Source organism: Massilia sp. TS11 (assembly GCF_022012445.1).
Taxonomy (GTDB): domain Bacteria; phylum Pseudomonadota; class Gammaproteobacteria; order Burkholderiales; family Burkholderiaceae_D; genus Telluria.
In genome coordinates, this window is record NZ_JAKLTS010000005.1 from 57,166 (window position 1) to 114,836 (window position 57,671).

At 68.4% G+C, this 57,671-nt stretch carries 48 protein-coding genes and 1 tRNA gene (2 of these 49 only partly in view); 31 read left to right on the plus strand and 18 right to left on the minus strand.

Annotation, left to right across the window (positions count from 1 at the left end; translation table 11 throughout):
- From LZ005_RS09180 to LZ005_RS09240, 13 genes are all read left to right on the plus strand, one after another.
- Positions 1–668: the 3' portion of a penicillin-binding transpeptidase domain-containing protein gene (locus tag LZ005_RS09180; protein WP_237806920.1), read on the plus strand. The gene continues 2,326 nt to the left of window position 1, outside the view; the window shows 668 of its 2,994 coding nt (coding positions 2,327–2,994); its start codon lies off the left edge, out of view; it ends in the stop codon at positions 666–668.
- Between the two features lie 65 nt (positions 669–733).
- On the plus strand, positions 734–2,008 hold the full coding sequence (locus tag LZ005_RS09185; protein ID WP_237806922.1) for a hypothetical protein: 1,275 nt from the start codon (positions 734–736) through the stop codon (positions 2,006–2,008).
- The gene (locus LZ005_RS09190) at positions 1,992–2,555 is read left to right on the plus strand and encodes a hypothetical protein (protein WP_237806925.1); all 564 of its coding nucleotides are present in this window, start codon (positions 1,992–1,994) and stop codon (positions 2,553–2,555) included. The genes LZ005_RS09185 and LZ005_RS09190 overlap by 17 nt, the downstream gene beginning before the upstream one ends.
- A gap of 10 nt (positions 2,556–2,565) precedes the next feature.
- Complete coding sequence (locus tag LZ005_RS09195; RefSeq protein ID WP_237806927.1) at positions 2,566–3,573, plus strand: hypothetical protein; 1,008 nt, start codon at positions 2,566–2,568, stop codon at positions 3,571–3,573.
- Positions 3,570–4,553: a hypothetical protein gene (locus LZ005_RS09200; protein ID WP_237806929.1), complete on the plus strand. Its 984-nt coding sequence runs from the start codon at positions 3,570–3,572 to the stop codon at positions 4,551–4,553. The genes LZ005_RS09195 and LZ005_RS09200 overlap by 4 nt, the downstream gene beginning before the upstream one ends.
- A gap of 34 nt (positions 4,554–4,587) precedes the next feature.
- Positions 4,588–6,267, plus strand: a complete 1,680-nt coding sequence (locus LZ005_RS09205; protein ID WP_237806931.1) for a hypothetical protein — start codon at positions 4,588–4,590, stop codon at positions 6,265–6,267.
- A gap of 6 nt (positions 6,268–6,273) precedes the next feature.
- On the plus strand, positions 6,274–8,382 hold the full coding sequence (locus tag LZ005_RS09210; protein ID WP_237806933.1) for a bifunctional serine/threonine-protein kinase/formylglycine-generating enzyme family protein: 2,109 nt from the start codon (positions 6,274–6,276) through the stop codon (positions 8,380–8,382).
- A gap of 36 nt (positions 8,383–8,418) precedes the next feature.
- A complete protein-coding gene (locus tag LZ005_RS09215; protein ID WP_237806935.1) occupies positions 8,419–8,820 on the plus strand; it encodes an OsmC family protein in 402 nt (133 codons plus the stop codon).
- Entirely contained in the window at positions 8,817–9,692 is an 876-nt protein-coding gene (locus LZ005_RS09220) for a pirin family protein (protein WP_237806937.1), read from the plus strand. Before LZ005_RS09215 ends, LZ005_RS09220 begins: the two co-directional genes overlap by 4 nt.
- Before the next feature lie 119 nt (positions 9,693–9,811).
- The gene (locus LZ005_RS09225) at positions 9,812–11,002 is read left to right on the plus strand and encodes a porin (RefSeq protein WP_237806939.1); all 1,191 of its coding nucleotides are present in this window, start codon (positions 9,812–9,814) and stop codon (positions 11,000–11,002) included.
- A 10-nt stretch (positions 11,003–11,012) separates the two neighbouring features.
- Complete coding sequence (locus tag LZ005_RS09230; protein ID WP_237806941.1) at positions 11,013–11,426, plus strand: hypothetical protein; 414 nt, start codon at positions 11,013–11,015, stop codon at positions 11,424–11,426.
- 271 nt (positions 11,427–11,697) lie between these two features.
- Complete coding sequence (locus LZ005_RS09235) at positions 11,698–12,894, plus strand: hypothetical protein (RefSeq protein WP_237806943.1); 1,197 nt, start codon at positions 11,698–11,700, stop codon at positions 12,892–12,894.
- A 33-nt stretch (positions 12,895–12,927) separates the two neighbouring features.
- Positions 12,928–13,320, plus strand: coding sequence for a hypothetical protein (locus LZ005_RS09240; RefSeq protein WP_373889317.1), 393 nt, complete (start codon positions 12,928–12,930; stop codon positions 13,318–13,320).
- A 5-nt stretch (positions 13,321–13,325) separates the two neighbouring features.
- On the opposite strand, the gene LZ005_RS09245 is transcribed toward LZ005_RS09240, so the two are convergent.
- From LZ005_RS09245 to LZ005_RS09285, 9 genes are all read right to left on the minus strand, one after another.
- On the minus strand, positions 13,326–14,084 hold the full coding sequence (locus LZ005_RS09245) for a hypothetical protein (RefSeq protein WP_237806947.1): 759 nt from the start codon (positions 14,082–14,084) through the stop codon (positions 13,326–13,328).
- A 384-nt stretch (positions 14,085–14,468) separates the two neighbouring features.
- On the minus strand, positions 14,469–15,962 hold the full coding sequence (locus LZ005_RS09250) for a flagellin (protein WP_237806949.1): 1,494 nt from the start codon (positions 15,960–15,962) through the stop codon (positions 14,469–14,471).
- A 52-nt stretch (positions 15,963–16,014) separates the two neighbouring features.
- Positions 16,015–17,505 carry an FHA domain-containing protein gene (locus tag LZ005_RS09255; protein WP_237806951.1) on the minus strand — a complete coding sequence of 497 codons (1,491 nt, stop codon included), beginning with the start codon at positions 17,503–17,505 and terminating at the stop codon, positions 16,015–16,017.
- A gap of 58 nt (positions 17,506–17,563) precedes the next feature.
- The gene (locus LZ005_RS09260; RefSeq protein ID WP_237806953.1) at positions 17,564–18,475 is read right to left on the minus strand and encodes a PP2C family serine/threonine-protein phosphatase; all 912 of its coding nucleotides are present in this window, start codon (positions 18,473–18,475) and stop codon (positions 17,564–17,566) included.
- Positions 18,476–18,692: 217 nt separating this feature from the next.
- Positions 18,693–19,130 carry an SH3 domain-containing protein gene (locus LZ005_RS09265; protein WP_237806955.1) on the minus strand — a complete coding sequence of 146 codons (438 nt, stop codon included), beginning with the start codon at positions 19,128–19,130 and terminating at the stop codon, positions 18,693–18,695.
- Positions 19,131–19,133: 3 nt separating this feature from the next.
- The gene (locus LZ005_RS09270; RefSeq protein WP_237806957.1) at positions 19,134–20,588 is read right to left on the minus strand and encodes a hypothetical protein; all 1,455 of its coding nucleotides are present in this window, start codon (positions 20,586–20,588) and stop codon (positions 19,134–19,136) included.
- A gap of 1 nt (position 20,589) precedes the next feature.
- A complete protein-coding gene (locus tag LZ005_RS21645) occupies positions 20,590–22,737 on the minus strand; it encodes an FtsW/RodA/SpoVE family cell cycle protein (RefSeq protein ID WP_269106632.1) in 2,148 nt (715 codons plus the stop codon).
- Complete coding sequence (locus LZ005_RS09280; protein ID WP_237806959.1) at positions 22,737–23,792, minus strand: protein kinase; 1,056 nt, start codon at positions 23,790–23,792, stop codon at positions 22,737–22,739. Before LZ005_RS09280 ends, LZ005_RS21645 begins: the two co-directional genes overlap by 1 nt.
- Positions 23,793–23,932: 140 nt before the next feature.
- Entirely contained in the window at positions 23,933–24,358 is a 426-nt protein-coding gene (locus LZ005_RS09285; protein WP_237806962.1) for a glycine zipper 2TM domain-containing protein, read from the minus strand.
- A 164-nt stretch (positions 24,359–24,522) separates the two neighbouring features.
- Between LZ005_RS09285 and LZ005_RS09290 the strand changes: the two genes are divergently transcribed.
- The gene (locus LZ005_RS09290; RefSeq protein WP_237806964.1) at positions 24,523–25,938 is read left to right on the plus strand and encodes a M20/M25/M40 family metallo-hydrolase; all 1,416 of its coding nucleotides are present in this window, start codon (positions 24,523–24,525) and stop codon (positions 25,936–25,938) included.
- Here the strand turns inward: LZ005_RS09290 and LZ005_RS09295 are convergent.
- The gene (locus tag LZ005_RS09295; RefSeq protein ID WP_237806966.1) at positions 25,935–26,804 is read right to left on the minus strand and encodes an MBL fold metallo-hydrolase; all 870 of its coding nucleotides are present in this window, start codon (positions 26,802–26,804) and stop codon (positions 25,935–25,937) included. The two genes, LZ005_RS09290 and LZ005_RS09295, sit on opposite strands and share 4 nt — an antisense overlap.
- 18 nt (positions 26,805–26,822) lie before the next feature.
- Positions 26,823–26,909: transfer RNA gene (locus LZ005_RS09300), tRNA-Leu, on the minus strand.
- A 72-nt stretch (positions 26,910–26,981) separates the two neighbouring features.
- Here LZ005_RS09300 and LZ005_RS09305 point away from each other — a divergent pair.
- From LZ005_RS09305 to LZ005_RS09325, 5 genes are all read left to right on the plus strand, one after another.
- The gene (locus LZ005_RS09305; protein WP_237806968.1) at positions 26,982–27,767 is read left to right on the plus strand and encodes a hypothetical protein; all 786 of its coding nucleotides are present in this window, start codon (positions 26,982–26,984) and stop codon (positions 27,765–27,767) included.
- 26 nt (positions 27,768–27,793) lie between these two features.
- Positions 27,794–29,941 (plus strand): penicillin acylase family protein, encoded by a 2,148-nt coding sequence (locus LZ005_RS09310; protein ID WP_237806970.1) that lies wholly within the window; start codon positions 27,794–27,796, stop codon positions 29,939–29,941.
- A gap of 38 nt (positions 29,942–29,979) precedes the next feature.
- Positions 29,980–30,531 carry a thymidine kinase gene (locus LZ005_RS09315; protein ID WP_237806972.1) on the plus strand — a complete coding sequence of 184 codons (552 nt, stop codon included), beginning with the start codon at positions 29,980–29,982 and terminating at the stop codon, positions 30,529–30,531.
- A gap of 34 nt (positions 30,532–30,565) precedes the next feature.
- Positions 30,566–32,791: a carboxy terminal-processing peptidase gene (locus LZ005_RS09320; RefSeq protein ID WP_237806974.1), complete on the plus strand. Its 2,226-nt coding sequence runs from the start codon at positions 30,566–30,568 to the stop codon at positions 32,789–32,791.
- Positions 32,792–32,907: 116 nt separating this feature from the next.
- A complete protein-coding gene (locus tag LZ005_RS09325) occupies positions 32,908–33,360 on the plus strand; it encodes a MaoC family dehydratase (RefSeq protein ID WP_237806976.1) in 453 nt (150 codons plus the stop codon).
- Between the two features lie 3 nt (positions 33,361–33,363).
- Here the strand turns inward: LZ005_RS09325 and LZ005_RS09330 are convergent, their stop codons facing one another.
- From LZ005_RS09330 to LZ005_RS09360, 7 genes are all read right to left on the minus strand, one after another.
- Complete coding sequence (locus LZ005_RS09330) at positions 33,364–34,260, minus strand: ribose-phosphate pyrophosphokinase (protein ID WP_237806978.1); 897 nt, start codon at positions 34,258–34,260, stop codon at positions 33,364–33,366.
- Complete coding sequence (locus tag LZ005_RS09335; RefSeq protein WP_237806980.1) at positions 34,260–35,783, minus strand: thymidine phosphorylase family protein; 1,524 nt, start codon at positions 35,781–35,783, stop codon at positions 34,260–34,262. Before LZ005_RS09335 ends, LZ005_RS09330 begins: the two co-directional genes overlap by 1 nt.
- A 68-nt stretch (positions 35,784–35,851) precedes the next feature.
- Positions 35,852–36,769, minus strand: a complete 918-nt coding sequence (locus LZ005_RS21885; RefSeq protein ID WP_237806982.1) for a diguanylate cyclase — start codon at positions 36,767–36,769, stop codon at positions 35,852–35,854.
- Positions 36,766–39,987 (minus strand): response regulator, encoded by a 3,222-nt coding sequence (locus tag LZ005_RS09345; RefSeq protein WP_237806984.1) that lies wholly within the window; start codon positions 39,985–39,987, stop codon positions 36,766–36,768. Before LZ005_RS09345 ends, LZ005_RS21885 begins: the two co-directional genes overlap by 4 nt.
- A 54-nt stretch (positions 39,988–40,041) precedes the next feature.
- On the minus strand, positions 40,042–41,301 hold the full coding sequence (locus LZ005_RS09350; protein WP_237806986.1) for an acyl-CoA dehydrogenase family protein: 1,260 nt from the start codon (positions 41,299–41,301) through the stop codon (positions 40,042–40,044).
- Between the two features lie 9 nt (positions 41,302–41,310).
- Entirely contained in the window at positions 41,311–42,375 is a 1,065-nt protein-coding gene (locus tag LZ005_RS09355) for a phosphotransferase (RefSeq protein ID WP_237806988.1), read from the minus strand.
- 128 nt (positions 42,376–42,503) lie between these two features.
- Positions 42,504–43,244 (minus strand): histidine phosphatase family protein, encoded by a 741-nt coding sequence (locus LZ005_RS09360; RefSeq protein WP_237806990.1) that lies wholly within the window; start codon positions 43,242–43,244, stop codon positions 42,504–42,506.
- A gap of 84 nt (positions 43,245–43,328) precedes the next feature.
- Between LZ005_RS09360 and LZ005_RS09365 the strand changes: the two genes are divergently transcribed.
- From LZ005_RS09365 to LZ005_RS09420, 12 genes are all read left to right on the plus strand, one after another.
- A complete protein-coding gene (locus LZ005_RS09365) occupies positions 43,329–45,032 on the plus strand; it encodes a GspE/PulE family protein (protein WP_237806992.1) in 1,704 nt (567 codons plus the stop codon).
- A 2-nt stretch (positions 45,033–45,034) separates the two neighbouring features.
- Positions 45,035–46,267, plus strand: coding sequence for a type II secretion system F family protein (locus LZ005_RS09370; RefSeq protein WP_237806994.1), 1,233 nt, complete (start codon positions 45,035–45,037; stop codon positions 46,265–46,267).
- A gap of 3 nt (positions 46,268–46,270) precedes the next feature.
- Positions 46,271–46,789, plus strand: coding sequence for a type II secretion system protein (locus tag LZ005_RS09375; RefSeq protein WP_237806996.1), 519 nt, complete (start codon positions 46,271–46,273; stop codon positions 46,787–46,789).
- 62 nt (positions 46,790–46,851) lie between these two features.
- Positions 46,852–47,304: a type II secretion system protein gene (locus tag LZ005_RS21650; protein WP_269106633.1), complete on the plus strand. Its 453-nt coding sequence runs from the start codon at positions 46,852–46,854 to the stop codon at positions 47,302–47,304.
- A 112-nt stretch (positions 47,305–47,416) separates the two neighbouring features.
- Positions 47,417–47,962 carry a type II secretion system protein gene (locus LZ005_RS09385; protein WP_237806997.1) on the plus strand — a complete coding sequence of 182 codons (546 nt, stop codon included), beginning with the start codon at positions 47,417–47,419 and terminating at the stop codon, positions 47,960–47,962.
- Positions 47,952–48,542, plus strand: coding sequence for a prepilin-type N-terminal cleavage/methylation domain-containing protein (locus LZ005_RS09390; protein ID WP_237806999.1), 591 nt, complete (start codon positions 47,952–47,954; stop codon positions 48,540–48,542). The genes LZ005_RS09385 and LZ005_RS09390 overlap by 11 nt, the downstream gene beginning before the upstream one ends.
- Positions 48,539–49,393, plus strand: a complete 855-nt coding sequence (locus LZ005_RS09395) for a type IV pilin protein (protein ID WP_237807001.1) — start codon at positions 48,539–48,541, stop codon at positions 49,391–49,393. The genes LZ005_RS09390 and LZ005_RS09395 overlap by 4 nt, the downstream gene beginning before the upstream one ends.
- Before the next feature lie 23 nt (positions 49,394–49,416).
- Positions 49,417–49,803, plus strand: a complete 387-nt coding sequence (locus tag LZ005_RS09400) for an agglutinin biogenesis protein MshP (protein WP_237807003.1) — start codon at positions 49,417–49,419, stop codon at positions 49,801–49,803.
- Positions 49,804–49,815: 12 nt separating this feature from the next.
- Entirely contained in the window at positions 49,816–55,440 is a 5,625-nt protein-coding gene (locus LZ005_RS09405; protein WP_237807004.1) for a DUF6701 domain-containing protein, read from the plus strand.
- A gap of 198 nt (positions 55,441–55,638) precedes the next feature.
- Positions 55,639–56,538 carry a type IV pilus biogenesis protein PilM gene (pilM, locus tag LZ005_RS09410; protein ID WP_237807006.1) on the plus strand — a complete coding sequence of 300 codons (900 nt, stop codon included), beginning with the start codon at positions 55,639–55,641 and terminating at the stop codon, positions 56,536–56,538.
- Positions 56,535–57,236 carry a hypothetical protein gene (locus LZ005_RS09415; protein WP_237807008.1) on the plus strand — a complete coding sequence of 234 codons (702 nt, stop codon included), beginning with the start codon at positions 56,535–56,537 and terminating at the stop codon, positions 57,234–57,236. The genes pilM and LZ005_RS09415 overlap by 4 nt, the downstream gene beginning before the upstream one ends.
- Positions 57,233–57,671, plus strand: partial view of a type II secretion system protein M gene (locus tag LZ005_RS09420; protein ID WP_237807010.1) — the 5' portion only. Its footprint extends 410 nt past the window's final position; 439 of the gene's 849 nt are visible here — the first part of the coding sequence; the start codon lies at positions 57,233–57,235; its stop codon lies beyond the right edge, outside the window. The genes LZ005_RS09415 and LZ005_RS09420 overlap by 4 nt, the downstream gene beginning before the upstream one ends.

Here is a 57,671-nt window from a genome sequence, read left to right on the forward strand (position 1 = left end):
GCTTCGGGCGCGCCTGGCGTCTCGATGGCGGCCTGCTGCCGGCCGATTTCGCCTGGTCGCGCTGGGACGCGCTGCAGGCCACGGCCGGCGGCTTCGATCCGGTGCGGGCGCGCCACGAGATCCGCCAGCAGGCGATCGGCCTGCGCATGCAGGCCACCCCGCTCGATCTGGCGCTGGTGGCGGCGGCGATCGGCAGCGGGCGCGCGGTCACGCCACGCCTGCTGGCGGCGCTCGACGGCCGCGCCGCCAGCGCTGCGCCGGCCAGCGCGCTCGGGGTGCGCCTCGACCGGATCCGCCAGGGCATGCAGGGCGTGGTCCAGCGCGGGACGGCGGCGGCGGCCTTCGCCGGACCCGCGCTGGCCGCCCTGCGCCCGTATGTGTATGGGAAGACGGGCACGGCGCCGGTGCCGGTGCGGCTCGACGGGCGCGTGCGCGAGGACCTGGCCACGGTCTGGTTCAGCGGCTATCTGGCGCCCGATCCGGCGGCCGGACGCGCGCGCCGGCTGGCGTTCGCGGTGGCGATCAGCCGCTCGGCCAGCAGCGGCGGCGCGCACGCGGCCCCGCTGGCGGCCGCACTGCTGCTGGCCGCGCCCGGGCAGAACCCGGAACAGAAGGGGAAATTGGCCTCTGATGGCGGGACGGGCGCGGTGCGCGAGCGGCGATCATGACGGGGCGCGCAGCACAGACACCGCATGGGGCGGCGTCACGGCGCGCCAGCATGCAGGTGGATCGAATGCGTTTGCCGGGAACCCGGTATCAGGAGCCAGGCTGGGAGCAGGTGCGCAAGCTGCTCGGCCAGTGCTCGCTGCAGGTGCTGCCGCTGATCGACGTGGGCGATCCGCTGACGGCGCTGGACGAGTACGTGGAAGCGATGGCGGCCGTGCTGGCCGCCCAGGCGGGCAGCGCGCGCGCCCAGGCCGTCGCCAACCAGTACGGCGACAGCGTGCTGGCCCTGGCCCAGGCGCTGGTGCTGGAGCTGCGCGCCCGTCCGGCCGACTGGGACAGTTGCTGCCGCGCGCTGCTGCAATCCGGCCAGGCCGGCGAGGCGGCGCTGCGCAAGCAGTTCAACGACCTGTATGCGGTCCTGCGCGACAAGGTCGATGCGGAGAATTACCAGGTCGCCTGCGGGCGGCCGTGCAGTCCGAACAAGATGTACACCTACCGCATGCTGGACCGGCTGCGCGGCGAGGTGGCGGCGCTGCTGGCCGGCTGGCCGGCGCGGCGCGAGGAGGTGGCCGCGGTGCTGGGGATGGAGGCCGCGGTGCTGCCGCTGGCGGCGCGCCAGGGCCACATCACGGCCGAATGGCTGATCGCCTGGAGCGCCACGCGCGAACGCTTCACCGGCGCGCCCGGTCCGCTGCACACGCGCTCGAAGCGCTTTGCCAGCCTGCGCAACCAGCCGGCCACGATTGCGGCCATGCTGGAGGAGATCGCCGAGCATGGGGCGCTGACGGCCAGCAGCGCGGCCGGCTGGGCCCAGGATGCGGCCGACCATGGGGCCTGGCTGGTCGACCTGTGGCGCGTGCTGGACGAATCGGAAGCGGCCGAGGCGGCCGGGCGGGTGCTGCCCGACTGTCTGCTGGCGGCGCCCGACGACAGCCTGTTCGCGCCGCCCGAGCCGGAGCCGGACCTGGACGCCGATGTGCCGCCGGCGCCGCTGGAGCTGACGGCGGCGCAGCGCGCCACGGCCGTGCGCCTGGCGCTGCCGGCCGACTACCTGGCGCGCGCGGCGGCGGCCGAGCAGGGCGCCAGCTGGGTGGTGAAAGTGTTGTCAGATGTGCCAATCCCCGTGAAATTGGCCGTCTACCTGAAGATTTTCGGCCCTCGTGACGATACCTATCCTGACGAGTGGCTGGATCCCGCGACCGGCGCGCTGCCTACCCTGCAGCAGCTGGCGGAACTGGCGGACCTGTCGCTGCCGACTTTGCGCAAACGGCGCGAGGCAGCGATCGCAAGCCTGCAAGCGGCCCCTCGGCCAAAAGGAGAAGTACGTGGATGTCATCAGTAATAACGAACGCAATCTGATCGCCGAAGCGCTGGTCATGCGGCGCCGCGAGGGCGACCGCCTGATGCTGTCGGACGCGGTCATGCTGGGCGCACTGGACGGATCGCGGCCGTTCACGCCGGCCGAGCGGGCGGCCCTGGCCGACTCGCCGCTGACGCTGCGCCGGTTTTCCCATCTGGCGCGCGAACGGCGCGCGCGGCCGGCGGCGAATGACCTGGCCTGGTCGACCAGCCAGGGCCTGCTGCGCGCGGCCGATGCCGGCGAGGCGCCGCTGCTGCGCACCGACGACGGCCACTGGCAGCTGAGCTTTTTCGCCGAGGGCGGCAACTGGCAGGTGCTGCTCAAGCTGTCGGCCAAGGCGCCGTTCGCGGCGGCGCTGCTGGCGGCCGAACCGATGCTGAATGTGCGCGACGGCGCCGGCACCCTGCTGCTGCAGGGACGCCTCGACGCCGATGGCGAATTCGAAGCGGCCTGGCCGCTGGCGGCCGATCCGGGCCTGCATCTGCAGCAGCACGGCGGCATCTTCTCGGTCAGCCCCGTGCGCGACTGAGCGGCCGACCATGCTCGGGCTGTCCCGCCTGCTCGGCCGAGCGCCCGCGCCGGCCACGCTCGGCCAGTGCACGGTGGCGCTGCGGCTGGCGCGCTGCCAGCTGCGCGCGCCGCTGGGCGCGGTGCTGATCGGCGCGCGCGGCCAGACGCGCCGCCTCGGTCCTGGCGGACTGGCGCGCGCCGGCTGCGGCGAGCAGCTGTATGTGTTCCATCCGGGTCCCTACCAAGCCGAGATCGTGCCGTATGCGGCCGCGCCCGAACTGGGCCTGCGCCTGCAGCTGGCGGTCGACAGCGCCGACCCGCGCCAGCACCAGCAGCGCTTCGATCTGCTGCTGGCCAGCGAGGCCGGCGCGGCCCTGAGCCTGGCCGAACTGCAGGGGCGGATCGAAGCGGCCGTGCGCGCCGCGCTGGCCGACGGCCAGCTGGCCTTGCCGGCCTGCGCCACGCTGGCCGAATGGCAGCAGTTCCGGCGCGGCCTCGACCAGCTGATCTACATCCGCTTCGGCCTGACCCTGGACGAATGCCTGCCGTGCGACCTGGGCGCACGGGTCGACTACGCGGCCACGCTGGCGGCACGGGTGCCGGCCAGCGCGCCCGCGCCGGCTGCCGCGCCCGCAGCGGCGGCCGCACCGGACGTGGCCGACGCCTGCGCGCTGCGCCGCCTGTTCCTTGAATTGCCGGCCCTGTGCAGCGGGGTGCGCGCCACCGCCGCCGGCGGCGAGCGCGTGCGCTTTCAGCAGCAGCAGGCCGTGCTGCGCCGGCTCGAAGCCGTGCTGGCCGCCGTCGAAAGCATGCCGGCGGTGGCCCTGGCGGCGCCGGGCCAGGCGCTGGCGCCCGAACGCCAGGCGGCGCGCGCGGCCCATAGCGGCGCCGCGGTGGCCGCCCTGGACGCGGCCTGGGCCTGGCTGGCCCAATTGCAGCTGGCCCCGGCGCTGCAGCTGGCGACCCTGTTCCAGGATGGCGACCGCATCCTGGCGCGCCTCGAAACCCATTGCGCCGCCCGGCGCGCGCCCGCATGAACGGGCCGGCCAGCGCCGTGTGCCAGACCGTGCTGGCCGACGGCCGCCTCGCGCACGTGCAGGCGACGCGGCGCGCGCGCGCCGGACGGGCCGACGTCAAGGCCAGCGTGGCCGGCCAGCCCGGCCTGGCCGAGCGCCTGCAGCAGGTGGTGCGGCTGGCGCGCCACAGCGAGGCCCAGCTCGAGCTCGCGCACCAGGTGCAGCTGTCGATCGACCCGGCCCCGGCCGCGCACGATCGCGACTGGGAGCTGGCCGCCGTGCTGGCCGACCGCATGGTGCGCGGCCTGTATCCGAGCGCGACGACGCCGCTGGCGCAGGGCTGGTCCACGGCCTGGGCGCGCGCCCGTATCGAGGGCCATGACCTGGCCATCGGCGGCGCGCTGCTCGGCGGCCAGCTGGGCCACCTGGGCGCGCTGAACGGCGCGCCCGACCCCGGCCTGGCCGTGGCCAGCGCGCGCGCCTGGTTTCCGCTGCACAGCGGCGGGGTGCACGACAGCCTGGCCTGGGTCGAGGTCAGCGTGCGCCCGCTGGCCGGCGGCGGCGAGGACGGCGCGCTGCTGGTGGCCGGACTCGATCTGGCCGCCCAGGACGCGGTGCGCGAGACGCTGCTGGCGGCGCGCCATTTCGACGGCTGCGCGCCGGGGCGCTGGCGCAGCGCCGTGCAGTTTTCCGAGACCCGCTTCAGCGGGCGTTCCTACGAACTGGCGCTGGTGCTGGCCGACCGCCTGGCGCGCGGGCGCGAGTTCCCGCCGCGCGGACGCCTGATCGCCAGCGGCTGTTCGCAGGCCTGGCATACGGGCCGGGTCGACACGGTGCAGGCGAGCGGGCCGAAATGCGCCTTGATCGCGCGCTGCGCCGAAGCCGGCGACCGCGTGCTGCTGCCGCTCGACTGGCAGCCCGAAGCCGAGACCAGCCTGGGGCCGGCGCTGCGCGCGCGCGGCGCCAGTCTGGCCTGTATCAGCCATATCGGCCTGCTGTAGCGGCCCTGTTAGAATTTGTGCCAAGGAGAGTCAGATGGCCAGCCCCGTTTCCCCCATTCCCGCGCGCGCCGCGCCCGTTCTCGACGGCGGGCGCTGGTGGCCCGGTCCGCAGGACCTGGCGGCCAGCTTCCGCGTGGCCGCGCTGCCCGGGCAGTTCAACAAGACCCTGAATCTGCCGAGCGGGATGCGCGCCTGGATCCTGCACGAGGGCGCGGCCAGCGAGGTCGGCCCCGGCGAGCACGAGATCGAAGGCTTTTTCGCGCGCCTCAATCATCTGCTGCGCGACGGCGGCGGCAGCGTGCTGGTGGCGCGCAGCACGGCGCTGGCGGTACCGTTCGAATTCGATGACCTGCGCAGCTGCGAGGGCCTGGTGCTGCGCGCCGCCCTGCAGCTGCAGCTGAAGGTGGCCGAGGTGGCCCTGTTTGCGCGCCACTTCATGGCCGAAGCCGGGGTGATCGGTGTGGCCCAGCTGCAGGCGCTGCTGGGCGCGCCCGTGCGCCAGCTGGCCCTGGAATTCCTGGCCAGCCAGTCGCTGCGCGAGATGGCCCAGAACGGCGCGCTGCGCGCCCAGTTCGAAGAGCGCATCCTGAGCGGCATGGCGCAGCGCCTGGCCGAATTCGGGCTGGCCGTGGGCGCCGTCGACACCTTCGAAATCCGCCACGACCAGGGGCCCGACGCGCGCCTGTATCTGGTGGTCGATCAGGCGGCGCGCCGCATCGAACACGCGCGCCAGCTCGACGCCCTGTACGACGCCGACGCCTGGCGCCGCCTCGAGAAGGAAGAAAAGCGCCTGCGCGCCGGCCTGCGCCACACCGAGCAGCAGCTCGAACACGGCGAGCGGGTGCAGGCGCTGCGTCTGCGCACGGTCGACTTGTACGGACGCGTGGCCGAGGCGCGCCAGCGCGAGCAGGCGATCCGCGCCGGCGCCGCCAGCGCCGTGGCCGAACTCGAACAGGCGCTGGGGGAGAAGGCGGCCGGCCAGCTGCGCGAGCGCGAGCGCTGGGAGCATCTGCGCCAGCTGGCGCGCGTGCGCCAGCAGACCGAGCTCGCGCTGGCGCGCCAGTCGGGCCTGCTCAGCCTGGCGCGCGCCAAGCAGGACCTGGCCCAGCGCCTGCAGCAGCTGCAGCTCGATTTCCGCCTGGCCGAGGCCGAGCGCCTGGAGGACGCGGCCGCCCAGCGCGCGCTGCGCCAGACACTGCACGCCCAGCAACTGGCGGCGGCCGAACATGCGGCCGCGCTGGCGGCCCAGCAGCAGCGCGCCGAGCAGGCGCTGGCCGCGCTGGCGCAGCAGGCGCGCGCGGCCGAGGCCGAGCGTCTGCTGGCCTGGCAGGCCACGCTCGAAGGCGGGCGCCTGCGCGCGCTCGAACGCGACGAGGCCCTGGCCGCGCTGGAAGCGGAGGCGCTGCGCCAGCAGGTCAGCGCGCGCATCGACGATCTGAACCGGGCCGGGCGCACGCGCGAGGCCGAGAGCCAGCAGGCCAAGCTGCAGCGCACCCTGGCGCTCGAGCAGCAGATGCTCGAGCAGCAGCGCGCCATCGAACGGGCGCGCTGGCAGGACGGGCAGGACACGCGCCTGGCCGAGCAGGCGCACGCGCGCGCCATGGCCGAACTCGAGATTGCGCGCATCGAGACGCTCGGCCAGATCGCGGCCGAACGCCTGACGGCCCTGGGCCAGCTCGGGGTGGCGCCGCTGCGCAAGCCGGACCCGGTGTAAGCGCACATGAGCACAAGCACCCGCGACAAGCTGCGCGCCCTGCATGCCCTGCATGCGGACGGCCTGCTCGACGCGGCCGAATTCGAACGCCGCCAGCAAGCCTTGCTGGACGCCGAATACGCGCCCTCGCAGCTGGCCGCGGCCGGCCCGCGCGCCGGCACCGACATCGGCCTGATGGCCGGCATGGAGATCGGCCCCGAGAGCCGGCGCTACCGGCTCGAACGCCAGCTGGCCGTGGGCGGCATGGCCCAGGTGTGGGCGGCGCTCGACCTGGCCACCCTGGCCCAGCTGGGGCGCAGCGAACTGGTGGCGCTGAAGATCCTGGAACCGCAGTGGACCCACAGCCCGGCGCTGGCGCGCCTGCTGGTGGAGGAGGCGACCCAGGCGCGCCGCCTCGCGCACGAGCACATCGTGCGCGTCTACGACTGGGCCCAGGACCCGGCCACCTCGAGCTATTTCCTGATCATGGAATACCTGGACGGCGAGGATCTGGCCAGCCTGCTGGCGCGCGAGGGGCCGCTGCCGCTGGCGCGCGCGCTGGCGCTGCTGCAGCCGGTGGCCGAGGCGCTCGACTATGCGTGGGAGCGCCAGCAGCTCGTGCACCGCGACCTGAAGCCGGCCAATCTGTTCATCACGCGCGCCGGCCAGGTCAAGCTGCTCGACTTCGGGATCGCGGCGCCGGCGCGTTCGGCCACGGCCGGCCAGGCCGGCACGGCCGGCTACCGCGCGCCCGAGACGGTCGGCGGGCGCAGCCTGCCGGCCCAGCGCGTGCAGGACGTGTATGGGGCGGCCGCGCTGCTGCACGTGATGCTGACGGCGCGCCTGCCGCAGGCGGGCGACCCGGCCCCGCCCGGCCTCAACGCGCGCCAGTGGGCGGTGCTGCAGACGGCACTGGCGGCGGCGCCGGCCCAGCGCCCGCCGAGCGTGTCGACGCTGCTGGCCGAACTGGCGCGCACGGGCGGGCCAAGCGCCGACCAACTGGCGGCCCAGCATGCGGCGGCGCGCGCGGCCGAGGAGGAGCGCGCGCGCGCGGCGGCGGCGGCCGCCGCCCAGGCGACGGCGACGGCCCAGGCGGCGGCGCGCGCCCGTCAGCAGCAGGAGCAGGCGGCCGCGCGGGCGGCCCAGGCCGAGGCCAAGGCGGCGGCGGCGGCGCGCAAGGAAGCGCTGCGGCGCCAGCTGGCGGAGCGGCGCGCGCTGGCCCTGGCGCAGGCGCGCGCGGCCCAGGAAGCGCAGGCGCGCCAACAGCTGCAGGCCAAGGCGGCCGCCGCCTACCGCGCCGAGCAGGAGCGCGCGCGCCAGGCCCTGGCCGAGCGCAGCGCGGCCGAACTGGCGGCCCAGCTGCCGGCCCCGAGCAGCCCGACGGCCGATGCGGCCGGCGTGCTGCGCGACCTGTTTCAGGACGGCAGCGGGCACGGGCCGGAGCTGGTCCTGATTCCGACCGGGCGCTTTCAGATGGGCTCGCACTACTACGAGCGCGAGCTGGCCGCGGCGGCCGGGAGCGACAGCGCGCTGCTGGCGCGCGAGACGCCGCCGCACTGGGTCGGGGTGCAGCAGGCGCTGGCCCTGGGCCGCTATCCGGTCACGCGGGCCGAGTGGGACCGCTTCGCGCGCGAGCAGGGCCAGGCGCCCGTGGGCGGACCGGGGCGCCTGCCCGTGACCGGGGTCAGCTGGGCGGGCGCGCAGGCCTACTGCCGCTGGCTCAGCGCCCAGACCGGCCAGCACTACCGGCTGCCGAGCGAGGCCGAATGGGAATATGCGTGCCGCGCCGGCAGCAAGCAGGCCTACAGCTGGGGCGAGACGATCACGCCGGCCCAGGCCTGCTATGCGGCGGCGGCGCCGGTCGCGGTCGGCCAGTACGGGCCGAATGCCTGGGGCCTGTTCGACATGCACGGCAATGTGTGGGAATGGGTGCAGGATCCGCTGCACGCTGACTACAGCGGCGCCCCGCTCGAGGCCAGCGTGTGGGAGCAGGGCGGCGACGCCCGCCAGCGCGTGCTGCGCGGCGGCTCCTGGCGCAGCGCCGCGCCCGCATTGCGCAGCGCCAGCCGGGCGGCGGCGGCGGATGACACGCTGGCGGTCGACATCGGCTTTCGGGTCGCGCGCAGCCTCGGATGAAAGCGTGTAGAGTTGAGCTTTCGTCAAGGAGAACCCATGCGCATCCACATCAGCCGCGACCTGGCCCACCCGCTGCGCCACACGATCGCGATCGGGCCGCACACGCTGGCGGCCGACGTCAGCGTGGACGAGGGCGGCGAGGACAGCGCGCCGTCGCCGCATGATCTGTACGATGCCGCGCTGGGCGCCTGCAAGGCCCTGACGGTGGCCTGGTATGCGCGCCGCAAGGGCATCCCGGTCGAGCAGATTGAAGTCTGGGTCGAGCGCGACGCCAGCCAGGAGCGGGCCGGCCTGTACAAGCTGGCCACCACCCTGAGCCTGGGCGGGGCGCTGAGCGACATGCAGCGCCAGGCGCTGCTGGCGGCGGCGCAGAAATGCCCGGTGCACAAGCTGATGAGCAGCGTGCGCACCGAGATCAGCACGGAGCTGGCGCCATGACGCAGATTCTGCCGGCCCACAGCAAGGACCTCGGCGGCGGCTTCCTGGTGCGCCGCCTGCTGCCGGCCGCGCAGCGCCAGGCGGTCGGTCCGTTCATCTTTTTCGACCATTTCGGCCCGCTCGCGGTGGCACCCGAGGCCAACCACGACGTGCGCCCCCATCCGCATATCGGCCTGGCCACGGTCACCTATCTGTTCGAGGGCGCGATCGAGCACCGCGACAGCGTCGGCAGCGTGCAGCTGATCGAGCCGGGTGCGATCAACTGGATGCATGCGGGACGCGGGATCGTGCATTCCGAGCGCACCCCGGCCGCGCTGCGCGGCCAGGCGCGGCGCAGCCACGGCCTGCAGCTGTGGTGCGCGCTGCCGCGCGCCGAGGAAGACAGCGCGCCCTGGTTCGCGCACACGCCGGCGCGCGCGATTCCCGAATGGCGCGCCGACGGGGCGCGCGTGCGCGTGCTGGTCGGGGCCGCGTTCGGGCTGCGCTCGCCCGTGCGCTGCAGCCACCCGACCCTGTACCTGGACATCGCGCTGGCGCCCGGAGCCGGGCTGGTGCTCGAGGACTTGCCGGCCGAGGCGGCCGTGTATCCGGTGGCGGGCGACGTCGGCTGCGACGGCGAGGCGCTGGCGCCGGCCCAGATGCTGGTGCTCGACAGCGGCGCGCCGCATGTGCTGACCAGCGATGCGGGCGGGCGCTGCGTGCTGATCGGCGGGGCCCCGCTCGACGGGCCGCGCTACCTGTACTGGAATTTCGTGGCCAGCGAACGGGCCCGCCTGCGCCAGGCGGCCGAGGACTGGGAGGCCCAGCGCTTCCCGCCCGTGCCCGGCGAAACCGAGTGGATTCCCTTGCCCGAGCAGCGTCCGCGCGACTAGGGCAAATTGCATCCATGCAAGAAGTGTGGTTTTTTTGCCTCTGTCCCAAAGGACGATGGCCGTATTGATCTCCGCTGTTGATAATGGTGCTTACCACAACAACAGAAAAGGGGAGCACCATGCAGAAAACCACTTGCGCACTGGCCGTCCTGATGGCACTGGCCAGTGTCGGCGCGGCCGCCCAGGAAGTGGGCAGCGTCACCGTGTCCGGCTTCGGCACGGCGGCCCTGACCTGGAGCGACACCGACCAGGCCGAATTCGCGCGTCCGAACCAGCTCAACGGGGTGAAGAAAGACGCGCGCAGCGGCGTCGATTCGAACCTCGGGGTGCAGGCCACCTTCATTGCCGCGCCCAGCATTTCCTTCACCGGCCAGGTCATCGGCCGCAAGTATGCGACCGATACCTATGGCGCCGAGCTGGCCTGGGCGTTCGCCAAATACCGGATCAACGAGGCCGTCAGCGTGCGTCTGGGCCGGGTCGGCGCGCCGGTCTACATGATTTCCGACTTCCGCAATGTCGGCTATGCGAACACGATGATCCGTCCCTCGGTCGAAGTGTACCGCCAGGTCAATATGGACAGCCTCGATGGCGCCGACCTGATCTGGCAGACGGGCGTCGGCGAGGGCAGCCTCAGCAGCCAGATCGGCCTGGGCAGCAGCTCGGTGCCGAATGCCGGCGGCTCGACCGTCAAATACCACCGCGTCTACTTCCTGAATCTGGTCTACGAAAACGGCCCCTACACGCTGCGTTTCGGGCGCGCCCAGGGCAATCTGTCGCAGATTAATGTGCCGGCCGTCGACAGCCTGAAGGGGGCCCTGCGCGCCAGCGGTTTCGGCAGCGTGGCCGATCGCATGAGCCTCAACCACGTGGACGGCAGTTTCACTTCGGTCGGCGCGATTGCCGATTACGGCCAATGGTTCGCCCAGGGCGAGTACGCGCGCCGGCGCGTGCAGACCCTGGCCGCGCCCGACACCAGCTCCTGGTATGTGCTGGGCGGCTACCGGCTCGGCAAGTTCACGCCGTATCTGCACCATGGCAAGGTCACCCAGGATTCGCCGCGCAGCATCAGCGGCATGCCGAGCAGCGGCCCGGCGGCGGCCCTGACGGCCGGCGTCAACAGCGTGATCCGCGTGGCGCAGCAGTCGACCACCAGCCTCGGCCTGCGTTGGGACTTCTACAAGTCGGCCGCGCTCAAGGTCCAGGTCGACCATATCAGCCCGAACGACGGCGCCGGCGCCTTCCTCAAGCCGGCCGCGGGCTTCACCGGACCGGCCAAGGTGTACGCGGTCGGCGTCGATTACGTGTTCTAAGGAGGCAGCCATGGCACGCACATTCAAGGCTCTGGTGGCCGCGGCCGCCCTGCTGGCGGTCGGCGGTCTGGCGACGGCCGGTGAAATCGCCGTGATCGTCAGCCCGAAGAACCCGGCCACGCGCATGTTCACCGAACAGGCGGCCCAGTTCTTCCTCGGTAAATCGACGTTGTTCACGCCGGTCGAATACACGGACGGCACGGCCGTGAAGAACGAGTTCTACCAAAAGGTGCTGAACAAGGACACGGCCCAGGTGAAGGCGATCTGGTCGAAGCTGGTGTTCACCGGCAAAGGCGCGGCGCCGAAGGAATACGGCAGCGCGGCCGAGGTCAAGCGGGCGGTCGCGGCCGATCCGCAGGCGATCGGCTACATCGACAAGTCGGCCATCGACGACAGCGTCAAAGTCATTCTGGTGGTGCAGTAAGCGCGCTGGCACGGCGCCGGCCCCGGCTGGCGCCGTTGCTCGCACGCGACGTTTTTCCCCCTTCCATTGACCGCCCGCGGGCGCGGTTCGATAATGACAATGCTTTCTCCTCTGCAATAAGCATTGTCATTACAATTAGAACCGAGAGAGCCGCGCGCCCGCCACATGCCCCGGCGCGCCCGAGCGCCTGCCGCCCCCACAGCCCGTGCGGACCTGCTCACCGGCAGCGCGGAGCCCCTCCGCGTCCTCCATCCCAAGGGAATCGAAGCATATGAAACTCAGCACCAGCACGATGCTCGTCGCATCGGCTCTGGCCCTGCTCGCCAGCAGCGCCCACGCCGAAGACGGCAATAACATCACCATCAGCGGGTTTGGCACCGCGGCCCTGACCCGGACCGACAACGACCAGGCCGAATTTGCCCGTTACAACCAGGCCGCGGGCGTGAAGACCCAGGCGCGCACGGGCGTCGACTCGAATTTCGGCATCCAGGCCACCTACAAGCTGAACGACAGCGTGTCCTTCACCGGCCAGGGCCTGGTGCGCAAGTTCGCCACCGACCAGTACACGGGCGACCTGACCTGGGCCTTTGTGCGGGTCAAGGCCAATGCCGACTTCAGCTTCCGCGTCGGCCGCATCGGCACGCCGCTGTACATGGTGTCGGACTTCCTCGATGTCGGCTACGCCAACACGATGATCCGCCCCTCGCCCGAGGTGTACCGCCAGGTGCCGAACAATAGCTTCAACGGCGCCGACCTGATTTACCAGCACGCGTATGGCGACACCAATCTGACCGCCCAGGTCGGCGGCGGCAATGTGCGCGTCGAAGTGCCGGGCAACGAGTACTACACCTTCCGTCCGGTCAAATTCGTGAATCTGGTGGCCGAGCACGGCGCCTACACGCTGCGCTTCGGTTACGCGAGCGCGCCGGTGTCGGCCCGCAACGCGACTTCGGCCGAGACCCTGGTCAAGACCCTGCGCGGCCTCGGCCTGAACAGCGTGGCCGACCAGCTCGGCCTGACCGACGTGCACGGCAGCTTCAGCTCGCTGGGCCTGACGGCCGACTACGGCAGCGTGTTCATCCAGTCCGAACTGGCCAAGCGCCGCACCGATTCGCGCCTGGTGCAGAACACCACGTCCTGGTATGCGCTGATCGGCTACCGCTATGGCAAGTTCACGCCCTACTACTACCACGGCAATGTCGAGCAGGATTCGATCCGCAGCTTCGCCAGCCTGCCGACGACGGGCCCGCTGGCGCCGCTGACGGCGGCCACGAATGCCGCCATCAAGTCCGGCCTGCAGAGCACCAATTCGCTCGGCCTGCGCTGGGACTTCTACAAGTCGGCCGCGTTCAAGGTGCAGATGGACCGGATCAGCCCGCGTGACGGCGCCGGCGGCTTCGTGAATGCGACGCCGGCCTTCAAGGGCAGCGTGAATGTGTACGCCGCCGGTATCGATTTCGTGTTCTAAGGAGAGGCCATCATGCAAAGCAAACTGCGTCAGATGTGTGTCGCAGCCGGCCTCGTGCTGGCTTGCGTCCAGGCCACGGCCGGTGAAATCGCCGTGATCGTGAATCCGAAGAACCCCGCCACGCGTATGTTCTCCGAGCAGGCGGCCCAGTTCTTCCTGGGTAAATCGACCCTGTTCACGCCGGTGGAATACACCGATGGGACGGCCATCAAGAACGACTTCTACCAGAAGGTGCTGAACAAGGACACCGCCCAGGTGAAGGCGATCTGGTCGAAGCTGGTGTTCACCGGCAAAGGCGCGGCGCCCAAGGAGTATGGCAGCGCGGCCGAGGTGAAGAAGGCCGTCGCCCACGATCCGCAGGCGATTGGCTATATCGATAAAGCGGCCGTGGATGACAGTGTCAAGGTCATCCTGACCGTGCAGTAAGCCCGCTAGTACAGCTGGTTGGGCCAGGTACTGCGCCGGAACTGGCGCCGGCCGCTCTGCGCCAGCGGCGTGGACGGCGGCTGGCGCCGCTCCGGCATGCCGGGCCGGCCCGGAATATAGGGCAGGCCGGGCCGCGGTTTACTGCGGCGTAGGTCTGGCTGGCTGTCGTGCAGCAGGTCGTCGCGGCGCAGGAAGTGGTGGCGCCGCACGGCCGCCTGCGCGTCTTCGTAGGCGTGGTAGCGCGCGTGTTCGGCCCGTTGCTCGGCACTGGCCGGCGGTGTGGCGGCGGCCGCTTGCACGCCAGCCGCTTCGGCGGCGCTGGGCGCGCGCTCGGGCGCGGGCGCATGCGGCAGCGCGCGGCGCGGATCGTGGCGCAGCAGGCGGCGCCGCACATCGGCCAGGTGCCAGCGCCCATCTCCCGGGCAGCGCAGCCAGACTTCCTTCCAGGCGTTGCGCACACAGCCCATGGCGGCCAGCACGAACTGGCGCGGCGAGACCGAGCGCCCGGCATACATGATTTTGTCGCCCTGGACGCAGGCCACGTGGTATTTGTCGAACACGCGCAGGCGTAACTGCGTGCCCTCCGGCAGGAACAGACTTTTCCATTGATAGCCGTGCAGGGTGTCGCCCTGCAGGTCGAGCCAGGCGCGGATGGCCAGCTCCACCACGTCTTCGAGCGGGCGCGGGTCGCCCGTGCGTTCAAGATAACGGGCCAGCACCGCGAGGGTGTGGTCACTTAATGCCAGGGTCTTTAGATCAAACATGCTCGCTGCTCCTGCGGGTGGTCCGATACAGATTAGACTGCGCGGGCAGGCGGAAGTTCGGGCTCGGCGGCGGGCAAAACGAGCAGGTTTGGTTCAAAGGCGGCCAAAGTAGGGAATGGGGTCGGCGCAGCTGGCGGGCTCGGCCGCGAGGTCCGGGGCCGAAAAGTGTGCGCGCAGGACACGCGGGCCGGCAGGCCGGCGCGCGCAGGGCGAGATCGCAAAACGAGCAGCTTTGGTGCCAAGGACCGGGTGCGGAAGGGCGGCCCGGCTGCGCCGGCCTCAGGCAGGCGCGGCACAATGCCGGTCGGACCGGCGCCCGCACAGGCGGCCGAGCAAGCGGCGTGCGGCTGCCGCTGGCGCGATGCCGCGCGGCGCCGCTTCAGATCAGTAAGGTTGCAGCAGGGTCAGGACGTTGTCGGCCACTTGATTCGCTTGGACCAGGATGGCATTGGCCGCCTGTTGCAGGATCTGCTTGCGTGTCAGTTCAGTCGACTCGTGGGCGTAGTCGGTGTCCTGGATCCGGCCGCGCGCGTCCTGCACCTGGGTCGAGGTGGTTTGCAGATTGTAGATCGTCGAGTTGAAGCGGTTCTGCAGGGCGCCCATCGAGGCCATGCCATTGTTCACCGAGGTGATGGCCGCATCGAGTGTGGCAATCGCCTTGTTGGCGCCGGCCACCGTGCTGATATCCATCTGCGACAGGGCATTGAGCGTGCTGCCCACCTGGCTCGCCGTCAGCAGGCTGGTGCCATTGCTGGTGCTCATCGCAAAGCCGGCGTGGGAATTGAAATTGACTTTGCCGCCGACCACCACCGCATCGCCGCCGCCGCCGGTGGCGGCCAGGTTGACGCTGGTGCCGGCATCGTAGCCGCGGATGGTGGCGCCGGTCAGGCCTTCGCCAACGTCGTTCAGATTGCCGATCTTGATGTCTTCGCCGAACTGGTTGCTCAGCTTGAGATTGCCCTGCAGGTCGGCCACGGCCGTCACATTGGTGGTGCCGCTGCGCGCGTTGATGGCATTGGCCAGGGCCGACAGGTCGTTCGTGTAATTGATGGTGGCGGCGATGGTCACGGCCACGGAATTGCTGCCGAATAGCTGCAGGCGCACCTGGCCCTGGGATACGTTGCTGATCGTGACTTCGGTGCGCGCCTCGGCCTCGACGCCGACCTGGGAACTGAGGGCATTCACGGCCGCCGCCACCTGCTTGGCCGACGTGCCGGCGGCGAGGGTGCCGGTGGTGGCGTTCACGCCGTAGCCGCTGATGATGATGGCCTGCTGCTGGAAGCCGTTGCCGGTGCTGTAGTTGAGCGAGGAGGCCTGGGCCACGGCGCTCGAGATGCCGCTGCCGCTCTGGCTGTCGACCGTGTAGTTGCCCAGGTCGGCCGCGCGCGCGCTGGCGATGTTGATGCTGATCGTCTGGCCGATGTCGGCGCCGATCTGGTAGGTCATATTGGTCAGCGAGCCATCGATCAGCTTGTGGCCGTTGAATTCGGAGTTGCGCACTTCCTGGTCGATCGAGCCGGTCAGCTCGACGACCTCGCCCTGCAGCTGTTTGCGGTCAAAGGTCGAATTCGAGCTGTTGGCGCTCTGCACGGCCAGCTGGCGCATGCGCTGCAGCAGGCCTTCGATCGTGCCCAGATGGGACTCGGCGGTCTGGGTCATCGAGATGGCGTCGTTGGCGGCCACCACGGCCTGGCTCAGTCCATTGACCTGGGACGACATGCGGCTGGCGATGGCCATCCCGGCTGAATCGTCTTTGGCCGAGTTAATGCGCAGCCCCGTCGATACGCGCTGTAGCGACTGGTTGCTGTTTTGCTCGGCAATGTAGGCCTGGCGCTGGACGTACAGCGAGGCCAGGTTGGTATTGATCCCGATAGTCACGGCTATCCCCGTTGGTGTGAACTCCCTCACCTGGGGTAACGGCAGGCCGCCGTCAAATCTTAGCGGTTTGGAATGACGCGGTGGAAACTTTGAACGGCGAGAGGCCGATGTCCTGCGGGGCGCCGCCCTGATGGCGCAGTTCCGGATAGGGGTCAAGGCTGAGGCGGGTCAGGCGCGGCACCTGGGCCAGACGCTCGGACACGGGGCCGGCCGTCAGCGCGGTTTCCTGGCCGCTGGCCGGGTCGACGTGCCAGAAGCCGCCGTCGTGGTGGCACAGCAGCGGCATCACGCTGGCCTCGGGCAGGGTGGCCCAGCTGCGCAGGCCGGGGCCGGGCGCGGTCTCGGGCGCCAGCACGTAGAAGCATTCGGCATGGGCGCCCTGGTCGACCCGGTGCAGCAGCACGGCATGCGGCAGCAGGGCGCTGACACTGAGTTCGAGCACGCCGCGGATACTGGCCGTCAGGCCGATGCGCATGCCCAGGCGCAGCGCCACCGGCTGGTGCTTGCGTGCGGCGACGCCGTCGATCAGCAGGCCGAAACGCGAAATGTCTTCGATCTCGAAACCGTGGCGTCCGCGCCGCAGAATCGCATGGCGCGCCGAAATGCGCCGCGTCAGACCGTCGGCGCGGGCGCCGTCGGCGTCGTGGTGGCAGAGCAGCAGGTCGGCTTCGGGCGCGTGCGCCTCGAAGCGGCCCAGCACGCACTCGTCGAGGGCGAACAGGCGCACATGGCGTTGCACCAGGGATTCGGGCGCGGCATTGACCAGGCAGGCGCGCGCGGCCGGGGCCGGGTGCTGGCGCAGCGCGGCCGTCAGCGCCACTTCGATCAGGTCTTCATCCCAGGCCAGGGTGGCCACGGCGTGGTCGATCTTGCCGCCGCTGGCAGCGTCGAGGTCGAGGTGGGCGATGCCGGCATTGGTGGCGCGCACGTCGATGTCGAGCGGGCCGGCGCCGCTGCGCGCCTGCACCCGCGCCACCGAGGCGTCGTCGGCCGTCACGCGCACATTCTTGTGGGTCGACAGGAAGGCGCGCTGGATGTCGAGCAGCGAGGCGTCGGCGCGCGGCACCAGCAGCAGCAGGGTGCCGACCCAGCGCCGCAGCAGCTGGGCGCCGGCGTACAGGGTCAGCTCGGCTTCGATCCGGTATTGGCCGTGCTCGCGCTGGCGCGAGGAGAATTCCAGGTAGTGCGGGCGCCAGCTGCCGTCCAGGGCCGGCGCCAGGCAGTGCTGCTGGGCGCCGTGCGGCAGCAGGGCCGATTGCAACTGCAGGCGCAGCTGCTGGCCGGGCGCCGCCGCCACTCCGCGCACATCGAGGCGCAGCACCTGGCGGCCGCCGGCCGCGCGCGGGTCGTAGCCGCTCACATGCAGCTGGGCCGGGACGAGCGCCGCCGCGTCCGCAGGCGGACGGCTGGCGCGCAGGCCGCGCAGCAGCTCGAAACTGGTCGGTGTCGAGCCGGGCTGGGCGTGGCCGCTGGCGCAGTGCGTGTCCCCGGGCGCCACCCACTGCGTGCAGTGGGGGTGGTCCGGGTGGCGGCAATGGTTCATGGGGCGAGGGCCGTTAAGGTCTGTCTAGCTTAGCGATTTTCGTGTCCAAGAGCAATGATTATGGCCGCAGGCGCAAGATGATCGCGGTCAGATTATCCGATTGCAGGCCCGGCGGCGGCTGGCTGTGCAGGGCGCTGAACAGACGCTCGACCGCCGGCCCCGGGGCGCCCGCCAGCAGGGCCGGCCACTGAGCCACCCAGGCGGCCGGATCGGCGCAGGCCCAGCAGCCGTCGCTGGCCAGCACATAGCTGGTGGCCGGCGCCAGCGCCAGCGCGCGCCGGTCGGCCAGGGCGGCCAGGTAGTCGGGCAGGTTCAGCGGGGTGAGCGGATACAGGCCGTCGGCCAGGTGCTGCGGCTGGCGCAGCGCATTGCCGAGGATGAAGGCCTGGGAAATCTGGGCGCGGTGCTCGCCATGCACCTGCTGCCACCAGCCGGCCGCGTCGAGCAGTCCGGCCAGCGCATAGCTGGTGGCCGGCACATGGTCGACCGTCAGCGGCTGCGCGCCGGCGCCGGTGAGCGCGTACAGACGCGAGTCGCCCACGTGGTAGAGCAGGGCGGGGCCGCCGGGCGGCAGTTCGAGCAGGGTCAGGGTGGTGCCCGGACGACGGCCGGGACTGTCGGCGAAATGGGCCTGCAACTGCTGGTGCAGGGTGTCGAGCGCGTGATTGAGGCTGGCCTGGTTCGACGCGGCGGGCAGGCTGAGCAGGCCGGCGACGACGGCCTCGCTGACTTCGCGCCCCTGGCCGTGGCCGCCCATCCCGTCGAGCACGGCCACGCGCACATGGCCGGCCGGCCAGTGCGCCAGCTGGTGGCGCGCGACCTGCTGGCCGCGCAGGAATTCGGCCTGGCCGCGGGTGTCGATAAGCAGGTAGTTGTCCTGGTTTTCGGCGCGCGCAGGGGCCGGCCCCACGCTGCTGCGTGCGGCTACCTCGTAGGGACCGAAGTCCAGCGGCGGCGCCAGTATCCTCATTCCCCGAGCCTAGCACGGGCGCGCCCCGGGCCCGCGCCGGAATTGGCGGGTGTTTGGCGGCCAGTTCGGGCGATCGTGCGGGGCGCGCGCATGCTAGCGCCCGTGGCGGCGGGCCGCGCGGCGCCACGCGGCGCGGGCGGCGCGGGTGCGACCCGGGCGCGGCACTGCCGCTGCCTGCGGCCTGGCGTCCGCTGCGCGTACTGGCGAGGCGGGCGGGCTAGCGCGCCAGTTCTTCGGCGCGGCGCAGCCACAGGCTGCTGCTCCAGCCGCGCAGCGTCTGGCCGTCGACTTCGGCTTCGAGCTCGCGCCAGTCGCCCTGGCGCGCGCCGCTCAGACGCACCTCGCTGCCGGGCGGCAGTACGGCCAGCCGGACCGCCTCCACCTGGGGCGCAGCGCGCAGGTTCAGCGCCCGTTCCACGCGCAGGGCGCGCAGGCGCGCCGGCGGCGTCGCGGCCGGGGCGGTAGCCGCAGCGGCCAGCGCGGGCGCGGGCCTGGCCGCCGGGGCGCGCGGCCAGGCCGTCCACAGGCCGGCGATCAGCAGGCTCAGGCCGCCGAGCAGGGCCAGATTTGCCAGCGTTGGCCGGCGCCACCAGGCGCGCGGCGTGAACAGCCCGGCCAGCAGCAGGGCGAGGGCGGGGGCGGCCAGCCAGAGCATGGCTCAGCCCTGCGCCAGCAGCAGATACGGGCCGGCCAGCAGATGGTGGCCCCAGGGCAGGCAATACGGCGCTTCGCCCGGCGGCAGCACGGCCACCAGGCCCAGGTCAGGCCCCAGGTGGTAGAGGGCCTGCTGCGGCGCCAGACGGCGCACCAGCAGCCCGTCCGGCCCCGCCTCCAGACTGCAGGCCTGGCGCGACAGACCGAGGCGCTCGGCCTGGGCCGCATCGTCGCCCTCGAGAGTGAGCGCGCCGGCCGCCACGCGCAGGTTGCCGACGGCGCCCGCCTGGCGCCCGAACGGCAGGCGCGCGCCGCTCAGCAAGGGCAGGCTGGCGCCGCCCGCCAGCGGCAGCAGGGCCGCATAGCGGTCGCCCAGCGCCGGCGGGACGGCCAGCACGCGCAGGCTGGCGCCGCTGGGCAGCGTGCAGGCGCCGGGCAGGGTCAGCGCCTGCGCGGGCTGGTCCTTGGCCTGCAGACTGAGGGCGCCGTCGGCCGCCACCCGCAGGCACAGCGCGCCGCGGCCGCGCACCGGGCGCAGCTGGGCGTCGAGCGCCAGCGTCAGCGCGCTTGCCTGCACGGCCGGATAGGCGGCCAGGCGCGGCAGCGCCAGCGCGGCCAGCTGCAGGCTGTAGCCGGCGGCCGGCGCGAAGGTCGCTTCGGCGCCCGGCAGCGCGGCCGGGGCGGCCGCCAGCACGGTGGCGCCGGCGCGCGCCTGCCACACGCGCGCGGCCGCAGCCGGCGCGGCCGCCGGCTGCAGGCGCACCAGCAGGCGTGCCGGCAGGCTGCCGCGGCGCGCCGTCACCACATGCCAGTCGTGGGCCGGGTCGTGCGTGCAGCTGTAGCCGCTGCGCGGGCGCATCTGCAGTTCGGGCGCGCTGTCCGGCCCTTCGTTGACGATCAGTAGCGCGTCCTCGGGCGCGAACGGCCAGTCGGCCACCACATGGCTGGCCTGGGCGCGCTCGCTGCCCAGCAGGCAGAGCCGCTGTTCGGCATAGATCGGGCCGAGCGCCTGCCAGCGGCTGCCGTCGCGCGACACGCTCAGCTGATACAGCACGCTGTCCTGCGCGCCCGCCACATACACGGCGTGGCCGAAGCGCACCGCCACCTGGTCGGGCGCCAGCGCCTCGGCCTGCACCGTGTAGCGCACGCTCTCGCCGCCCAGCAGGTCGCCGAAATCCTGCTGGTGCAGGGCGCTCAGGGCGGCCGCCAGTTCGCGTGCGCGCGCGCCGCGCTGCAGATGGCGGTCGTCTTCCACGGCTTCGTGCGGCAGGCCGACGCAGATATGGGTGAAGCAGCGCGTGGCCTGGCGCCCGCGCGTCTCGCGCGGACAGCGCTCGAGCAGCTCGCGCAGCAGCGGGCGCCGCTGGAACAGGGCCAGACCGGGCGCCTGCCACAGGGCCTCGGCGCTGAATACGTCGGGCACTTTGCCCAGGACTTCGTGTTGGACATAGGTCGGCATCTCAGGTCTCCTCGCAGGTGATGGCAGCCAGGCCTAGCAGGGGGAGCAGGAAAAACAGCAGATGGCTGCCGCCGGCCGACAGGGCCGACATCGGCTGCCCCATGATCGGCAGGATCGCCAGATTGGTGCCCCAGGACAGCAGGAAGTGCCCGCCCAGGAAGGCGGCGCCGCCGGCCAGCGCAAAGCCGAGAAAATGGGCGCGCCAGCGCGCCGCATGGGCGCTGGCCACGCGCGCGCGCGCCTGCGCGGCCAGGCTGGCGCCGGCCAGGGCCGCCAGCAGCGCCGCCTGGGCGCCCCACAGCAGCAGGGCGGCCAGCAGGCCGTGGCGGTGGATCAGGAAGGACGGCGCGAAATCGTCCTGCACGGCCGGAATCGCCAGCGCCTGCGGGGCCGGCGCCGCCAGCGCCGTCAGGCCGAGGCGGCCGTCGTGGCCGAACCAGCCGCCGGCCGCCAGCGCCTGCCCGGCCAGCAGCAGCTGGCGGCCCGTGTGCGGATGCGCGGCCGGGGCCAGCCACAACTGAAAGCGCGCCCCGTAAAAGCGCAGCTGGCCGAACCACTGGCCGTCGGCCTTGAGGGCGCCCAGCGCGGCGCCGGCGCCCAGCACCAGCAGCAGCACGGCGGCGACGGCGCGGCGCCGCCCCTGGGCCAGCAGCCAGGCCAGCAGCAGGCCGCCGGCCCACAGGGCCAGCAGCACCAGCGGCGAAAAATCGTCGACTTCGACCAGGGCCAGCGCCACCAGGGCCGCGCACACGGCCACCGGGGCCGCATATGGCAGCAGGCGGCGCCAGCCGCTGGCCGGCTGGCGCGCCTGGGCCAGCGCCAGACAGTGGGCGGCCAGCGCGCACAGGGCCAGCTTGGCAAACTCCACCGGCTGCAGGCCGAACACCCCGGTTTCGTCGCCCCACAGTACCTGCAGCAGCAGGGCCGCCAGCGCCAGCGCCGCCAGCGCGGCCAGCACCGGCTCGGCCACGCGCGGCAGCGGCGGGCGCGCCCGCCACAGGGCGCGCGCCCACACGCTGGCGCCGGCCCCCAGGGCCAGCAGTGCGCTGCTGCGTTCGTAGTAGCGCAGCCCGGCGCTGTCGCTCGCGGCCAGACCCAGCTGCAATTGCAGCAGCAGGCCGACGGCCAGCAGCACGGCCGCCGCCGGGGCCGCCCGGCCCGGGCTGCGCGCGATGGCCAGCAGGGCCGCCGCGTTCAGCAGCCACAGCAGCGCCGCCCCCGGCGCCTGGCCGGCGCTTTGCAGCAGCAGCGCGGCCAGCCCGGCCAGGCTCAGGCAAGCGGCCAGCAGCAGCGCGCGCGGCGCCCGTCCGAGCGCCAGCAGCGGCAGCGCCACCAGCAGCAGCCAGGGCGCGGGCGCCAGCGCCCACAGCGGGCGCGCGCGCCACTGCCAGTCGAGCGCCGGCAGGGGCGCCGGCGCCGCCTGCGGATTGAGCAGCACATGCCCGCTCGGCAGCAGGCGCAGCTGATCGGCGTCCAGCTGCACGGTGAACTGGGTGGCCCCGATGCGCAGGCTGCGCAGCCCGGCCAGCGGCTGCGCGTGCGGCGCCACGCCAAGCAGGCGAAAGCCGTCCGTGCCGCGCGCGATGCGCGCGTTCACGGGCGCCGCCACGCGCTGGCCGCAGTCGACATAGCCGCCCAGCTGGACGGCGCGGGCGCCGGCCAGCGGCAGCCAGCGCGCCGCCTGCGCGCGCAGGCGCTCGTTCCAGCCCGCGTCCGGGCAAGGCCCCTGCCACACGCCGTCGCGCCACAGCGTCGCGCCGTCAAAGCGCCAGGCGTGGGCGCCGAGGCGAAACGCCAGCCGCTCCGGCTGCACGGCGCTCACCGCCAGCGTCTGCTCACCCAGCAGGACGCGCTCGCCCGCCTGCAGCAGCCTGCTGTCGAGCCGCCAGTGCTGCTGGCCATCGCCGGCTTCGACCGCGCGCCCGCCGAGCGGGCGCAGCCACCAGGCGCCATCGGCCGCGCGCCCCAGCAGCAGATGCTGGGCGCCGGCCTGGGGCGCGCCCAGTTCGGCCCGCCCCAGCGCCAGACTGGCGCCCGGCGCCAGCCGGAGCGTGACGCTGGCCAGCTGCCAGCGCGTCCCGGCCTGCCACAGGGCCAGGGCCTGCAGCCCCAGCAGGGCAGCCACGAGCACGGCGGCCAGGCGCCGCATCAGCGCGCCCCGGCGCGCGCCAGCACGCCCAGCCGCGCCAGCCAGCCGCCCACGGCCGGCGTCTGGCGGCGCGGCGCCAGGGCCAGGGCCGTGCGCAGCGCCAGCAGCTGACGCCCGATCGCCAGCGCATGCGGCGGGCGCGCCGCCGGCGCCGCCGCCAGCAAGGCACGCAGCAGCTGCTCGGCCACCTGCACCGCCGCGCGCGGCGCGGCGCAGTCCTCCTCCTGTTCCAGGGCGCGCGTCAGACGCTGGCGGAACAGGGCCGCCTCATCCTCGCGCAAGGTCGGCGGCAGCGCCCCGCCATGCTGGGCGCGCAGGGCCGCGCCCGGATCGTCGGGCCGGGCGCGCCAGGCCGCCGCGCAGGCCGCCCCAAAGCGCAGCGGCTGCCCGCCCGTGACCAGGTAGTAGAACAGCGCGCCGAAGGCAAAATAGTCGGTGCGCGCATCGGTGTGATAGACGTCCGGCGCGAGCGCCAGCAGCTGTTCGGGCGCCTGCCAGTGCGGCGTGCCCGCATAGCTGTGCAGGCGCACCGCCTGCGGCCGGTTGGTGCCGAAGTCACTGAGCTTGACCTGGCCGCTGCCCAGGTCGAGCAGCACATTGGCCGGCTTCAGATCGAGGTGGCGCCAGCCATGGTGATGGATGCGTTCCAGGGCCTGATTGATCTGCCCGAGCCAGGCCAGCAGCTGACGCGGCGCCGGCGTGCAGCCCAGGCTGCGCAGCAGGCGCGTATGGCGCGCCAGATCGGTGTCGAGCAGTTCCAGCGCCAGGGCCGGCAGGCCATCGATGCTGCCGCTGTCGAGCAGGCGCACCAGATGGCGCCCGTCCCACGGGTCGAGCCCACCGAGAAAGCGCGCCTCATTGCGCGCCGCGGCCACCCAGTGGCGGCGCACGGCCGGTGGCGCCGCCGCCAGCGCGCGCGCCTGCAGCAGCTTGAGCGCGACCGCCCCGTGCGGCCCCTGGGCGCGCCACACTTCCCCGAACTGCGCCTGGGCCAGCACGCTGTCGAGCGTATAGCGGCCCAGACCAAGACAAACGACATCGCCCTTGCAGTACATACCAGGCCCCCCGAGTTCCGATGGCCAGGCCTAGCCGGGGGCGCCAGAAAAAAAATGGGGTCTGACCCCATTTTTTCTCAAAAAAAAACGCCGGGCGGCGTGTCGGCGCCGCCCGGCGTAAGGCTGCTTGCTCGAGACCTTCAGCGTTCCCAGTGATGGTGGTGGTGGTGGCCACGGCGTTCGACCACGACCACCGGCGGGCCGTAGTAGCGCACCGGCTCGCGGTAGACGACCACCGGCGGCGGCGGCGCGTAGTAGCGCGTTTCGACATAGGTGACCGGCGGGGGCGGCGGCGCCACATAGCGCGTTTCGACAAAGGTGGTTGGCGCATAGCCGCCACGGTAGCCGCCGCGGTAGTAGCCGTCGTCGCGGCTGCTGCTGGCCCCGATGGCGGCGCCGATCACGGCGCCGGCCGCGGTGGCGTCACGGCCGCCGGTGGCGTGGCCAATGGCAGCGCCGATCACGGCGCCGGTCAGGGTGTTGAGGCCGCGGTCGTCGGCCAGCGCCGACGAGGAGGCGGTCAGCGCGGCCAGCGTGAGGGCGGTGAGGGCGGTTTTCGTCAGCATGGCATCGGTCCTTTCTGTGTGGCTGATGGCTTCACTCTAGCCAAGGACGGGCGCACGATCCACCACCTTTAACACAAACTTACAAGTGTTGCGATTGCCTGCCGGCTGCGCACCGCGCGCGATTGTTGTATTGTCATGCCTTCTTTATTTACCGAAGGATTTGCATGTCACGCCTTGCCCTGGCCAGCCTGCTGGCCGTCCTGATGGCGCCGGCCATCGCCGCTCCGGCCAACGACGCCGCCACCCTGAACCGCGTGCGCGACCACGCCATGCAGAGCGATTGGGCCTACCAGCGCCTCGAGGACCTGACCGACCTGGTCGGCCCGCGTCTGTCCGGCTCGGCCGGCGCCGCCGCCGCCGTCGAACAGGTGGCGGCCACCCTGCGCGCGCTCGGCGCCCGCGTGACCCTGCAGCCGGTCAAGGTGCCGCACTGGGTGCGCGGCGAGGAGAAGGCCGAACTGGTCGAGTATGTGGGCCGTCCGGCCGGCCTGAGCCAGCGCGTGGCCCTGACCGCCCTGGGCGGCTCGGGCGCGACCCCGGCCGCCGGCCTGACCGCGGCGCTGCTGGTGCTGAATAATTTCGACGAACTGGAAGCGCGCAAGGCCGAGGTCAAAGGGCGCATCGTGCTGTTCAATGTGCCCTTCGACCAATGGCAGGCCGAGCGCGGCCTGGCCGGTCCCGCCTACGGGCATGGCGCCGGCTACCGCTTCATGGGCCCGCGCCGCGCGGCCGAACTGGGCGCCGCCGCGGCCCTGGTACGCTCGGTCGGCGGCGCCGATTTCCGCCTGCCGCACACGGGCGCCACCGGCCTCGCGCCCGAGCAGCGCATCCCGGCCGCTGCCGTCAGTACCGAAGACGCGCTGCTGATGGCACGCCTGGCGCGCCGCGGTCCGCTGGCCATGCACCTGACCCTGACTCCGCAGACCCTGCCCGACGCCGACAGCTTCAATGTGATCGCCGACTGGCCCGGCACCGACAAGGCCGACGAAGTGGTGCTGGTCTCGGGCCACCTCGATTCCTGGGACCTGGGCACCGGCGCGCATGACGACGGCACCGGCATCGCCGGCGCCCTCGGCGTGCTGCACACGCTGCGCGAACTGGGCCTGCACGGACGCCGCACGATCCGCATGGTGGCCTGGATGAATGAGGAGAACGGCGGGCGCGGCGCCCAGGCCTACCAGACGGCCTTCGGCGCCCAGATGGGCAAGCATGTCGGCGCGATCGAGTCGGACGGCGGCGGCGGCCACCCGTTCGGCCTGATGGCGAGCGTGTCGGCGCGCGCCGAGAAGCTGTTCAAGCCGCTGCAGGCGGCGCTGCAGCCGATCGGCGCCGGCGTGTTCCGCCGCGAGGAGCGGCTGCAGACGGGCGACCTGCACCTGATGGAAGACGCGGGCGTGCCGAGCTTCGAACCGCTGATCGACACCTCGACCTACTTCCACTACCACCACACGGCGGCCGACACCTTCGACAAGGTCTCGCCCGACGCCCTGCGCCGCCACGTGGCCGTGATGGCCTCGCTGGCCTGGTTCATGGCGAATATGGACGAGACGCCGGGCCGGGTGCCGGCGCTGGCCGATTAAATCGCGTTCAGGGGGATGCGCAGATAGCGCACCCCATTGTCCTCGGGCGCCGGCAGATGGCCGGCCTTGATATTGACCTGAATCGCCGGCAGCATCAGCACCGGCATCGCCAAGGTGGCGTCGCGCGCGCGCCGCATCGCCACGAAGGCTGATTCGCTGACGCCATCGTGCATGTGGATGTTGCGGGCGCGCTGCTCGGCCACCGTGGTCTCCCAGGTCGCCTCGCGTCCGGGCGGCGGATAGTCGTGGCACAGGAACAGGCGCGTCTGCGGCGGCAGCGCCAGCAGCCGGCGCGCCGACTGGAACAGCTGCTCGGCGCAGCCACCCGGGAAGTCGCAGCGGCCCGAGCCCACATCCGGCATGAACATGGTGTCGCCGACGAACACGGCGTCGCCCACCTGGTAGGCGATATCGGCCGGCGTGTGGCCCGGCACATGCCAGGCGCGCGCGCGCAGCGGCCCGATGTCGAATTCCTCGTCGGCGGCGAACAGCTTGTCGAAGTCGGCGCCGGTGCTGTGGGCCGGGTCGTGGTCGTTGAAGATCGCGTTGAACACCTTCTGCACGCCGCGGATTTCGGCGCCGATGCCGATCTGCCCGCCCAGCTTCTCCTTCAGATAGGAGGCGGCCGACAGGTGGTCGGCGTGGGCGTGGGTCTCGAGCAGCCACTGCACGCTGAGCGCATTGGCGCGCACGAAATCGATGATGGCGTCGGCCGAATGGGTCGCCGTGCGGCCCGATTTGGGATCGTAGTCGAGCACCGAATCGATGATCGCGCAGGCGCTGCCGGGCGCCGCGTAGACGACGTAGCTGATGGTGGAGGTGGCGGGGTCGAAGAAGCCTTTGACCTGCGGGGAGCTGTTATGCATGGTATCGCCCTGGTTGAATGGTGCCCGGAGCCGGGATCGAACCGGCACGCCCTTGCGAGCACGAGATTTTAAGTCTCGGGTGTCTACCAGTTTCACCATCCGGGCAGCGGCCGAGATTCTAGCACATGGCCCTGCGCACTTGGTGTAGGATGCAGCCCGCAACATGCAGGAGCCGAATTGAATATCACCATCCGAGAAGATCTGCGCTCGTTCATCGAGCCGCTCACCGCCGACGAATACGCCGCCCTCGAACGCAGCCTGTTGGAAGAGGGCTGCCGCGACGCCCTCGTGCTGTGGAACGATGTGCTGGTCGATGGCCACAACCGCTACGCGATCTGCCAGAAGCACGGGATCGCCTTCCAGACCGTGCAGAACACCCGCTTCGCCAGCCTGGACGACGTGCGCCTGTGGATGATCAACAACCATCTGGGCCGGCGCAGCGTCTCCGAATTCCAGCGCGGCGTGCTGGCCCTGCGCAAGAAGGAGATCCTGGCCGCCCAGGCCACGCCCGAGCAGCCGGCGCCGCGCCTCAAGCGCAGCGACCTGGCGCGCGAGGCGCGCGTCTCGCCGGCCCTGATCGCCAGCATCGAGAAGATCGAAAAAGCCGCCACGCCCGAACTGGTCGAGGCAGTCCGCAAGGGCACCATCTCGATCAATGCCGCCGCCACCGTGGCCGCGCTGCCGCCCGCGCACCAGCAGGCGGCCGTCGCCGGCGGCCGCAAACAGCTGCAGGAAGCAGCGCGCAGCCTGCGCGCCCAGCGCCTGGCCAGCCGTCCCGCCGCCGAGCCGGCGCCGCCGCCGCCCGCGCCGGCCATGGCCGCCGCGCGCGAAGACAGCGCCAGCGCCAGCACCAGCGTGCCGTGGGAGACCGACACGCTCGACAGCCTGCGCCAGCGTATCGCCAGCCTGGAAGCCGAAAACCAGGCCCTGAAAGCCGAACTGGCCGCCCTGCGCGCGCCTTAGTCCAACGCCCCAACCGGAGACCCAGCATGCACCGACTCGCCGCCCTGATCGCCCTGGCTTTTGCCAGCACGCCCCTGCTGGCCGCCACCCCGGCCGAACTGGCCCGCTGGGAGGCGCGTGCCAAGCAGGTCGAAATCCTGCGCGACAAATGGGGCATCGCCCACATCTTCGGCAAGAGCGACGCGGACGCCGTGTTTGGCATGCTGTACGCCCAGGCCGAAGACGACTTCGCGCGCATCGAGACCAACTACATCAATGCGATGGGCCGCCTGGCCGAAGTCGAGGGCGAGGCCGAACTGTGGCGCGATCTGCGCATGAAGCTGTTCATCGACCCGAAAGCCCTGCAGGCCCAGTACGCGGCCAGCCCGGCCTGGCTGAAGAAGCTGATGCAGGGCTGGGCCGATGGCCTCAACTACTACCTGCACACCCACCCCGAGGTGAAGCCGCGCCTGCTGACCCAGTTCGAGCCCTGGATGGCCCTGAGCTTTTCGGAAGGCTCGATCGGCGGCGACATCGAGTCGGTCAGTCTGCGCCAGCTCGAAGGCCTGTACACCCAGCGCCAGCTGGCCGAGCTGGCGCAGCCGGCCCTGCCCGAGCCGGCCGGTTCGAACGGCTTTGCGATCGCGCCGCGCTGGAATGCGCACGGCCATGCGATGTTGATGATTAATCCGCACACCTCGTTCTACTTCCGCCCCGAGATCCACGTGGTCAGCCAGGAAGGCCTGAATGCCTACGGCGCCGTGACCTGGGGCCAGTTCTTCGTCTACCAGGGCTTCAATGAGCGGCTCGGCTGGATGCACACCTCGGGCGGGGCCGACGTCATCGACGAATACCTCGAGACCGTGGTCGAAAAGGACGGCAATACCTATTACCAGTACGAGGGCAAGCTGCGCCCGATGAAGGCCGTGCAGCTGAGCTTGCCCTTCAAGACGGCGACCGGCATGGCCAGCCGCACGCAGACCGTCTGGTACACCCACCACGGCCCGGTGGTGCGCGCGGCCGATGGAAAATGGGTCAGCGTGCGCCTGATGAATAATCCGCTGCCGGCCCTGCAGCAGTCCTGGCTGCGCACCAAGGCGCGCGACTACCGCAGTTTTGTGCAGGCCATGCAGCTGCGCACGAACTCCTCGAACAACACCGTGTATGCTGACCGCGACGGCAATATCGCCTACTTCCACGGCAATTTCGTGCCGCGCCGCGATCCGCGCTTCGACTGGAGCCGCCCGGTCGACGGCAGCACCCGCGCCACCGAATGGCAGGGCCTGCACAAGCTCGACGAGACCATCCACCTGTTCAATCCCGCCAGCGGCTGGCTGTTCAACACCAATAACTGGCCGTTCACGGCGGCCGGCACGGCCAGTCCGAAGCAGAGCGACTACCCGGCCTACATGGCGCCCAGCCCCGAGAATGCGCGCGGCGTGCACGCGCTGCGTCTGCTGAGCCAGCTGAAGGCCCCGCTCAGCATCGACGGCATGATCGCGCTCGCCTACGACAGCTATCTGACCGCGTTCGACCCGCTGCTGCCGCTGCTGTTCGCGGCCGCTGACGCCCAGCCCGGCAATCCGGTCGCCGCCCAGGTGGCCCTGCTGCGCGCCTGGGACCGGCGCAGCAGCCTCACTTCGAGCGCCACCTCGCTCGGCATCTACTGGCTACAGGATCTGGTCAATCGCCATGCCGACGCCGCCCGCCTGGCCGGCGTGCCCGTGCTCGATTATCTGCCGCGCCTGGCCCCGGCCGAGCTGCTGGCCGGCCTCGAGCGCGCCAGCGCCCGCCTGCAGACCGACTTTGGCAGCTGGCAGACACCGTGGGGCGAGATCAACCGCTTCCAGCGCCTGAGCGGCGAGGTGCAGCAGCGCTACGACGACAATCAGCCGAGCCTGCCGGTGCCGATGGCCTCCGGTAACTGGGGCGCGCTGGCCTCGTTCGGCATGCGCGCCAAGCAGACGACCAAGCGCATCTACGGCGACTACGGCAACAGCTTCGTCGCCGTGGTCGAATTCGGGCCGCGCATCCAGGCCAAGAGCCTGCTGGCCGGCGGCGTCAGCGGCAATCCGGCCTCGCCCCACTTCAACGACCAGGCCCAGGCCTATACGGAAGGGCGCTTCAAGGACGTGCTGTTCTACCGCGAAGACATCGAAAAACAGCTCGAGCGCAAATACCGGCCGGGCCAGTAAGTACGGGCTATAATCAGCGCCAGTTTAGAGGGAGCACCGTGGCAAAATTGTATTTTCGCTATTCGGCCATGAACGCCGGGAAGTCCACCGCCTTGCTGCAGGTGGCCCACAATTACGAAGAGCAGGGCCAGAGCGTGCGCCTGTTCACCGCCGCCATCGACGACCGCTACGGCGTAGGCCGCATCACCTCGCGCCTGGGCCCGCAGCGCGACGTCGAAATCTTCCAGCGCGACACCAATTTCCTCGAGGCCGTCGACAAGGTCGGCTGCGTGCTCGTCGATGAAGCCCAGTTCCTGACCCCGGCCCAGGTCCAGCAGCTGCACCGCCTGGCCCAGACGCGCGGCGTGCCTGTGATCTGCTACGGCCTGCGCACGGACTTTCGCGGCGAACCCTTCCCCGGCTCGATCTACCTGCTGGGCCTGGCCGACGACATCGAAGAAATCAAGAACATTTGCAGCTGCGGCAAGAAGGCGACGATGAATATCCGCGTCGACCCGAACGGAGAACGCATCCGGGAAGGGGAGCAGGTCAGCATCGGCGGCAATGAAAGCTACCGCCAGGCGTGCGGACGCTGCTTTTATCAGGGATAAGCTAGAATAGCCTGAGCAGTCTGAGGAGACAGGAATGAAGAAACAGTTGTTGGTGATTGGCCTGAGCCTGACCCTGGCCGTGCAGGGCGCCTATGCGCGCCAGGCCGATAAACTCGGGGAGCAGCTCAAACCTGTCCCGACCCAGGCCTCGGCCGCCTTGCTGGCTTCGCGCTGGCTGGCCAAATACCATTACAAGCCGGTCGCGCTCGACGATGCGATGTCGGAAAAGATTTTCGACCGCTATCTGAAATCGCTCGACCCCGAAAAGATGTACCTGACCCAACAGGACATCGACCAGTTCGCCGTCTCGCGCACCAAGCTCGACGACGCGATCAATAACGAAAACCTGCAGATGCCCTTCGCCATCTACGGCGTCTATCTGCAGCGCATCAATGAGCGCATGAGCTTTGCGCGCGAACTCCTCAAAGGCAAGTTCGACTTCAGCAGCGACGAAGGCCTGCAGCTCGACCGCGAGAAAGCCGCCTGGGCCAAGAACGACGAGGAAGCGCGCGATCTGTGGCGCCGCCGCGTGAAGAACGACTGGCTGCGCCTGAAGCTGGCCGGCAAGGAAGAAAAAGCCATCCGCGAAACGCTCGACAAGCGCTACGAAGGCACCCAGACACGCCTGAAAAAGGTCACCAGTGAAGACGTCTTCCAGACCTTCATGAACGCCTACGCGATGTCGATCGAGCCGCACACCAACTACTTCGACCCGCGCACGGCCGAAGACTTCGACATCCGCATGCGCCTGTCGCTGGAAGGTATCGGCGCCGTGCTGCAGACGCGCGAAGACTACACGGTGATCCGCGAAATCGTGCCGGGCAGCCCGGCCGGCCTGTCGGGCAAGCTCAAGGTCGGCGACCGCATCACGGCCGTGGCCCAGGGCGAGAACGGCAACTTCCAGGACATCCTCGGCTGGCGCATCGACGAAGTCGTGCAGCTGGTGCGCGGCCCCAAAGATTCGACCGTGCGCCTCGACGTGCTGCCGGCCGACGCCGGTCCCGACGGCAAGCACGTGGTCGTCAACCTGGTGCGCAAGAAAATCAACATGGAAGAGCAGGCCGCCAAGAAGGCCATCTTCGAAGTCAAGGACAATGGCACGCGCCGCCGCATCGGCGTGATCACCTTGCCCACCTTCTACCAGGACTTCGAAGCCTGGCGGCGTGGCGACAAAGACTACCGCTCGGCCACGCGCGATGTGGCCAAGCTGCTCGGCGAACTGAAGAAGGACAAGGTCGACTCCGTCCTGATCGACCTGCGCGACAACGGCGGCGGCTCGCTGCCCGAGGCGGTCGAGCTGACCGGCCTGTTCATCGACAAGGGCCCGGTCGTGCAGCAGCGCAGTTCGGACGGCCGCATCCGCGTCGAAAGCGACACCAACCCCGGCCTGGCCTGGGACGGCCCGCTGGGCGTGCTGATCAACCGCGGTTCGGCCTCGGCCTCCGAGATTTTCGCCGCCGCCATCCAGGACTACGGGCGCGGCCTGATCATCGGCGAGCCCAGCTTCGGCAAAGGCACGGTCCAGACCATCGTCAACCTCGACCGTTTCGCGCCGAGCGACAAAATCAAATACGGCGAGCTCAAGCTGACGGTCGCGCAGTTCTTCCGCATCAATGGCGGCACCACCCAGCTCAAGGGCGTCAGCCCCGACATCAAGCTGCCGCAGCTGTCCGATCCCGAACTGTTCGGCGAGGCCGCGTATGACAACGCCTTGCCCTACACGATGGTCAAGCCCGCCTTCTACACGCCGGCCGGCGACCTCAAAGAGCTGTTCGGCCCGCTGCAGCACCGCAGCGAGGCGCGCGTGGCCAAGGACAAGGACTTCAAGGCCCTGGCCGAGGACATCAACGAGGTCAAGCGCATCCGCAAGGAGAACTGGCTGTCGCTCAACGAAAGCATCCGCCGCAAGGAGCGCGACCAGCAGGAAGCGCGGGCCAAGGCGCGCGAGGCGCGTCTGGCCAGCCACAATCCGGCGCTGGACGAGGTGGTGCTGGTCCAGGAGGGCAACAAGCTGGTGCAACCCGAGAAGCCGGGCGACAAAGCCAAGGCCGTGCGTGGCGCGATGCGCACCGACGACGGCCTGGTCGGTGGCGAGCGCAGCCTGCAAGCCGAGCTGGCCGCCGAAAAAGCCGCCAAGAACGCCAAGGACCCGATCCTGGGCGAGGCCGTGCACGTGCTGGCCGACGAGGTCAGCATCCTGCGCACCGACAGCCGCCTGGCCAGTCGCGTGATGCCCTACCTGCCCAAACCGGGCAATTAAGCGAAAAAAACCGGGGCCCGACCCCGGTTTTTTATTTGTGGAAAAATCGGGGTCAGACCCCATTTATCTTTGTAGAAAAATTGGGGTCAGACCCCGAATTTCTGTTTGCTAAGAATATGCGAGAAATTGCTTCCCTTGAGGCCCTGCGTGGCCTGGTCGGCGCGGATGTGGCCGTGACGGACTGGATGGAAATCACCCAGCAGCGCGTGAACAGTTTTGCCGATGCCACCGATGACCATCAGTGGATCCATGTCGATCCGGAACGCTGCCGCCGCGAGTCGCCGTTCGGCGGGCCGATCGCGCATGGCTTTCTGACCTTGTCGCTGCTGCCGGCCATGCTCGAGCGCTCCGTGCACCTGAGCTTTCCGCGCATGATCATCAACTACGGCGTGAACAAGGTGCGCTTTCCGGCCCCGGTGCCGGTCGGCAGCCGCGTGCGCGGCATCCTGCACCTGCAGTCGCTCGAAGACGTGGAGCAGGGCGCCCAGCTGGTCTGGCGCGTCACCATCGAGGACGAGGCCGAGACCAAGCCGGTGTGCGTGGCCGAGCTGGTGATCCGCCTGCTGTAAGCCTCAGCCCAGGCGCGCGTGCAGCGTGCGGATGCCCGCGGCCAGCGGCGCCGACAGGTCGATCGCATTGCTCGGATGCGCAATCGTATTGCAGCTGACGATGCGGCTGACACCCGCGGCCTGCAGATCGGCATAGGCGCTGCCGGCAAACACCGGATGCACGGCGATGCACACGGGCGCGGCCAGTCCGGCCGCCGTGATATGCCCGGCCGCCGCGATCATCGTGCGCGCGGTCGAGGCGATGTCGTCCACCAGCACGGTCGTGAAGCCCTGCCAGTGCGCGGTGTCCGGCACCGACACTTCCACATCGTGGTCGCCATGGCGGGTCTTGGTCAGCACCGTCACCGCGCAGCCGGCGTCGCGCGCCACTTCGGCCGCCCATTGTTCGCTCTCGCCGTCCGGCCCGACGATGACCGGCTGGCGCAGCTCGCGCGCGATCCAGGCCGAGATGCTCGGCGCCGCTTTCACCACCAGGGTCGGAATCGTGTAGATCTCGTCCAGCGTGGCATGGCGGTGCAGGTGCGGGTCGATCGTCACCATCCAGTCCACGGCACCTGACAGCAGGCGCGCGAAATGGCCGGAGGTGATGCCTTCGCCCGGCTTGAACACGGCGTCCTGGCGCATGTAGGCGAGATAGGGCGCGACCAGACCGACGCGGGTGGCGCCGTTTTCGCGCGCGATGCCGGCCGCCAGCACCAGGCTGATGGCCTTGTCGTCGGGGCGGTCGAGCGTACAGACCAGCACCACCTCGCGCCCGCGCACCGCATCGGCAAAGCGCAGATAGCTCTCGCCATCGGGGAAGCGGCGCGTTTCGAGCGCGCCCGTGTCCCAGCCCAGTTGTTCGGCCAGGCGCGCGCACATGGTTTCATTGCCCGGCAGGGCAAACAGCATCGGTGTCATCAGAACTCCTTCTCGACCAGCACCACATCGGGCTGGGACTCGGCGTAGTCGCGCGCATAGGCCAGTTCGCCCGGCGACTCGGCGTGGATCGTGTAGATCGGATCGCCCTTGTTGAAATGCCCGCCCGAGGCGCCGTGCAGCAGGATGCCGGCGGCCGGCGCGCGCGGGGCCCCGGCCAGCTTGGCGATGCGCGCCAGGCGGCGGTTGTCGAAGGCGACGATGCGGCAGCGCGCCTTGGCCAGAATCGGATAGGTGTGGGGCGCGCGCGGCGGTTCGCGCATGCCGCCCTGGGCCGCACAGATGGCCTGGAATTTGCGCCAGGCCGTGCCGCTGGTCAGCGCCTGGCGCGCCTGGGTCAGGGCCGCCTCGGGTGTGATCCCGAGCCCCATTTCGAGAATCCGCGCCGACAGCAGCAGGGCGCGCTGGCGCAGATCGTCGGGCGCGTGCGGCGCGTTCTGCAGCACGGCCAGCACGTCATAGGCCTCAAGCGCGGGACCGATGCCGCGCCCGACCGGCTGCGAACCGTCGGTAAACAGGGTGCGCACTTCGAGGCCGATCGCCTGGCCGACGCTGCATAGGATATTCGTCAGGCGCTGGGCCGCATCGAGCGAGCGCACCTTGGCCGTGGGGCCGACCGGAATATCGATCAGCACGTGGGTGGAGCCGGCCGCCAGCTTCTTCGACAGCACCGAGGCCACCAGCTGGCCATCGCTGTCCAGGTCGAGCGGACGTTCGATGCGGATCAGCAGATCGTCGGCCGGGCTCAGATTGACCGCGCCGCCCCAGGCGATGCAGCCGCCTTCGGCCGCCACCACGGCGCGCATGCGCGCCAGATCGAGCATGACCGGGGCCAGGGTCTCCATCGTATCGGCGGTGCCGGCCGGCGAAGTGATCGCGCGCGACGAGGTCTTCGGAATCGTCAGGCCGCAGGCCGCCACGATCGGCACCACCAGCAGCGTGGTGCGGTTGCCGGGCAGGCCGCCGACGCAGTGCTTGTCGACGATGACCTCCTTGCCCCAATCGAGGCGCGCGCCCGATTCGACCATCGCGCGCGTCAGCGCCGTGATCTCGTCCAGGTCCATGCGGTTGCCGGCGCAGGCCGTGAGGAAGGCGGCGATTTCGATGTCCGAGTAGTTACCGGCGACGATGTCGCGCATGATGTCGCGCGCCGCGTCGAGCGTCAGCGCATGGCCATACAGCTTGGCGCGCACCTGCGAGAAGGACTGCAGCGGCAGCGGGTGCGCCAGGCTGACTTCCTCGCCGTCGGCGGCGCCGAGCACGCGCCAGGCGGCTTCCGACAGGCCGATTTCCTCGGTCTCGACCAGGCCATTGCTGACCACATTCAGGGTGGCGATCACGCGCCGCTCGCCGAACGTGACTTCGATGCGCGAGTGGGCTTCAAAGCCCTCCGAGCGGCACACATGGCAGTCGCGCCGCATGTAGATCACGGGTTCGTGATAGGTGTCGATGTGCAGGCGCTTGACGCGCATGATGCTGGCGCCGCGCTCGGTCGTTGTTTGCATGGTATTCCTCCTGAGCGCGAGGATAGCGGCTTATTCCAGGCTCAGCAATGAGCACGCGTGCGGCGTGCTTACAGCGGCAGGCAGCAGCGGTTGCGGCCCAGCGATTTGGCCTGATACAGCAGGGCGTCGGCGGTCTTCAGCAGCGAGTCCAGATGGGCGCCGTCGGCCGGGCGCAGGGCCGCCACGCCCAGGCTCAGGGTGACGCTCGGCGCGGTGCTCGAACGGGCATGCGGAATGGCCAGCAGTTCGATCTCGGCCAGCAGCTTGTTGGCCACCACTTCGGCGCCGCGCACATCGAGCATCGGCAGCAGAATCGCGAATTCCTCGCCGCCGTAGCGCGCCACCAGATCCTGCGGGCGCGCGGCGGCGCGGCGCATGGCGCTGGCCACAGCCTGCAGACAGGCGTCGCCGGCCTGGTGGCCGTATTCGTCGTTGTACAGCTTGAAGTGGTCGATGTCGGCCAGGATCAGGGCGATCGGCTCGCCCATGCGTGCGCAGCGCCGCCATTCGCTGTCGATGGTCTCGTCCAGGCAGCGCCGGTTGGCCACGCCGGTCAGGCTGTCGGTCATGGTCAGCGCGCGCAGGATGTCGCTCTGGCGCTTGATGGTCAGGTGGGTGCGCACGCGCGCGCGCACCACGGCCGCATTCACCGGCTTGGTGATGAAGTCGGCGGCGCCGGCTTCGAGCGCGCGCGTCTCGTCCTCGGTCGCATTGAGCACAGTGACAAAGATGACGGGGATGTCGCGCGTGGCGTCCGAGGCGCGCAGGGCGGTGCAGACGGCATAGCCATCCATGCCCGGCATCATGGCGTCGAGCAGGATCAGGTCGGGCTTCTGGGCGCGCGCGATCTCGATGGCTTTTTCGCCGCTCATGGCGAACAGGGTCTCGTGCTCGCTTTGCAGCGCCTGGTGAAGCACCTGGATATTCTCCATCGCGTCGTCGACGATGAGAATGCGGCCATTGCGGGCAAGGTCGGTCCAGCTCACACGCTTTCCTTTCGGTTCAGGAGGTCCTCGACCAAGGCCGCTGCCGCCGGAAAGCGCAGCGTGTCGATGGCCTCGGCGATCGCCAGGACGTCCTGGTCCGTATGCTCGGCTGCCAGCGCGGGGCGCAGGGCGGCGAAGACGGCGATCGCTTTCAAGTTACTATTTTGCAACAAATTAGACAATTTGACCAGTTCTTCATGCAGGTCCTGTGGCGCCGCCGCCGCTGGCCCGAGCGGCTCCGGGCCCAGTCTGGATGCGGCTTCCAGCACGGGCGCCAGGGCCGCGTCGAGGGCCGCCAGCGGCTCGGCCCAGGCCTGCGCTGTCTGGCCGCGCAGGCAGTCTTCGAGGGCGCGCGCACGCAGCGCCACCTCGCTCGCGCCCAGATTGGCGGCCACGCCGCGCAGCCGGTGCAGGGCCTGCAGCGCGCACTCCTGCTCGCCGTGCAGCAGCAGGCCGCGCACGCTGGCGGTGGTGCTGCCATTGGCGGCGCCGAAGCGGCGCAGCAGGCGGCGCAGGATGTCGACATCGCCGCCGAAGCGCGGCAGCGCGGCGGCCACGTCGATGCCGGGCAGGGCGGGCAGGTGGGCCACGGGCGCGCCGGGTACGGCCGGCGCCGCCGCCGCGACCTGGGCCTGCAGCACCCGCTGGATGGCGTTGACCAGATCGTCGACTTCGATCGGCTTGGCGATGTGCTCATTCATGCCGGCGGCGCGCGCCCGCTCGCGGTCGTCGGCCTGCACATTGGCCGTCATGGCCACGATCGGCACGGCCAGTCCGCGCGCGCGGATCGCTTGGGCCGCCTCGTAGCCGTTCATCTGCGGCATCTGGATATCCATCAGCACCACGTCGTAGTGGCGCGGCGCGCGCCCCAGCATGGCGAGCGCCTCGCCGCCATGGCGGGCCAGATCGACCGCGGCGCCGGCATGCAGCAGGATGTAGCTGGCCACTTCCTGGTTGATCTCATTGTCCTCGACCAGCAGCACGCGCAGGCCCTGCAGGCGCCCGGCCAACGGGGCCGGCACCGGCGGCGCCGGTTCTTCCTCGCCATCGAGCAGCGCCAGCAGACCGACGCGCAGGGCCGAGGGCGTGAGCGGCTTGGCGAACACGGCCTCGATCGCCAGCTCGGGCGCCAGCGCTTCCAGCCGCGCGCGCGTCTGTTCGGCTGCCATCAGGGCCACCGGCAGATGGCGCGCGCCTGCTTCGGCGCGCAGCAGGGCCAGGGTGGCGATGCCGTCCAGGTCCGGCATGGCGGCGTCGAGCAGCACCAGCGCGCACTGCTGGCCGGCCCGGTCGAGCGCGCGCAGCTGGGCGAGGGCGTCGGCGCCGCCGGTGGCGCTGTGCACCTGCAGGCCCAGATGGCTGGCCGCGCGCACCAGCGCCTGGCGCGCGCTGGCATTGTCGTCGACGATCAGGATGCAGTGCGGGGCCGGGCGTTGGGCCGGGCGCGCCAGCGGGTCGATCTCGAAGCAGCAGGTGAAGCGGAAGGTGGAGCCGGCGCCGACCTGGCTCGACAGCCCGAGCGTACCGCCCATCAGCTGGGCCAGATGGCGCGCGATCGCCAGCCCGAGGCCGGTGCCGCCGTAGCGCCGGCTGGTCGAACTGTCGCCCTGGGTGAAGGCGTCGAACATGCGCTCCTGCCGCTCGGGCGCGATGCCGATGCCGGTGTCCTGCACGGCGAATTCGAGCAGGGCCTGCTGGCCCGTGACCTCGAGCGCGCGCACGCTCAGCACCACTTCGCCGTGGTCGGTGAACTTGACCGCATTGCCCATCAGGTTCAGCAGCAGCTGCTCGAGCCGCATCGGGTCGCCCACCAGGCCGGGCGGCACCTCGGGCGCGACGTCGAACACCAGCTCCAGCCCCTTGGTCCAGGCATTCGCGGCCACCAGCGCGGCGGTATCGGCCAGCACCTGGTCGAGCACGAAGGCGGTGCGTTCGAGTTCGAGCTGGCCGGCTTCGATGCGCGAGAAGTCCAGCACGTCGTTGACGATGCCGAGCAGCGAATGCGCAGCCAGGCGGATCTTGGCGACGTAGCCGCGCTCGCGCCGCGCCAGCTGGCCCTCTTCGAGCAGGCGCGCCAGACCCAGAATGGCATTGAGCGGGGTGCGGATTTCGTGGCTCATATTGGCCACGAATTCGCTCTTGGCGCGGTGCGAGGCGAGCAGCGCGGCCTCGGCCTGCTTGCGCGCCGTGATGTCGCGCACCGTGGCCAGCATCTGCTGGCGGCCGTTGGCCGGAATCAGGGTCAGGCGGATGTCGGCGTCGAACTCGCTGCCGTCCAGGCGCCGGTGGCGCCATTCGAAGTGGGCGCTGCCGCTGATCTGGGCTTCGGCCATCAGAGTAGCGGCGCGGGGGGCGCTCAGTTGGCCGTCTGGCTGCGACGCCGGCGACAGGCTGAGCACCGACTGGGTGCGAAGGCAGGCCTGGTCGGGGCAGCCGAACAGCTCGAGCGCGGCCCGGTTGCCGCCTTCAAAATGCGCATCCAGGCTGGTGATCAGGTGCGCATCGCCGGCCAGTTCGTACAGGGCGCGGAACTGGTTTTCGCTTTCGGCCAGCCGCGCCGCCAGGTCTTTCTGTTCACTGATATCGACCAGCACCACATTGACCCCGGCGATGCTCTGGTCGATGCCGAAGACCGGGTAGTAGTTGACGATCCAGTGGCGCAGCCGGCCCGGTTCGGCCGGCGCCGGTACGCTCACCTCGAGGCCGGTGCGCGGCGCGCCGCTGGCCAGCACGGCACGCAGATCGCGTTCCAGCACTTCGCCATCGGGGCCGAGCACCTCGCTCAGGGTGCGTCCCAGATGCGCCTCGACGCTGTGGCCATTGATGGCGGCCAGATATGCATTGATCTTGACGAAGCGGCCCTGGTGGTCAAGGTAGGACAGGCCGACCGGCGCGCACGAGAAGATCGCTTCGAGCAGGGAGCTGGAACGCGCCAGCGCCGCCGTGCGTTCGGCCATCAGCAGTTCCAGGCTGGCCTTGTCGAAGCGGCGCGTGCCCAGGCGCGCCAGATCGGCCAGTTCGGCCACGCGCATATCGAGCAGGGCGGCGCCGCGCCAGGCCCACAGGCCGCCCGCCCCCACGGCCAGCAGGCCAAACACGGCGGCCCAGGCGGCGGGCAGAACCAGGGGCAGGAGCAAGGCGGCGCCGGCTGGCAGCAGCACGGCCAGCAGCAGGCGCTGCGCCTTGAGCGGCGCGGGGGACGTCGAGCGTTGGGGCACGCCATTCTCCAGACAGGGCGGCGGCCGGACGTGCCGCGCCGGCGCGCGCCCGGATTAACTGCGGGTGATCGGGGCCGACAAATCTTCGCGCAGCTTGGTGTGCTTGGCAAGCTCCAGTTTGGCGATGGCATTGCGGTGCACTTCGTCCGGGCCGTCGGCCAGGCGCAGGGTGCGGTTGCCGGCCCACTGGTAGGCGAGCGGGAAGTCCTCGGACACGCCGCCCGCACCATGCGCCTGGATCGCCCAGTCGAGCACCTGTTGGGCCACGCTCGGCGCCAGCACCTTGATCATCGCGATCTCGGCTTGCGCCACCTTGTTCCCGACCGTGTCCATCATGTAGGCGGCCTTCAGCGTCAACAGACGGGCGCAGTCGATGCGGATGCGCGCTTCGGCGATCCGTTCGCGCCACACGCCTTGCTCGGAGATTTTGCGGCCGAAAGCCACACGCGCGTCGAGCCGTTTGCACATCAGCTCCAGCGCCCGTTCGGCCACGCCGATCGCGCGCATGCAGTGGTGGATGCGGCCCGGGCCGAGGCGGCCCTGGGCGATTTCGAAGCCGCGTCCCTCGCCGAGCAGGATGTTCGCCGCTGGCACGCGCACATTCTCGAACAGGATTTCGCAGTGCCCGTGCGGCGCGTCGTCGTAGCCGAAGACGGGCAGCGGGCGCTTGATCGTGATGCCCGGCGTGGCGGCATCGACCAGGATCATCGACTGCTGCACATGGCGCGCCGCGTGCGGATCGGTTTTGCCCATCACGATAAACAGCTTGCAGCGCGGGTCGCCGGCGCCCGAGATCCACCATTTGCGGCCGTTGATCACATAGCTGTCGCCATCGCGCTCGATGCGGGTGGCGATATTGGTGGCGTCGCTCGAGGCCACCTCGGGTTCGGTCATCGCAAACGCCGAACGGATCGCGCCGCGCAGCAGCGGCTCCAGCCACTGCGCCTTCTGCGCTTCGGTGCCGTAGCGTTCGAGCGTCTCCATATTGCCGGTGTCCGGGGCCGAGCAGTTGAAGACTTCCGGCGCCCAGGGCACGCGCCCCATGATCTCGCACAGCGGCGCGTAGTCGGTATTCGACAGGCCCTCGGGCGCGCGCGCCGATTTGGGCAGGAACAGATTCCACAGCCCGGCCTCGCGCGCCAGCGGCTTCAGAGCTTCGATCAATTCGGTCGGAATCCAGCGGTCGCCTTTCTCCACCCCATTGCGGTTGACCTCCGCGTAGAAGGCGTTTTCGTTCGGGTAGATGTGCGCGTCCATGAAGGCCAGCAGGCGCGCCTGCAGATCCTTGCAGCGCGGGGAGTAGTCGAAATCCATGATCGGTCCTTATTGATTTTGCAGAGCGTAGTGCCAGCCCAGTTGCGCCATCGGGCGCGCCATGCGGCCGTTTTCCAGGGCCTGGGCGCTGGAAGCGGTGCCATCGACATAGCGCTTCATGATCCCCTGCATGATGCCGGCCAGGCGGAACATGTTGTAGGCGAGGTAGAAATTGAAGTCTTCGGCACGGATGGTCTTGCCCGTGCGTTCGCAGTAGCGGTCGATATAGGCCTGCTGGCTCGGGATGCCGAGCGCTGCCAGGTCCAGGCCCTTAATGCCGCGGAACTTGCCGGGCTCGATATGCCAGCTCATGCAGTGGTAGGAGAAATCGGCAGCCGGGTGGCCGAGGGTCGACAGTTCCCAGTCGAGCACAGCCAGGATGCGCGGCTCGGTCGGATGGAAGATCAGGTTGTCCATGCGGAAGTCGCCGTGCACGATGGCGGTGTCGTCGCCGGCCGGAATATGCTGAGGCAGCCAGGCGATCAGCGCGTCCATCTCGGGAATCGACTCGGTCTGCGAGGCCAGGTACTGCTTGGTCCAGCGCTCGATCTGGCGCGCGAAATAGTTGCCCGGCTTGCCATAGTCGGCCAGACCGATACCCGCGTAGTCGACCGTGTGGAGCAGGGCGATCACGCGGTTCATTTCGTCGTAGATGGCGGCGCGCTCGGCCGGGGTCATGCCCGGCAGCGACTGGTCCCACAGCACCCGGCCGGGAATGAATTCCATCAGGTAGAAGGCGCGCCCGATCACGGCCTCATCGAGACAAAGGGCGTACTGGCGCGGTGCCGGAAAGCCAGACTGCTGAAGCGCATCCATGACGCGGAATTCACGGTCGATCGCATGGGCCGAGGGAAGCAGCTTAGCGGCCGGACCGGGCTTGGTGCGCAGCACATACTGGCCCGAGGGCGCCGTCAGCTTGAAGGTCGGGTTCGATTGCCCGCCTTTGAATTGCTCCACCTGCAAGGCCCCGCCTTGATAGCCGGCCACATGCTGGGCCAGCCAGGCGTCGAGCGCCACGACATCGAACTTCTGGCGCTCGGACACCGCCTTGGTGCCAATGAATTCTTCAAACATCCGCTGTCTCCCGAGAAGGTCTCCAGCGATTCTAGCTCAAAAAATAGAACGAGTGTTCGTTTATTCGCGCATCGGCCTCGGAATGTCGGCGAAGAAAAAATGGGGGCAGACCCCATTTTTCCGGCCAGCTAAATGGGGTCTGACCCCGATTTTGCTTGGCGGGAAAGGATGTATTGTTCGTACAATTTTTCCATGGTGGTGTGGCGCGCATCTTGTTGCAGGGGCAGCGGGGGCGCGTAGTTGGTGAAACGCACCACCCAGTCGCCGGGCGCGCTGCCGACGTCGAGCGCGTTGATGCAGCCGGCCGTCTGCGCCAGGCCGCCCAGGAACAGGCGCTGGCCGGTCAGGGCCAGCGACAGAATCGCGCGGTTGACGCCGCCGTGCAGGACCAGCAGCACGGTGTCCCAGTCGGGGTCGGCGCGCAGGCGCGCCAGCGCAGGGTGGACGCGGTCGAGCAGCGCGCCGATGCTCTCGCCGCCGAGAAAACGGCTGTGCTCGGGCACGAGGCCGTCGAAGGCGCCCGTGAAGGCGGCGCGCAGCTCGGCGTCGGGAATCTGCGACAGGCGGCCGCCACGCAGCTCCTGCAGCTCTTCCCAGACCTCGGGCGTGATCGCCTGGCCGGTCTCGGCCAGTACGCGCGCTGCCGTTTCCACCGTGCGCGGCAGGCCGGACACGATCACGCGGTCAAAGCGCAAGCCGGCCGCGACAAAGGCCTGGCCGGCCGCCGTGGCCTGAGCACGTCCGGCCGCATTCAAAGGAACGGTTTCCGGAAGATGGGGCTTTCCGTTATCATCGAAATAAGTAACGCTTCCGTGACGCATCAAATAGATGCGCCGGCGTTGCGGGGAGCAGGGGGAGGGGAAGTTCATGCCGGCAGTCTAGCGGAATTTCCCTGTGCCCTGAGGTTTCTAGCATAAAATGCGCGCTGGTGCGCTCAAGTGTTAAGGGAAGTCATGGCAAGGCCAGAAAAAGTCCGTCTCGGCGAGATTCTTGTTCAACAGAAACTACTGACCGAAGCGCAGCTGATGCAGGCGCTGGCCGATCAGAAGAAGACGGGCCGCAAGCTGGGCCGGGTGTTCGTCGAAAACGGCTTTGTCACCGAAGAGCAGATTTCGGGCGCCCTGGCCAAACAGCTGGCCATTCCCTACATCAACCTCAAGTTCTACAACATCGTGCCGGAAATCGCGCGCCAACTGCCGGAAACGGCCGCGCGCCGCTTCCGCGCCCTGGCGCTGGAAGACCGGAACGGCACTTTGCTGATCGGTCTGTCCGACCCGACCGACCTGTTCGCCTACGACGAGATTTCGCGCCTGTGCCGCAAGCCGATCGAACTGGCCGTGGTCAACGAGTCGGAAGTGCTGCAGGCGATCGACCGCCTGTACCGGCGCACGGAGGAAATCACCGACCTCGCCAAGGAAGTCGAATCCGACCTCGGCGATTACGTCGACTTCGGAGCGCTGGCCGCGGCCAATCCGAACCTGGAAGAAGCGCCGATTGTGAAGCTGCTGCAATCGGTGTTCGAGGATGCCACCCAGGTGCGCGCCTCCGACATCCACATCGAGCCGCAGGAAACCCGGCTGCAGATCCGCTTCCGTATCGACGGCGTGCTGCACCTGCAGACCGAAGCCGATATCCGTGTGGCCACGCCGCTGGCCCTGCGTCTGAAGCTGATGTCCGACCTCGACATTTCGGAAAAGCGCCTGCCGCAGGACGGCCGCTTCGCGATCAAGGTGAAGAACCAGCGTATCGACGTGCGTATCTCGACCATGCCGACCCAGTACGGCGAATCGATCGTCATGCGTCTGCTCAATCAGGGCGGGGTGATGCTCAAGCTCGACGCGATCGGCATGCCGCCCGAACTGGTCGATCGCTTCCGCTCGATCATCAATCGCCCGAATGGCCTGGTGCTGGTGACGGGGCCGACCGGTTCCGGTAAGACCACCACGCTCTACTCGGCGCTGGCGGAACTGAATTCGGTCGAGACCAAGCTGATCACGGTGGAGGACCCGGTCGAATACCGTCTGCCCGGCATCAACCAGGTGCAGGTCAACGAGAAGATCGACCTGACCTTCGCCAAGGTGCTGCGCTCGGCCCTGCGTCAGGACCCGGACGTGGTGCTGGTCGGTGAGATGCGTGACCAGGAAACGGCGCAGATCGGTCTGCGCGCCGCCATGACCGGCCACTTGGTGCTGTCGACCCTGCACACGAACGATGCGGCCAGTACCCCGCTGCGTCTGATGGACATGGGCGTGCCGCGCTACATGGTCGGTTCCTCGCTGCAGGCCGTGCTGGCCCAGCGTCTGGTGCGCGTGATCTGCGAAAGCTGCATCCAGCCCTACACGCCCAGCCCGCACGAGGCCGAATGGCTGACCGCCGAGCTGCACAACACGGTCGACCAGCACCAGTTCTTCAGTGGGCGCGGCTGCTCGCACTGCAATGGCCTCGGTTACCGCGGCCGGACCGGCGTGTATGAGATGCTGGAAATGACGCGCCCCGTGGTGGACGCCTCGAATGCCGAAGACCCCAATGTCTTCCTGCATGCGGCCCACCAGCAGATGGCCGGCAACACGCTGCGCCGCCATGCAGTCAAGCTGGCCATGGCCGGACGCACGACGATTTCTGAAGCCATGCGCATCAGTAACCAGCTCGAGGATTAATCGTGGCCTTTTTTGCCTACAAGGGGCGCGATGCCAAGGGCGCGGTCGCCACCGGCGTGATTGAGGCGGCCGACCCGAATGCCGTGGCCGAGCAATTGTTCCGAAACGGCATCACGCCGGTCGAGATTGCGGAAACCAACAAAGGCGCACCCAAGGCTAAGGTCAACTGGATCGAACTGCTGACCGCGCGCAAAATCACGAGCGTCGACGTGCAGCTGTTCAGCCGCCAGATGTACACGCTGCTCAAATCCGGGGTGCCCATCATGCGCGGCCTGGCGGGCCTGCAGGAATCGGCCATCAACAAGAGTTTTGCCAAGATCATCAAGGACCTGCGCGAATCGCTCGACCAGGGCCGCGAACTGTCGCTATCGATGCGGCGCCATCCGCAGGCCTTCGATAATTTCTATCTCGCTATGATTCGCGTCGGCGAACTGACCGGCCGGCTCGAAGAAGTCTTCCTGCGTCTCAACGACCACCTGGAGTTTGACCGGGAAATGCGCAACCGTGTGAAAAGCGCCACGCGCTACCCGACCTTCGTGATCTCGGCCATGGTGCTGGCGATCTTTGTGGTGAACATCTTTGTGATACCTAAGTTCGTCAAAGTGTTCGAAGCCTTCCATGCGGAATTGCCGTTCATGACGCGCTTCTTGATCGGTCTGTCCAATTTCACCGTGCAGTGGTGGCCGGTCATCATCTTTGTCGGCGTGGCCAGTGTGTTCGGGGTGCGCTCCTACATCCGCACGCCCGAGGGCAGGCTTGCCTTTGACAAGTGGAAACTCAAATTTCCCATTGCCGGAAAGATTATCCAAAAAGGCACGATGGCCCGCTTCGCACGCAGCTTTGCCTTGGCCAGCCGCAGCGGTGTGCCCATCGTCCAGGCCCTTACGGTGGTCTCACAAACGGTGGATAATGCATTTCTAGCAGGCAAGGTCGAAAAAATGCGCGACGGCGTCGAGCGCGGCGAGAGCATTTTGCGGACCGCCGCGGCGGCCAATGTGTTCACCCCGATTGTGCTGCAGATGATCGCCGTTGGCGAAGAATCGGGCTCGCTTGACGACCTGATGGACGAAATTGCCGAAATGTACGAGCGCGAAGTCGACTACGAATTGAAGACTTTATCGCAACAGATTGAGCCGATTCTGATCGTTTTCCTCGGGATTATGATTCTCGTCTTGGCCATGGGCATCTTCTTGCCGATCTGGGATTTGGGCAAAGCAGCAATGAAACATAATTAATAAATGTTGCGTAAACACTACAAACATTGTCAATATCGCCAGCGCGGATTTTCCCTGTTCGAGCTGGCGATGGTGGTCATTGTGGTGGCCCTGTTGGGCGGCGCATTATTGAACAGGGTCGAGTACTACCAGGAGCAAGCCGAGCTCACCGCACGCGACCAGATTCTGGCCAATGTGCAGGCGGCGCTCACGCTGAAACTGGCTTCAGTACTGGTGAAAGGGCAGGACAAGCAGCTCGAATCGCTGGAGCGCGACAACCCGGTCGAGCTGCTGGCCAAGAAGCCGTCCAACTATGTGGGTGAGTACTTTGCGCCCAAGCTGGAAGACATCGAGCCGGGCTCCTGGTACTTCGATAAAAAAGACCACAAGCTTGTGTATTTTCCAAACCACACAAGAAATTTAAGAAATCCTTACGAAAACTTAATCAAATTTAAAGTAAAATTGCTTCGTGCACAGGATCAAAACGCCGGTATAATCGAAGGCGTGGTCATAGAGCAAGTGCCTGTGCCTCGTAAATCTTGATAACGAGGAGCCGTTGGGTCCAGACTGGTGCGGACTTCTCAATTTTGTTCGGAGAAATCGAAATGCAAAACTCTCGCTTCAAACGTCGTGCACAACAAGGCTTTACCCTGATCGAGCTGATCGTTGTTATCGTCATCCTGGGCATCATGGCTGCAACCGCGATTCCCAAGTTCACCGATCTCGGCGCTGATGCACGTGCGGCGAAGCTGAATGCTGCCGCTGGCGCCATGAAGGCCGCCGCCGCCAACTACCACGCCGCCTGGATCGCCAAGGGCTCAAGCACGGCCACCACCGTGATCACGATGGAAGGCACGGCCATCTCCGGCGACACGCTCGGTTACCCGGCCGCCACCACCGCCGGCATCATCGCCGCTGCCGGTCTGACCTCGCCCGACTATGTGCTGGGCGCCGGCTCGGTGAACCCGGATTCGAGCCACGCCACCACCACCTGCCAGGCTGCCTACTCGGCATCGACCAGCGGCGTCTCGGTGACGGTGACCTCGTCGGGCTGCTGATGCACGAACCGGTAGCTTCCCGTTCTGATGCCAGAGCGGGAAGGCCGGATAAGAATTGCAAAGGTGGAAACGTCATCCCGGCGTTTCCACCTTTTTGTTTGTGGCTGCACGCATGAAGCTTCTACGCACGCGCGGGTTCACCCTGGTCGAGCTGGTGGTCGTGATCCTGATTATCGGGATTCTCGGCGCCGCCGCCTATGGCCGTTTCGCCAGCACGCCGACGTTTGAGGCGCGCGCTTTCGGTGACCAGGTCGCTGCCTTGATCCGCTACGCCAAGCGCACCGCCATCGCGCAGAACCGCAATGTGTATGTGGTGTTCAACGCCAACTATGTAGCCCTGTGCTTCGATCCGGCCTGCGCGTCGTCGAACATGGTGATCTCGCCGGGCAATAGCGGGAATAGCGCCACACGTACCTACTGCCTCGACGGCGGCAACTACAAGGGAAACTGGGCCTGCGAGGGCAAGCCGGGCAGCGTCACCATGAGCACCTCGCCGGCCGCCGCCACTTTCTATGTCGATGCCTTGGCCAAGCCATTTGCCAGCACCGATCCGAGCGGCTCGTCGAGCTCGAGTTTCAGCGGCCTGACCATTACCCTCAATGGCGGCGACCATACGTCCACTGTGGTGGTCGAGGCGGAGACGGCTTATGTCCATTAAGCGCCGTCAGCAGGGCCTGACCCTGGTCGAACTGATCATGTTCATCGTGATCATCAGCATCGCCGTGATCGCGGTGCTGCAGGTCATGGGCGTGGCCAACCGCCTGAGTGCGGACCCGGTCGTGCGCAAGCAGGCCATTGCCATTGCCGAGGGCCTGCTCGAAGAAGTCGAACTGGCCCAGTTCACCTATTGCGACCCGAGCGACAGCGTGAACGCGTCCACGGCGAACGCGCCCTCGGACTGCGCGGCCGGTCTGATGGAAGACGTCGGCCAGGAGTCGGGCAGCACGCTCGGCCGCCCCTTTGACAACGTCAACGACTACGTGACGGCCTATGGCGCCGAGCAGTACGCCTTCAATAGCGGCGGCGTGCTGGCCGATGCCACCAATTCGCCGTATCCGGTCAGCGGCTTTACGGCCACGCTGCGCATCGTGCCCGAGGGCCTGGGCGGCATCCCTTCGAGCGCCTCGCCCGATGGAACCGAGGTGCTGCACATCTTTGTGACCGTGTATTACGGCAATGGCGAAAGCGTCGTGCTCGACGGCTTCCGCACGCGCCATTCACCGCAGAGCATCCCATGAGTCCGGCTACCCTGCGCCGCCGTGCGATGCGCGGCTTCACCCTGGTCGAGGCCATCGTCGTGATGGTCATCACCGGCATTCTGGCCACGGTGGTGGCGGTGTTCGTGACGGCGCCCGTGCAGATGTACACCGATGCCGTGGCGCGCGCCGAGCTGACCGACGCCGCCGATCAGATGCTGCGCCGGATCGCACGCGAGATCCAGCTGGCCTTGCCGAACAGTGTGCGCGTATCGGCCGACGGCCAGAGCCTGGAACTGATTCCGGTGAAGACGGCGGCCCGCTATTACTCGAACGACTATGCCGGTACCGGTACCGCGCTCGACTGGAGCAGCACGAGCAACAAGAGCTTCACGATCGCCGGCGTGGTGCCGAGCGGGAAGGAAGCGATCGCGGCCGGCGACAGCATCGTCATCTACAACCTGGGCCAGGGCATCACCAATGCCGACGCCTACGCGGGCGGCAACCGCGCCGCGGTCGCCAGCGCCTCCGGTTCGACGATCACGATGTCGAGCAATGTGTTCGCGGCCCAGGGCAGCACCCAATTCATGTCGCCCGCGAATGTGTTCTATGTCGTCAACCAGCCGGTGATGTTCCGCTGCACGCCGGGCGCGAATGGCAGCGGGAATATGCGGCGCTACTGGAACTACGGCTGGAACGCCAGCCTCAGCACGCCATCGGGCGGGCAGTCGGCCCTGATGGCCATGCGCATCACCTCCTGTACTTTTGCGGTCAGCAATATCGCCACCACGCGCAGCGGCCTGATCTTGCTGCAGGTGACGATGGAAGCCAACAATAACAAGGATGGCCCGATTACCCTGGTCCATCAGGTTCACGTGGATAACACCCCATGATGCAGCGACGACGACAAAGCGGCATGTCCCTGGTGACCGCGATCTTCCTGATCGTGGTGCTGGCCGGCCTGGTGGCGGCGATCACTTCATTGATCGGCAACCAGCAGCAGGCCTCGGGGCTCGACATCCAGGGCGCGCGTGCCTATCAGGCCGCGCGGGCGGGCATCGAATGGGGCTTGTACCAGTACAACCGAAATGGCGCCTGCACGGCGTCGAGCAATGTCGGTTTTCCGGCCAGTAGCACGCTGACGACCTTCGTGGTGACCGTGCAGTGCAGCGCCAGCAGCAATGGCAGCTACACCGAACACACGCTGACGGCCACGGCCTGTAACCAGCCGAATGGCGGCGCCTGTCCGAATCCGAGCAATAGCATTGATTATGTCCAGCGCGTTGTGCGCATCCGTTTCTGAGTGAGTTGGCGAATGAGCGAGTTCCTGTCCCGCTGCCGTGCCTGGCTGTTCCTGTGCCTGCTGTCGTGCGCCCCCGCCTGGGCCGCCACGCCCCAGTATGGCGGCGCCAGCAGCACGACGGTCTCAGGCTCGATCACCTTTGTCGGCGCCGGCACAGCCGTCAGCGGCACCGGCAATGTCAGCCCGACCCTGCCGGCCTACAGCGCGGGCGACTTCTTGTTCTGCATGGTCGAGTCGCACGACAATAACACCCACACGATGCCGGCCGGCTGGACCCAGATTTATAGCCGCACGCGTACTGCGCACCGCGCCTCGGCCTTCTACCGCATTGCCCAGGCCGGCGATACGACGCCGACCGTGACCCACCCGTCCGGCGACTCGATCATCGCGCGCTGTTTCGCCTTCCGCGGTGTTGACCAGACCACGCCGCTCGACATCAGCTATGCCGCAAGCGCAGGCGTCGATTCGGCCAGCAGCACCAATATTTCGACCGGTAGCCTGGCGGCGACCGTAGCCAGCAATCCGATGATTCTGATGGCCGGCCACATCGCCAATAATCCGGGTTCGTTCTCGGTGACCACGACTGGCGGCCTCGGCTGGACCCAGGCGGGCTTCTCGACGACCGCAACCGGCAGTGACGCGGCCTTGGTGCTGTACTACACGCAGAAAACCAGCAATAGCGCGATCAGCGGTCCGCTGGTGATGACCGGGAATAATCAGGCGGGTGAAAACACCGGCGTGCTGCTGGCCTTGCGGCCCGGCACCTCGGGCGGCAGCTTCAGTGTCACCAAACCCTCGGGCACGCTGCAGAAGGAGCTGCTGCTGGCCACGGTTGCCGTCAGCGGCACTGCCACCGTCACGCCGACCACCACCTGCGGCAGCGGCTGGAACCAGATTGCCAATTCGCCGGTCACTCAGTCGAGCGGCACCCCGAGCAAACTGTTCACGTTCTACTGCGTGACGGGCGCCAGCGAACCGGCGTCCTACAGCTTCTCGGTGTCTGGCACCCATGCGGGCCTGGTCGCCCAGATTGCCGACATCTGGCGCATCGACCCGACCAATCCGATTGACCAGAGCGCCGGCGCTACGGTGGCCACGGGGACTTCGAATACCACGCCCTCTGTCACGACGACGGCGACCAATGCGCTGATCTTCTCGGTGCACGCGGTGGCCAATTCGGTCACCTGGACGCCGCCGACCGGCAGTACCGAGGGCGTGGACATCGCCTCGCTTGCGGTCAGCAATGATTCCGGCATCTCGATGGAGACGGCCTATGTCACGTTGGCGACCCCGGGCAGCGTGAGCAAGACGGCGACGGCCGCGGGCACTGCCACCTCGGACACGGGGACGGCTGCGATCATCGCGATCCGCCCGGCGTCGAATGTCTGCACCTCGGTGGCCAATGGCAACTGGACCACGGCGGCGACCTGGGACCACACGAATAACGCCTGCAACAGCGAGGTCTCGGGCGGCGGCTATCCGACCGCAGGCGACGTGGTCGTCATTAATGGCCATGCGGTCACGCTCGATGCGACCTCGTCCACGATTGCGAGCCTGACCATCAATGGCGCCGGTACGCTGACCGGCGCGGCCAGCGTCACCCTGAACCTGGGCGGTAATCTGACCAACAATAATACGGCCAACAACAGCATCAATCTGGCCGGCACACTGACGCTCGGCGCCAATTCTACCTGGAGCGGCGCTGGCGGCAGCTGGACACTCGGGACCCTAGCGGTCGGCAACTATGCGCTGAGTTTTACGAGCGGTAATACCTATACCCTGAATTTCTCCACCGTCGCCACCCCGATCACGCTCGGCACGGGCTCGATCAATGCCAACGCGGCGAATAGCACCGTGGTGTTTGCGTTCTCGCGCGCGGCCAATGTGCAGACGATCCCGACCGCAAACATTACCTATCCGAGCCTGACGGTGTCGGGCGGCAGCACCAAGACGCCAAACACCGGCACCCTGAATATCCGCGGCGCCTTGACGGTGGGTAGCGGGACGACGTTTGCGGCCAACACCAATAATCCGACCGTCAACCTGTACGGCAACTTCAGTAATGCCGGCAGCTTCAATTCGGGCAGTGGCACCTGGAGTCTGCTCGGCAGCAGCAGCCAGTCGATCAGCGGCACGCCGAGCTTCCAGCGCCTGACCGTGAACAATAGCGCGGGCGTCCAGTTGTCGGGGAATGTGACGGTGTCGACCCTGCTGACCCTGACGAACGGGATCGTGACGACCAATGCCAACACCCTGATCGTCAGCGCTTCCTGCCTCAGCGGCATCAGCCGCACGTCCGGCTATGTGGCCGGCTACCTGCGCCTGACCTGGCCGGCCTCGGCCTCGGCCACCAGCTGCATTTATCCGGTCGGCAGCGCCGGCTACTATGATCCGATCGGCCTGTCCTTGCTGAGCACGGCGGGCGGCACGCTGACCGGCTGGACCACCGCAGGCGACCATCCGCAGATCGCGGGTTCCGGCCTGTCGAGCACGGCCAATGTCAATCGCTACTGGTCGCTGTGGAATACGGGCGACGCGATTACCGTCAGCAGCTATGGCATCACGCTGAGCTTCAATACGGCCGAGGTCGATTCGGGCGCGGTACCGACCAATTTCATCATCGCCAACTACAAGAGCGCGGCCTGGACCCAGCCGGGCACGGTCAGCGCAAGCGCCACGTCCACGAGTGCCTCGGGCATCAGCGCGGGCTTTACCAGTCAGAACGATTTTGCCGCCGGCCCCAGCAGCGGCGGCGGCACCACCACCTGTACCGTCCCGGCCGGTTTCGCCTCCTGCTATTGCGACGACTTCGTCAGCAGCGCCAACTGGAGCTATACCAAGGGGACGGGCGCGACCTACACGCCGTCCCTGGTCGGCGGCAAGCTACGGCTGACTGACAACACCACGACCCAGGCCGGCGCGGCCCACCTGAACCGGCTGTTCCCCGCGTCGGGCAACAAGATCGTCGTCGAGTTCGACTACTACTCCTACAACGGTACCGGCGGTGACGGTCTCGGGGTGATCCTGTCCGACGCGTCTTACCAGCCGGTGGCCGGCGCGTATGGCGGCTCGCTCGGCTTCGCGCAGAAGACCGCGCCTTCGGACTGCGGCAACTGTAATGGTTTTGCCGGTGGCTGGCTGGGCGTCGGCATCGACGAATTCGGTAATTTCTCGAACCCGACGGAAGGCCGTAGCGGCGGCTCCGGCCAGGTGGCCAACTCGGTCGCGGTGCGTGGTTCGGGCAATGGCCTGGTCGGTTACGACTTCCACACCGGCACCGGCAGCCTGTCGCCGAATATCGCCGTCACCGGCGCCACGGCGGGCCCCGGCCACCGCTACCGCGTGACCGTCGACCACACCGACAGCGTGCACGCTTATGTGACCGTGGACCGCGATACCACGCCCACCCACACCGGCTACACGAATGTGATCGGAACCTATGATGCCAAGGCCAAGAGCGGCCAGGCGGCCGTGCCGACCTACTGGTATCTGTCTTACGCGGCATCGACCGGCGGCAGCACCAATATCCACGAGATCGCGTCGCTCAAGGTCTGCACGGCGCAGCCGATCCAGCAGCCGACGCTCAACCATGTGCGCATCCTGAACGACGGCAGCGGCCTGACCTGCCAGCCGAAAACCATCACGCTCAAGGCCTGCGCCGATGCGGCCTGTTCGACGCTTTATCTGGGCAGCACCACGGTCAATCTGAGCACCACCGGCGGCACCTGGTCGAGTAATCCGGTGACGTTCAGCGGCGGGCAGGGCACGGTCACCTTGACCAATACCTCGGCCACCTCGGTGACGATCGGCGGCACGGTCACCTCGCCCGTCATCACGCCGTCCGCGGCGATCTGCTACAACGGCGCCACGGCCGGCGCCTGCACGATCAACTTCAGCAGCAATGCCTGCAGCTTCGACGTTGTCGAAACCGGCAAAGGTCCGGGCACGCCGATCTACACCAAGGTGGCAGGGAAGAGCTTCACGCTCGATGTGCTGGGGCTGAACGCCGGCGTGCTCAACACCGGCTCGACCGCTTCGGTCCAGGTGCAGCTGGTCAATGGCACCGCCAGCGGCACCTGCGGCACCACGGCCATCACGCCGCTGAGCGGCGCGATCAACCTGGCATCCGGGCGGCGTACCTTCACCTTCACCGTCTACGATGCCTACCAGGATGTGCGGGCCAAGGTGGTGAGCGGGGCGACGACCGCCTGTTCCTCCGATAATTTCGCGATACGACCTTCCACCTTCACGCTCAGTTCAACAACGGCGACCGATACGAATCCGCTCGGCACGAACGGTGTGACGCCTGTTGTGGCCGGCAACACCTTCGACATCAAGGCGACCAGCCGCGACAGCACCAATGCCTATACGACGGCCGGTTATGCGGGCACGCCTTTGCTCAATGCGAATTTTGTGTCGCCGTATAGCGGGTCGGTGCAGGCCGGTGTGCTGAGCGGCTCCTTCCCGACCGCCGCCAGTGGCGTATCGACCGCCTCCTACACGTATTCCGAGACGGGCACGTTCGATATCAAGAACTACGGCGTCTACGACGACGGCAGCTGGGCCAATGTCGACCGGCTGAAGGCCACGGCCGAGTGCTTCAGCGACGGCTTCCTCGGCACCAATCACGACTTGCTGTACGACCCGAACACCATCAATGCCAACGGCATGTATGGCTGTTTCTTCGGCTCCGTCAATCCGACTGGCGGCACCACGGCCACGACCTTCGGCCGCTTCATCCCGGCCAAGTTCGTGGTCGGCGACCAGACTATCGCCAATCGCAAAGGGGTGGCCGGTTGCAGCGCGAGCGAGTTTAACTACATGGGCGAAAGCGCGACCCTGGGCTTCAGTCTGACGGCCGTGAACGCCAATGGCGGGGTCACCAAGAACTACAACGGCAGCTACGCGCGCTTCACGCTTGGCGGCTTCAATGCGGCGGCGGTGACCGGCACGGGGACCAATCAGCTGGGTCTGGTCGGCTCGGCCACCGGTTTGACAGGCGCCAGCGCGGCCGCGCGCATCACGGTCGCCAATCCGACCGCCAGCAGCAGCTGGGCGAATGGGGTGGCGAGCTTCTCGATGGACTTGTCGCTGGCGCGCGCCAGCAACGCCGACGGCCCGTACAATCCCTTCAATTTCTCGATTGCGCCGAAGGATGCCGACGGCGTGAAGACGGTCTTCGATACCGATACCGACAGCACGGCCGGCAATGACCACACGCTGATCGGCAGCACGGCCTACTACTACGGCCGCATGTTCGTCGATAGCCCGTATGGCTCGGAAAAGCTGGCCATGCCCGTGACCGTGCAGACCCAGTACTGGGACGGCAGTAACAGTAAATACGTGACCAATGCCGACGACGACTGCACGCCGCTGACGAACAGCATGTTCACCTTCACCAATGTCAGCGGGGGCAGCGCCACCACCTCGGTGCAGCAGTCGACCGCCGTGAACAATGGCACCACCGTCGGCCAGTCCAATCAACTGGTGGTCGGCGCACCCACGCCGACCCCGACGGCGCGCCAGGCCATCAAGATGAGTTCGTCCTATGCGCCGCTGCCCGGCTACGGCATCCTGGGCTACGGCGTTTATCAACGGAATCCGCGTTCGAAAATTTTCATCCGCGAAGTGTATTAAATGACACTATTGGTTGCGTTTATGCAAAATCCGTGCAATATTGTGAGATAATTAGCGCGGAAACAAAGAAGTTGTGCGTGCGCAAGACCGATTTTTGAATATAATCAAGGATCTATCGCGCGAACTTCAAGAATTCGCTGATTTTTTTGACTGGGTGGCATGCGTTTTTTTCGTAAATCGAAAAAAGGGGACGACTGGATGGCGATCGCTTTCATGAGCGATGGGGTTGCCGTCGCCAGCGTTCGCCGCAGCAATGGCAGCAAGCCTGCCGTCACCCTGGCCGGGTTCGTGCCCAGTGCCGAAGCACCGACGCCTGAGATGCTCGAGAAGCTCGGCAAGGAGCTGCAGGCCAATACATTCCATTGCACGAGTTATCTGCGCAGCGGCCAGTACCAGATGGTGGTCATCGATGCGCTGACCGTGCCGCAGGCCGAGTGGAAGACGGCCGTCAAATGGAAGCTCAAGGACATTATCGATTTTCCCGTCGATGAAGCCACGCTCGATGTGATCGATATGCCAGTGGAAGCCAATGCGCGCAACCACAGCATGTTCGCCGTGGCGGCGCGCAATGAGGTGATCGAAGCGCGCATGGGCTTGTTTGCGAAGGCCAAGTTCGACCTCGACGCGATCGACATCCCCGAAATGGCGCAGCGGAATATTTCGGTGCTGCTCGAGCCTGAGGGACGCGGCGTGGCCGTGCTGTCCTTCAGCGAAGACGGTGGCCTGCTGACGGTCAGCTTCAAGGGTGAGCTGTATCTGTCGCGCCGGATCGACGTCAATCTGCAGCAATTGCTGGAGCCCGATGCCGACCGCCGCAGCCAGAGCTTCGACCGCATCACGCTGGAACTGCAGCGTTCGCTCGACCACTTCGACCGTCAGTTCAGCTTCATCAATGTGAGCAAGCTCTACCTGGCGCCTTCGGAAGTGCAGGGCCTGCAGGAATACCTGACCAGCAATCTCTACACGCCGGTCGACACGCTCAAACTCGACACCATCCTCGACCTGGAGGCGGTGCCGGAGCTGGCCGACCTGGCCACCCAGCAGCGCTTCTTCCTGCCGATCGGCGCCGCCATGCGCGAGAAAGCGGTGGCCGCATGAGGCAGCAGATCAACCTTGTCAACCTGCGCTTTCGCAAGACCAAGAAGGTATTCGGCGCCAAGACCATGGGACAGGCCCTGGTGGTGTTCACGCTCGGTATTCAGGTGCTCTCCATCATCGGCGAGCAGCGCGTCAAGGCCTTGAACGTGGACGTGATCTCGAGCGACGCGCGGCTCAAGCTGGCCCAGGCCAAGCAGACGGTGGTCAACGCGCGCTACGCGCCGCGCGCCGCCAACAAGGACATCGAGGTGCAGATCCAGTCGGCCGAGGCCGAGCTGCAGGTGCTGACGACCGTGGCCGGCATTCTCGAGCGCGGCGAGTTCGGCAACACGCATGGCTTCTCCGAATACTTCAAGGCCTTTGCGCGCCAGAACGTGCCGGGCATGTGGCTGACCGGTGTCAGCGTCACCGGCATCGGCAGCGACATCGTGGTCGAAGGGCGCGCCATGCAGCCCGAGCTGGTGCCGGGCTTCATTACCGCGCTCAAACGTGAGCCCATCATGCGCGGTAAGAGTTTTGACGGCATGCGCATCACCGAACAGACGATGCGCAAGATCGAGAAGAACGAACGCGGCGAGAAGAGCGAACGGACGGTGCGCGCGCCCTATGTCGGCTTCCATCTGCAGACCTCGCCCATCGCCACCGGCAACGCCAATCTGGCCCAGGCCAATGGTCTGGAAGCGGGGGCGGTGAAATGAAAGCCTACCTGCTGAAACTGGCCGCCCGCATCGATAACGCCACGCTGCGCGAGCGCATCATTGGCTTTGCCGGCGCGCTGGTGGTGATTGGTTTTCTTGGCTACATGGTGCTGCTCGACCCGGTCTTCGCCAAGCAGAAACGCATGAGCCAAACCGTCAAGCAGAACATGAACAACATCTCGGGTATCGAGAACGAGATGGCCAACACGATCAAGAACGCTGGCATCGATCCGGACACGGTGAACAAGCAGAAGCTCGAATCAACGGCGCACCAGATCGTCGAACTCGGTGACAAGCTGCGCGCCATGCAAAAGGGCCTGGTACCGCCGGACCGCGTGGTGCCGCTGCTCGAAGGTCTGCTGCGCGCCCAGCGCGGCCTGCGCCTGGTGTCGATGAGCACCTTGCCGCCGGCCGGTGTGAATGATCCGATCTTCA

Excerpts from the sequence above, each read along its gene's own strand:
- LZ005_RS09185 (WP_237806922.1), top strand. The coding sequence starts at position 734 with ATGCGTTTGCCGGGAACCCGGTATCAGGAGCCAGGCTGGGAGCAGGTG.
- LZ005_RS09195 (WP_237806927.1), top strand. The coding sequence starts at position 2,566 with ATGCTCGGGCTGTCCCGCCTGCTCGGCCGAGCGCCCGCGCCGGCCACG.
- LZ005_RS09200 (WP_237806929.1), top strand. The coding sequence starts at position 3,570 with ATGAACGGGCCGGCCAGCGCCGTGTGCCAGACCGTGCTGGCCGACGGC.
- LZ005_RS09205 (WP_237806931.1), top strand. The coding sequence starts at position 4,588 with ATGGCCAGCCCCGTTTCCCCCATTCCCGCGCGCGCCGCGCCCGTTCTC.
- LZ005_RS09210 (WP_237806933.1), top strand. The coding sequence starts at position 6,274 with ATGAGCACAAGCACCCGCGACAAGCTGCGCGCCCTGCATGCCCTGCAT.
- LZ005_RS09215 (WP_237806935.1), top strand. The coding sequence starts at position 8,419 with ATGCGCATCCACATCAGCCGCGACCTGGCCCACCCGCTGCGCCACACG.
- LZ005_RS09220 (WP_237806937.1), top strand. The coding sequence starts at position 8,817 with ATGACGCAGATTCTGCCGGCCCACAGCAAGGACCTCGGCGGCGGCTTC.
- LZ005_RS09225 (WP_237806939.1), top strand. The coding sequence starts at position 9,812 with ATGCAGAAAACCACTTGCGCACTGGCCGTCCTGATGGCACTGGCCAGT.
- LZ005_RS09230 (WP_237806941.1), top strand. The coding sequence starts at position 11,013 with ATGGCACGCACATTCAAGGCTCTGGTGGCCGCGGCCGCCCTGCTGGCG.
- LZ005_RS09235 (WP_237806943.1), top strand. The coding sequence starts at position 11,698 with ATGAAACTCAGCACCAGCACGATGCTCGTCGCATCGGCTCTGGCCCTG.
- LZ005_RS09240 (WP_373889317.1), top strand. The coding sequence starts at position 12,928 with ATGTGTGTCGCAGCCGGCCTCGTGCTGGCTTGCGTCCAGGCCACGGCC.
- LZ005_RS09245 (WP_237806947.1), bottom strand. The coding sequence starts at position 14,084 with ATGTTTGATCTAAAGACCCTGGCATTAAGTGACCACACCCTCGCGGTG.
- LZ005_RS09255 (WP_237806951.1), bottom strand. The coding sequence starts at position 17,505 with ATGAACCATTGCCGCCACCCGGACCACCCCCACTGCACGCAGTGGGTG.
- LZ005_RS09260 (WP_237806953.1), bottom strand. The coding sequence starts at position 18,475 with ATGAGGATACTGGCGCCGCCGCTGGACTTCGGTCCCTACGAGGTAGCC.
- LZ005_RS09265 (WP_237806955.1), bottom strand. The coding sequence starts at position 19,130 with ATGCTCTGGCTGGCCGCCCCCGCCCTCGCCCTGCTGCTGGCCGGGCTG.
- LZ005_RS09270 (WP_237806957.1), bottom strand. The coding sequence starts at position 20,588 with ATGCCGACCTATGTCCAACACGAAGTCCTGGGCAAAGTGCCCGACGTA.
- LZ005_RS21645 (WP_269106632.1), bottom strand. The coding sequence starts at position 22,737 with ATGCGGCGCCTGGCCGCCGTGCTCGTGGCTGCCCTGCTGGGGCTGCAG.
- LZ005_RS09280 (WP_237806959.1), bottom strand. The coding sequence starts at position 23,792 with ATGTACTGCAAGGGCGATGTCGTTTGTCTTGGTCTGGGCCGCTATACG.
- LZ005_RS09285 (WP_237806962.1), bottom strand. The coding sequence starts at position 24,358 with ATGCTGACGAAAACCGCCCTCACCGCCCTCACGCTGGCCGCGCTGACC.
- LZ005_RS09290 (WP_237806964.1), top strand. The coding sequence starts at position 24,523 with ATGTCACGCCTTGCCCTGGCCAGCCTGCTGGCCGTCCTGATGGCGCCG.
- LZ005_RS09295 (WP_237806966.1), bottom strand. The coding sequence starts at position 26,804 with ATGCATAACAGCTCCCCGCAGGTCAAAGGCTTCTTCGACCCCGCCACC.
- LZ005_RS09310 (WP_237806970.1), top strand. The coding sequence starts at position 27,794 with ATGCACCGACTCGCCGCCCTGATCGCCCTGGCTTTTGCCAGCACGCCC.
- LZ005_RS09320 (WP_237806974.1), top strand. The coding sequence starts at position 30,566 with ATGAAGAAACAGTTGTTGGTGATTGGCCTGAGCCTGACCCTGGCCGTG.
- LZ005_RS09325 (WP_237806976.1), top strand. The coding sequence starts at position 32,908 with ATGCGAGAAATTGCTTCCCTTGAGGCCCTGCGTGGCCTGGTCGGCGCG.
- LZ005_RS09330 (WP_237806978.1), bottom strand. The coding sequence starts at position 34,260 with ATGACACCGATGCTGTTTGCCCTGCCGGGCAATGAAACCATGTGCGCG.
- LZ005_RS09335 (WP_237806980.1), bottom strand. The coding sequence starts at position 35,783 with ATGCAAACAACGACCGAGCGCGGCGCCAGCATCATGCGCGTCAAGCGC.
- LZ005_RS09350 (WP_237806986.1), bottom strand. The coding sequence starts at position 41,301 with ATGGATTTCGACTACTCCCCGCGCTGCAAGGATCTGCAGGCGCGCCTG.
- LZ005_RS09355 (WP_237806988.1), bottom strand. The coding sequence starts at position 42,375 with ATGTTTGAAGAATTCATTGGCACCAAGGCGGTGTCCGAGCGCCAGAAG.
- LZ005_RS09360 (WP_237806990.1), bottom strand. The coding sequence starts at position 43,244 with ATGAACTTCCCCTCCCCCTGCTCCCCGCAACGCCGGCGCATCTATTTG.
- LZ005_RS09365 (WP_237806992.1), top strand. The coding sequence starts at position 43,329 with ATGGCAAGGCCAGAAAAAGTCCGTCTCGGCGAGATTCTTGTTCAACAG.
- LZ005_RS09375 (WP_237806996.1), top strand. The coding sequence starts at position 46,271 with ATGTTGCGTAAACACTACAAACATTGTCAATATCGCCAGCGCGGATTT.
- LZ005_RS21650 (WP_269106633.1), top strand. The coding sequence starts at position 46,852 with ATGCAAAACTCTCGCTTCAAACGTCGTGCACAACAAGGCTTTACCCTG.
- LZ005_RS09385 (WP_237806997.1), top strand. The coding sequence starts at position 47,417 with ATGAAGCTTCTACGCACGCGCGGGTTCACCCTGGTCGAGCTGGTGGTC.
- LZ005_RS09390 (WP_237806999.1), top strand. The coding sequence starts at position 47,952 with ATGTCCATTAAGCGCCGTCAGCAGGGCCTGACCCTGGTCGAACTGATC.
- LZ005_RS09395 (WP_237807001.1), top strand. The coding sequence starts at position 48,539 with ATGAGTCCGGCTACCCTGCGCCGCCGTGCGATGCGCGGCTTCACCCTG.
- LZ005_RS09400 (WP_237807003.1), top strand. The coding sequence starts at position 49,417 with ATGTCCCTGGTGACCGCGATCTTCCTGATCGTGGTGCTGGCCGGCCTG.
- LZ005_RS09405 (WP_237807004.1), top strand. The coding sequence starts at position 49,816 with ATGAGCGAGTTCCTGTCCCGCTGCCGTGCCTGGCTGTTCCTGTGCCTG.
- pilM (WP_237807006.1), top strand. The coding sequence starts at position 55,639 with ATGGCGATCGCTTTCATGAGCGATGGGGTTGCCGTCGCCAGCGTTCGC.
- LZ005_RS09415 (WP_237807008.1), top strand. The coding sequence starts at position 56,535 with ATGAGGCAGCAGATCAACCTTGTCAACCTGCGCTTTCGCAAGACCAAG.